Source organism: Paractinoplanes tereljensis (assembly GCF_016862435.1).
GTDB classification, from domain to species: domain Bacteria; phylum Actinomycetota; class Actinomycetes; order Mycobacteriales; family Micromonosporaceae; genus Actinoplanes; species Actinoplanes tereljensis.
The window spans coordinates 170,072-227,742 of sequence record NZ_BOMY01000039.1; the positions used below are offsets into that span (position 1 = coordinate 170,072).

42 protein-coding genes (1 of these 42 cut by a window edge) are annotated in these 57,671 nt (G+C 67.5%); 23 read left to right on the forward strand and 19 right to left on the reverse strand.

Features of this window, described 5'->3' with window-relative positions:
- Positions 1-66: 66 nt before the first annotated feature.
- Positions 67-3,087 (forward strand): ATP-binding protein, encoded by a 3,021-nt coding sequence (locus tag Ate02nite_RS30375; RefSeq protein ID WP_203811271.1) that lies wholly within the window; start codon positions 67-69, stop codon positions 3,085-3,087.
- On the opposite strand, the gene Ate02nite_RS30380 is transcribed toward Ate02nite_RS30375, so the two are convergent.
- The gene (locus tag Ate02nite_RS30380; RefSeq protein ID WP_203811272.1) at positions 3,068-3,829 is read right to left on the reverse strand and encodes an ABC transporter permease; all 762 of its coding nucleotides are present in this window, start codon (positions 3,827-3,829) and stop codon (positions 3,068-3,070) included. The genes Ate02nite_RS30375 and Ate02nite_RS30380 overlap by 20 nt on opposite strands.
- Positions 3,826-4,785, reverse strand: a complete 960-nt coding sequence (locus tag Ate02nite_RS30385) for an ATP-binding cassette domain-containing protein (RefSeq protein WP_203811273.1) — start codon at positions 4,783-4,785, stop codon at positions 3,826-3,828. Before Ate02nite_RS30385 ends, Ate02nite_RS30380 begins: the two co-directional genes overlap by 4 nt.
- Positions 4,786-5,065: 280 nt before the next feature.
- Here Ate02nite_RS30385 and Ate02nite_RS30390 point away from each other — a divergent pair, with 280 nt between their 5' ends.
- From Ate02nite_RS30390 to Ate02nite_RS30400, 3 genes are all read left to right on the forward strand, one after another.
- Positions 5,066-6,676 (forward strand): methyl-accepting chemotaxis protein, encoded by a 1,611-nt coding sequence (locus Ate02nite_RS30390; protein ID WP_203811274.1) that lies wholly within the window; start codon positions 5,066-5,068, stop codon positions 6,674-6,676.
- 194 nt (positions 6,677-6,870) lie between these two features.
- Positions 6,871-7,581: a hypothetical protein gene (locus Ate02nite_RS30395; RefSeq protein WP_203811275.1), complete on the forward strand. Its 711-nt coding sequence runs from the start codon at positions 6,871-6,873 to the stop codon at positions 7,579-7,581.
- 274 nt (positions 7,582-7,855) lie between these two features.
- The gene (locus Ate02nite_RS30400; protein WP_203811276.1) at positions 7,856-9,718 is read left to right on the forward strand and encodes a putative bifunctional diguanylate cyclase/phosphodiesterase; all 1,863 of its coding nucleotides are present in this window, start codon (positions 7,856-7,858) and stop codon (positions 9,716-9,718) included.
- A gap of 28 nt (positions 9,719-9,746) precedes the next feature.
- Here the strand turns inward: Ate02nite_RS30400 and Ate02nite_RS30405 are convergent, their stop codons facing one another.
- Positions 9,747-10,280 carry a DUF2231 domain-containing protein gene (locus Ate02nite_RS30405; RefSeq protein WP_203811277.1) on the reverse strand — a complete coding sequence of 178 codons (534 nt, stop codon included), beginning with the start codon at positions 10,278-10,280 and terminating at the stop codon, positions 9,747-9,749.
- Between the two features lie 99 nt (positions 10,281-10,379).
- Here Ate02nite_RS30405 and Ate02nite_RS30410 point away from each other — a divergent pair, with 99 nt between their 5' ends.
- The 5 genes from Ate02nite_RS30410 to Ate02nite_RS30430 all read left to right on the forward strand — a co-directional run bounded on the left by Ate02nite_RS30410 (position 10,380) and on the right by Ate02nite_RS30430 (position 15,046).
- The gene (locus Ate02nite_RS30410) at positions 10,380-11,036 is read left to right on the forward strand and encodes a response regulator transcription factor (RefSeq protein WP_239147808.1); all 657 of its coding nucleotides are present in this window, start codon (positions 10,380-10,382) and stop codon (positions 11,034-11,036) included.
- The gene (locus Ate02nite_RS30415) at positions 11,033-12,256 is read left to right on the forward strand and encodes a sensor histidine kinase (protein WP_203811278.1); all 1,224 of its coding nucleotides are present in this window, start codon (positions 11,033-11,035) and stop codon (positions 12,254-12,256) included. Before Ate02nite_RS30410 ends, Ate02nite_RS30415 begins: the two co-directional genes overlap by 4 nt.
- Before the next feature lie 83 nt (positions 12,257-12,339).
- Positions 12,340-13,752 (forward strand): ferredoxin reductase family protein, encoded by a 1,413-nt coding sequence (locus Ate02nite_RS30420; RefSeq protein WP_203811279.1) that lies wholly within the window; start codon positions 12,340-12,342, stop codon positions 13,750-13,752.
- A gap of 17 nt (positions 13,753-13,769) precedes the next feature.
- Entirely contained in the window at positions 13,770-14,255 is a 486-nt protein-coding gene (locus tag Ate02nite_RS30425; RefSeq protein ID WP_203811280.1) for an FMN-binding protein, read from the forward strand.
- Positions 14,252-15,046, forward strand: a complete 795-nt coding sequence (locus Ate02nite_RS30430) for an FAD:protein FMN transferase (RefSeq protein ID WP_203811281.1) — start codon at positions 14,252-14,254, stop codon at positions 15,044-15,046. Before Ate02nite_RS30425 ends, Ate02nite_RS30430 begins: the two co-directional genes overlap by 4 nt.
- Positions 15,047-15,348: 302 nt before the next feature.
- Here the strand turns inward: Ate02nite_RS30430 and Ate02nite_RS30435 are convergent, their stop codons facing one another.
- The 4 genes from Ate02nite_RS30435 to Ate02nite_RS30450 all read right to left on the reverse strand — a co-directional run bounded on the left by Ate02nite_RS30435 (position 15,349) and on the right by Ate02nite_RS30450 (position 19,258).
- Positions 15,349-16,074 carry a hypothetical protein gene (locus Ate02nite_RS30435; RefSeq protein WP_203811282.1) on the reverse strand — a complete coding sequence of 242 codons (726 nt, stop codon included), beginning with the start codon at positions 16,072-16,074 and terminating at the stop codon, positions 15,349-15,351.
- A 50-nt stretch (positions 16,075-16,124) separates the two neighbouring features.
- The gene (locus Ate02nite_RS30440) at positions 16,125-17,108 is read right to left on the reverse strand and encodes an Acg family FMN-binding oxidoreductase (protein ID WP_203811283.1); all 984 of its coding nucleotides are present in this window, start codon (positions 17,106-17,108) and stop codon (positions 16,125-16,127) included.
- A gap of 20 nt (positions 17,109-17,128) precedes the next feature.
- Complete coding sequence (locus tag Ate02nite_RS30445) at positions 17,129-17,419, reverse strand: hypothetical protein (protein WP_203811284.1); 291 nt, start codon at positions 17,417-17,419, stop codon at positions 17,129-17,131.
- Positions 17,420-17,518: 99 nt separating this feature from the next.
- Positions 17,519-19,258, reverse strand: coding sequence for a sensor histidine kinase (locus Ate02nite_RS30450; protein WP_203811285.1), 1,740 nt, complete (start codon positions 19,256-19,258; stop codon positions 17,519-17,521).
- Between the two features lie 207 nt (positions 19,259-19,465).
- On the opposite strand from Ate02nite_RS30450, the gene Ate02nite_RS30455 reads away from it, so the two are divergent.
- From Ate02nite_RS30455 to Ate02nite_RS30480, 6 genes are all read left to right on the forward strand, one after another.
- The gene (locus Ate02nite_RS30455; protein ID WP_203811286.1) at positions 19,466-19,858 is read left to right on the forward strand and encodes a helix-turn-helix domain-containing protein; all 393 of its coding nucleotides are present in this window, start codon (positions 19,466-19,468) and stop codon (positions 19,856-19,858) included.
- A gap of 68 nt (positions 19,859-19,926) precedes the next feature.
- Entirely contained in the window at positions 19,927-20,304 is a 378-nt protein-coding gene (locus Ate02nite_RS30460; protein WP_203811287.1) for a VOC family protein, read from the forward strand.
- Between the two features lie 341 nt (positions 20,305-20,645).
- Positions 20,646-21,206, forward strand: coding sequence for a universal stress protein (locus Ate02nite_RS30465; protein ID WP_203811288.1), 561 nt, complete (start codon positions 20,646-20,648; stop codon positions 21,204-21,206).
- A gap of 1 nt (position 21,207) precedes the next feature.
- Positions 21,208-22,062 carry a universal stress protein gene (locus Ate02nite_RS30470; RefSeq protein ID WP_203811289.1) on the forward strand — a complete coding sequence of 285 codons (855 nt, stop codon included), beginning with the start codon at positions 21,208-21,210 and terminating at the stop codon, positions 22,060-22,062.
- Positions 22,063-22,362: 300 nt separating this feature from the next.
- Positions 22,363-23,067, forward strand: coding sequence for a VIT1/CCC1 transporter family protein (locus tag Ate02nite_RS30475; protein WP_203811290.1), 705 nt, complete (start codon positions 22,363-22,365; stop codon positions 23,065-23,067).
- 128 nt (positions 23,068-23,195) lie between these two features.
- Entirely contained in the window at positions 23,196-25,601 is a 2,406-nt protein-coding gene (locus Ate02nite_RS30480) for a phosphoketolase family protein (RefSeq protein ID WP_203811291.1), read from the forward strand.
- A 157-nt stretch (positions 25,602-25,758) separates the two neighbouring features.
- Here the strand turns inward: Ate02nite_RS30480 and Ate02nite_RS30485 are convergent, their stop codons facing one another.
- A complete protein-coding gene (locus Ate02nite_RS30485; RefSeq protein ID WP_203811292.1) occupies positions 25,759-26,658 on the reverse strand; it encodes a hypothetical protein in 900 nt (299 codons plus the stop codon).
- Between the two features lie 182 nt (positions 26,659-26,840).
- Here Ate02nite_RS30485 and Ate02nite_RS49865 point away from each other — a divergent pair, with 182 nt between their 5' ends.
- Positions 26,841-27,128, forward strand: a complete 288-nt coding sequence (locus tag Ate02nite_RS49865; RefSeq protein WP_203811293.1) for a transposase — start codon at positions 26,841-26,843, stop codon at positions 27,126-27,128.
- A 117-nt stretch (positions 27,129-27,245) separates the two neighbouring features.
- Here the strand turns inward: Ate02nite_RS49865 and Ate02nite_RS30495 are convergent, their stop codons facing one another.
- The gene (locus Ate02nite_RS30495) at positions 27,246-27,743 is read right to left on the reverse strand and encodes a MarR family winged helix-turn-helix transcriptional regulator (protein ID WP_239147809.1); all 498 of its coding nucleotides are present in this window, start codon (positions 27,741-27,743) and stop codon (positions 27,246-27,248) included.
- Positions 27,744-27,778: 35 nt separating this feature from the next.
- Between Ate02nite_RS30495 and Ate02nite_RS30500 the strand changes: the two genes are divergently transcribed.
- Entirely contained in the window at positions 27,779-28,684 is a 906-nt protein-coding gene (locus Ate02nite_RS30500; protein ID WP_203811295.1) for an alpha/beta hydrolase, read from the forward strand.
- Between the two features lie 58 nt (positions 28,685-28,742).
- Here the strand turns inward: Ate02nite_RS30500 and Ate02nite_RS30505 are convergent, their stop codons facing one another.
- The 6 genes from Ate02nite_RS30505 to Ate02nite_RS30530 form a co-directional block, all read right to left on the reverse strand.
- Entirely contained in the window at positions 28,743-30,269 is a 1,527-nt protein-coding gene (locus tag Ate02nite_RS30505; protein WP_203811296.1) for an amidase, read from the reverse strand.
- A 284-nt stretch (positions 30,270-30,553) separates the two neighbouring features.
- Positions 30,554-30,886, reverse strand: coding sequence for an FAD-dependent oxidoreductase (locus Ate02nite_RS30510; RefSeq protein ID WP_203811297.1), 333 nt, complete (start codon positions 30,884-30,886; stop codon positions 30,554-30,556).
- A gap of 3 nt (positions 30,887-30,889) precedes the next feature.
- A complete protein-coding gene (locus Ate02nite_RS30515; RefSeq protein WP_203811298.1) occupies positions 30,890-32,026 on the reverse strand; it encodes a tyrosine-type recombinase/integrase in 1,137 nt (378 codons plus the stop codon).
- A 389-nt stretch (positions 32,027-32,415) separates the two neighbouring features.
- Positions 32,416-34,818, reverse strand: coding sequence for an RNaseH domain-containing protein (locus Ate02nite_RS30520; RefSeq protein WP_203811299.1), 2,403 nt, complete (start codon positions 34,816-34,818; stop codon positions 32,416-32,418).
- Positions 34,818-38,087 (reverse strand): ATP-dependent DNA helicase, encoded by a 3,270-nt coding sequence (locus tag Ate02nite_RS30525; RefSeq protein WP_203811300.1) that lies wholly within the window; start codon positions 38,085-38,087, stop codon positions 34,818-34,820. The genes Ate02nite_RS30520 and Ate02nite_RS30525 overlap by 1 nt, the downstream gene beginning before the upstream one ends.
- Position 38,088: 1 nt before the next feature.
- The gene (locus tag Ate02nite_RS30530) at positions 38,089-39,255 is read right to left on the reverse strand and encodes a restriction endonuclease-related protein (protein ID WP_203811301.1); all 1,167 of its coding nucleotides are present in this window, start codon (positions 39,253-39,255) and stop codon (positions 38,089-38,091) included.
- A gap of 195 nt (positions 39,256-39,450) precedes the next feature.
- Between Ate02nite_RS30530 and Ate02nite_RS30535 the strand changes: the two genes are divergently transcribed.
- A complete protein-coding gene (locus Ate02nite_RS30535) occupies positions 39,451-40,233 on the forward strand; it encodes a hypothetical protein (protein WP_203811302.1) in 783 nt (260 codons plus the stop codon).
- The gene (locus Ate02nite_RS30540) at positions 40,220-41,488 is read left to right on the forward strand and encodes an XRE family transcriptional regulator (protein ID WP_203811303.1); all 1,269 of its coding nucleotides are present in this window, start codon (positions 40,220-40,222) and stop codon (positions 41,486-41,488) included. The genes Ate02nite_RS30535 and Ate02nite_RS30540 overlap by 14 nt, the downstream gene beginning before the upstream one ends.
- 56 nt (positions 41,489-41,544) lie before the next feature.
- Here the strand turns inward: Ate02nite_RS30540 and Ate02nite_RS30545 are convergent, their stop codons facing one another.
- From Ate02nite_RS30545 to Ate02nite_RS49870, 3 genes are all read right to left on the reverse strand, one after another.
- Positions 41,545-46,710 (reverse strand): sacsin N-terminal ATP-binding-like domain-containing protein, encoded by a 5,166-nt coding sequence (locus Ate02nite_RS30545; RefSeq protein ID WP_203811304.1) that lies wholly within the window; start codon positions 46,708-46,710, stop codon positions 41,545-41,547.
- Positions 46,711-46,913: 203 nt separating this feature from the next.
- Positions 46,914-47,144 carry a hypothetical protein gene (locus Ate02nite_RS30550; RefSeq protein WP_203811326.1) on the reverse strand — a complete coding sequence of 77 codons (231 nt, stop codon included), beginning with the start codon at positions 47,142-47,144 and terminating at the stop codon, positions 46,914-46,916.
- Positions 47,119-47,490 (reverse strand): helix-turn-helix domain-containing protein, encoded by a 372-nt coding sequence (locus Ate02nite_RS49870; protein WP_354261908.1) that lies wholly within the window; start codon positions 47,488-47,490, stop codon positions 47,119-47,121. The genes Ate02nite_RS30550 and Ate02nite_RS49870 overlap by 26 nt, the downstream gene beginning before the upstream one ends.
- A gap of 173 nt (positions 47,491-47,663) precedes the next feature.
- On the opposite strand from Ate02nite_RS49870, the gene Ate02nite_RS30560 reads away from it, so the two are divergent.
- On the forward strand, positions 47,664-48,656 hold the full coding sequence (locus tag Ate02nite_RS30560) for an AAA family ATPase (RefSeq protein WP_203811306.1): 993 nt from the start codon (positions 47,664-47,666) through the stop codon (positions 48,654-48,656).
- 2 nt (positions 48,657-48,658) lie between these two features.
- The gene (locus Ate02nite_RS30565; RefSeq protein WP_203811307.1) at positions 48,659-51,205 is read left to right on the forward strand and encodes a S8 family peptidase; all 2,547 of its coding nucleotides are present in this window, start codon (positions 48,659-48,661) and stop codon (positions 51,203-51,205) included.
- Positions 51,206-52,080: 875 nt separating this feature from the next.
- Here Ate02nite_RS30565 and Ate02nite_RS30570 read toward each other — a convergent pair.
- Positions 52,081-55,167: an AAA domain-containing protein gene (locus tag Ate02nite_RS30570; RefSeq protein WP_203811308.1), complete on the reverse strand. Its 3,087-nt coding sequence runs from the start codon at positions 55,165-55,167 to the stop codon at positions 52,081-52,083.
- A gap of 600 nt (positions 55,168-55,767) precedes the next feature.
- Between Ate02nite_RS30570 and Ate02nite_RS30575 the strand changes: the two genes are divergently transcribed.
- Positions 55,768-56,910, forward strand: a complete 1,143-nt coding sequence (locus tag Ate02nite_RS30575; RefSeq protein ID WP_203811309.1) for a tyrosine-type recombinase/integrase — start codon at positions 55,768-55,770, stop codon at positions 56,908-56,910.
- A 459-nt stretch (positions 56,911-57,369) separates the two neighbouring features.
- Positions 57,370-57,671, forward strand: partial view of a DUF2397 family protein gene (locus Ate02nite_RS30580; RefSeq protein ID WP_203811310.1) — the 5' portion only. It continues 1,246 nt past the right edge of the window; only the first 302 of its 1,548 coding nucleotides appear in the window; it begins with the start codon at positions 57,370-57,372; the stop codon falls past the right edge of the window.

Below are 57,671 nucleotides of genomic sequence, written 5' to 3' on the forward strand. Positions count from 1 at the left end.
TGTGCGATCGGCCGGCATTCCGGGCCGTGGTCATTCCCTGCCGCACGCCTCACTACACTCACCCGGGTGACCGTCGAGCTGGTCCTGCTGTCCCGAGTTGCCTACCGCGGCCGGGAGATCACCGGCACCGGGCTGCGGGAGTTGCTCGCGCTGCTGGCCGGTGACCTGCGCTCCGGGTGTAGCACCGCCCGGCTGATCGACGGCCTCTGGCCGGAGCAGCAACCGGAGCACCCGGCCAAGGCCCTGCAGACACTGGTTTCCCGGGTGCGCGCGATGCTCGGCCCGGACGTGCTGGTCAGCACGCCGGCCGGTTACCGCCTGGCGCTGGGCGCGGAGCAGGTCGACGCCGGCGCCGTGCCAATCCTGCTGTCCACGAGCGAACGGGCCGCGCTCGCCGGGGACCACGCGTCGGCGCTGCGGGCGGCCGAGGCCGGGCTGGCGCTCTGCGACGGGGTCACGGACGATCCGCCCGGCGGCCCGTTGTCGGCGCTGCGGGCCGAGATCGGGCCGGCCCGCATCGCCCTGATCCGGGTCCGGGCGCTGGCGCTGTCCCGGCTGGCCCGGCCGGCCGAGGCGATCAAGCCGCTGACCGAACTGGCCGGGCAGCATCCCCGGGACGAGGAGGTGCTGGCCGAGCTGCTGCGCTGTACGGCCGCTCTGGCCGGCCCGGCCGCCGCGCTGACCAGGTACGCCATCTACCGGCAGCAGCTACGGGACGAGTTGGGCAGCGACCCCGGGCCGGCGTTGCGAGCCGTGCACCGCGAACTGTTGCTCAGCGACGCACCGGCCGTGCGGCACGGGGTGCGCCAGGAACCCAACCAGATGCTGGGGCGCGACCGGGACGTCGCCGCGGTGACCGCACTGCTGGGCACCTCCCGAGTGACCTCGATCGTGGGCCCGGGCGGACTGGGCAAGACCCGGCTCGCCCACGCGGTCGCCCGGGACGCGCCGCAGCGGGTGGTCCACTTCGTCGGCCTGGCCGGGGTCACCACCGGCGACGTGACGGGTGAGGTCGCGTCGGCGCTCGGCGTGCGGGAGGCCCCGGGCCGGGCCGCCCAGCGCTCCGGACCGCTCGCCGGCATCCTCGACGCGCTCGGTCCGGGCCCCGCGCTGCTGGTGCTCGACAACTGCGAACACGTCATCGACGCGGCGGCCGAGCTGGTGCGGTCGCTCGTGTCGGCTGGACCGGAACTGCGCGTCCTTACCACCGGCCGCGCCCCGCTGCGCCTCTGGTCGGAGTCGGTCTACCCGTTGCCGGCGCTGGATCCGGCGACGACGGCCGAGCTGTTCGGCCGGCGGGCGCGGGCGATCCGCCCCGACGTCGAACTGCCCGAGGCGGTGGTACGGAAACTGTGCGACCGGCTCGACGGCCTGCCGCTCGCGGTCGAGTTGGCCGCGGCACGCATGTCGATGATGTCCGTCGACGAGGTGGCCCGCCGGCTGGACGACCGGTTCGACCTGCTGCGGGCGCACACCCGGGACTCTCCCCCGCGGCACCGGACGCTGCACGCCGTCATCGACTGGAGCTGGCACCTGCTGGACCCGGCAGCGCAGGAGGCGATGCGCGCCCTGTCGGTGTTCCCCGGCACGTTCTCGGCGGCGGCCGCGCGTCACCTGCTGGGCTCCGAGGCCGTGCTGGAGCAGCTGGTCGAACAGTCGCTGCTGCAGGTCGTCGCGTCCGGCACCCGGTTCCGGATGCTGGAGACGGTCCGGGAGTTCAGTGCCGCCCGGCGGCCCGGCTGGGTGGTCGACGGCTTTCTGGGCTGGGCGCGGGACTTCGCGGCGGACTGGGCGGAGTCGGACCTGGCCGCCGGGCCACCGGCCGTGGCCGCGATCCGGGCCGAGCAGGACAACCTGCTCCAGGCGCTGCGCTACGGCCTGGACCGGGCCGACGGCGAGACCGTCGCCTCGACCGCCGCGCTGCTGGGCAGCCTCTGGATCACCGAGTCGAACTTCACCCGCCTCGCCGGGCTGGCCGCCGACACCGGCTGGGTCCTGTCCCATTTCCGGCCGGGCCCGGCCTTCGTCGAGGCCACCCGCACCGCCGCGGTGTTCAATGCCCTGGCCGGGTTCGTCATGCCGGACCTCAGCCCGCTGCGCTCCCTGGCCACCCTGCGCCGGCTGCCACCGGCCGCACCGGACACCCCGATCCGGGCCGTCCAGCTGGCTCTGTGCGCCCCGAACGCCACCGCACTGCACCGGATGGCGGACAGTGCCGAGCCGCTGCCGGCCTGCGTCGCGAATTACGTGCTCAGCTACCAGTGGGAGCACGTCAACGAGCCGGACCGGGCGCTGTCCGCGGCCCGGCAGATGCTCGTCCGGCTCGGCGACGACCAGCTGCTGCTGCGCGCCCTGGCCCACGGCCGGATCGGCGAGCTGTCCCTGCAGAACGATCCGGGTGAGCCGGCCTTCCGCCACCTGAGCGCGGCCCTGGAGCTCACCACCCGCCTCGGCTGGTCCACCGCGACCCGCGGACGGTGGGCGCTCGCGCTGGCCGACGTGCAGCGCGGGGCGTACGACGAGGCCGAACGGGAACTGGCCGGGGCCGATCAGGGCAGCCCCGACGACCTGACCGGCCTGGAACGGTTCGCGATCGGCGCCCGCGCCCAGATCGCCCTGGGCCGCGGCGACGTCGAGGGTGGTCTGCGCCTCTGGCGGCAGGCGGCCGGCCTCCGGGAGCCGTCCGGCCCCGGGTTCTGGCCGTTCGAGGTCGAAGCGGTCACCGTGATCGCGCACGCCCGGCACGGCCGGGTCGACCTGGTCGAGGACGTCGTGGCCACACTGCCGGGCCTGCTCGCGGCGACCGCGCCGGGCATCCCGGTGCCGGAGTTCCCGGTCTGCGGCACCCTGCTGCTGGCATTGGCCCTGACCGACATCGAGCACGGCGCGACCGCGACGGGCGCCGGCCGGATCGCCCTCGCGCAGCGGTTCGGCGTACTCCGCGGATTTCAGCCCGACCTCTCCCCCGCCCGGGTCCGCGAGCTCGCCGAGAAGGCCGACCGACCGGCGTACGAGAAAGCGGTCGCCTCGTACGCCGGCCTCGACCACGACGGGCTGCGCGCCGCGGTCAGCTCGGATCGCGCCTGAACAGGGCTCGCGCCCACAGATAGCCGGCCAAGGCCAGGACCGCACACCAGGCGACCGCAACCAGCCCGTGCTCGACCGGCGTGCCCAGCAGCAGATCGCGCAATGTGTCGATGACCGGGGTGAACGGCTCGTGGGTGGCGAACCAGCGGACCGGCGCCGACATCGACTCCGGCGGCACGAACGCGCTGGACAGGAACGGCAGCAACTGCACCACAAAGGTGAACGGGGCGGTGCCCTCGGCGGTCTTCGCGGCCAGGCCCACCGCGACCCCCAGCCAGGTGAGAGCCAGCGTCAACAGCGTCAGCAGGCCGGCCGCGGCCAGCCAGCGGCCCGGCCCGGCGGCCGGCCGGAACCCCAGCGCCACCGCAACCCCGACAACCAAAATCGCACTGATGATCGTACGGGCGGTGGAGCCGATCACCTGGCCGGTCAGCACCGAGGCGCGGGAGATCGCCATCACCCGGAACCGGGCGATGATGCCGCTCGTGATGTCCCGGTTCACCGCCAGCGCGGTGGTGGTGGCGCCGTACCCGACGGTCATCAGCAGGATGCCCGGCACCAGGTAGTCGATGTATTCGAAACCGCCCGGCGTCGGGCGGACGCCCTCGTTCAGCGCGCCGCCGAACACCCCGACGAAGATCAGCAGCAGGAACACCGGCAGGGCGATGGTCATCACCACCGTGCTCGGGTTGCGCCGGGTGTGCCGGACGTTGCGGCGCAGCATGGTCAGGGCGTCGCTCATCGGACCGCCTCATCGGTCGCGGCCGGGCGGCCGGTCAGCGCGAAGAAGACATCGTCGAGGTCCGGGGTGTGTACCGAGAGCTCGTCGACCTCGATCCCGGCCTGCTCCAACCGGCCCAGCAGCGCGCGGAGGGCGGGAACGCGGCCGTCGCCCGGCACCTGCAGGGTCAACGCCTCGTCGTCGCGGGACGCTCCGGGGAGCGTGCGGGCGGCCGCGTCCAGCCCGGCCAGGTCGGCGAACCGCAGCCGGACGTGTCCACCCGGGAGGCCGCTCTTGAGTTCCGCCGCCGTACCGGACGCCACCACCCGGCCGTGATCGAGCACGGCGATCCGGTCGGCCAGTTCGTCCGCCTCGTCCAAGTACTGCGTGGTCAGGAAGATGGTGACCCCGCCCGCCACCAGGTCGCGGATGATCTGCCACATCGTGCGGCGACTGCGCGGATCAAGCCCGGTGGTCGGCTCATCCAGGAAGATCACCCGCGGGTCGCCGACCAGCGTCATCGCCAGGTCCAGCCGCCGCCGCATCCCACCGGAGTAGGCCGAAGCCGGCTTCCCGGCCGCCGCCGTCAGCTCGAACCGCTCGAGCAACTCGCCGGCCCGCCGGCGGCCGGTGGCCCGGTCGAGGTGGTTCAGGTCGGCCATCAACGCCAGGTTCTCCGCCCCGGTAAGGAGGTCGTCCACCGCCGAGAACTGCCCGGTGACTCCGATTGACGCCCGGACCGCGTCCGGCTCGGTGACCACGTCGTGCCCCGCCACCCGGACCTGCCCACTGTCAAAACCGATCAGCGTCGACAGGATCCGCACGGCCGTGGTCTTGCCCGCCCCGTTCGGCCCCAGCAGCGAAAACGTCGTCCCGGCCGGAACGTCCAGGTCGATGCCATCGAGCACCACCAGATCACCGAACGACTTGCGCAGCCCAGTCACCGCGATCCCCGAACCCGCGGAAACGCCGGTCATGTCCGCCCCTCTCCCGCCGTGACCACCGTGGCCACGCGTCGAGGAGAGCCTGCGACCGGCCGGCTTCAGGGCGGCTTCAGGACGGTGTCACGGCTACGCCGAGCGGCCGAGCACCGCAGCGGCCTCGGTCGAGGCTTGTGTTCGCTCCAACTCGCGTTGTCGCGAAAGCACCTCGTTTCGGTGTCGCTACTCCCATAGTGAAAGTGGTGTGATCGGCTGCGAGGCGTCGAGGGGAAGAGTCAGGGTGGCGGATTCATGGTCAGCGGCATTGCCTCCGTTGATGGTCGAGGAGAAGGCGAAGGGCAACTGGTTCGGTAATTTGCGCGTCGGCGTCAAGATCACTGCCGCGGTGGCGGTGGCGGTGATCGCCGGACTCGTCGTGGCGGTGCTCGGCCTGGTCGGGATGAGCGTCGCGAACGGCAACGCCAACGACATCTATCAGGAGAACCTGATCCCGTCCGGCGCTTTGGCCAGTGCGCAGGGTTCGTTCGACGACGAGATCTTCGGGCTGAGCATGATGAGCATCGCCACCTCGGCCACGGACACCCAGAAGTCCCGCACGGAGGCTCTCGCGGCGGCCGACCTGGTCGTGGCCGGGGTGAAGAGTTACGCCGATCTGGGCCTGGATCAGCCGCAGGAAGCACCGATCGCCTCGCTGAACTCGGCCCTGACCGCGTTCGACAAGGTCCGCGACGAGCAGCTGATCCCGGCGGCGACAAAGAGTGACAACGACGCCTTCGCCGCGGCCTACGCCACCAGCGCGGCCCCGCTCGTCGACCAGGTCAATACCGCGTTCGACACGCTTACCGCGTTCGAGCAGTCCAGCGCCGCCCAGGCCGCCGACAACACCACCGCCTCCTACCACACCAACCGCCTACTGATGATGATCAGCCTGGTGGTCGGGGTGCTGATCTCCGCCCTGCTCGGCACCATCACCGTCCGGCGCATCACCCGCCCGCTCGGCGAGGTCAACGCGACGCTCGCCCGCGTCGCCGACGGCGACCTCACCGGCACGGTCGCGGTGCGCTCGCGGGACGAGGTGGGCAACATGGCCGGATCGCTGAACCGGGCCACCTCCGGGATGCGCGGCACCATTCAGGCGCTCGGCACCGCCTCGCACTCCCTGGCCGCGGCCGCCGAGGAAATGTCCGCCTCCAGCACCCAGATCGCCGGGACCGCCGAGGAGGCCAGCGCCCAGGCGGCTACCGTCGCCAGCGCGGCCGAGGAGATCCGCCGCAACGTCGACACCGTGTCGGCCGGCTCCGAACAGATGGGCGCCTCCATCCGGGAGATCGCCGAGAACGCCAACCAGGCCGCCGAGGTGGCCGGCCAGGCGGTGAGCATGGCCGAGAGCACCAACCAGACCGTCTCCAAGCTGGGCGACTCCTCGGCCGAGATCGGCAACGTCATCAAGCTGATCACCGCGATCGCCGAGCAGACCAACCTGCTCGCCCTGAACGCCACGATCGAAGCCGCTCGGGCCGGCGAGTTGGGCAAGGGTTTCGCCGTGGTCGCCTCCGAGGTCAAGGACCTCGCCCAGGAAACCGCCCGGGCCACCGAGGACATCAGCACCCGAGTCTCGGCGATCCAGGCCGACACCGGCACCGCGATCACCGCGATCGGCGAGATCAGCGAGGTGATCGCGAAGATCAGCGACTATCAGACCACGATCGCCGCGGCGGTCGAGGAGCAGACCGCCACGACCGGTGAGATGAACCGCGGGGTCGCCGAAGCGGCGTCCGGGGTCAGTGAGGTCGCCACCGGTGTCGATGCGCTGGCTGCCACCACCCGGCTGACCACCGAGAGCGTCGGGGAAACCCAGCGCGCGGCCGAAGAGCTCGCCCGCATGTCCGGTGAGCTGCAAACCATGGTCGGCCGATTCCGGGTCTGAACCATGGCTCAGTCCGCGATCTCACCGGACACGGGTAGCCCGGACGGAGGCGACCAGGCCGAGCGCACGCCGCCAATAGACCCCCGCAATGGAACACGCCTCCACGAACAGACTTGTGTCCGACCGAGGTACGAAGGTTGAGTGAGACCGAGGAGGTAACAGCAGCACCATTTGCCGGGAGGAGTTGAGCACCGATGATCGCCGTCACCCGGCTGGGTGCCGGATTGTCCCTGGCCACGGCACTGGCCGGGCTCGTGGCCGTCGCCACCAGCGTGACCACACCGCCCCGCTCCGGGGCATTCTGCACCGCCGGCTGCGTGACCTATCCGTACACCGACGTGGCCGCCTTCGTACCTCGCGACTACTGGTGGCTCTATCCGCAATCGTTTTTCGTGCTCCTGGCCCTGGTACTGATGCTGTGTCTGCACGCAACGGTGCCACTCGCGGTGCGAACGTTCAGCAGCATCGCGGTTACCCTCGCCGGCATGGCCGCAACGACGTTGCTCGCCGACTACATCATCCAACTGACAGTGCTACAGCCCAGCCTGCACCGCGGCGAGACCACCGGCCTGTCGCTCTTCTCGCAGTACAACCCGCACGGCGTGTTCATCGCCCTGGAAAACCTGGGCTATCTGCTGCTCGGACTGGCGCTGGCGGCCGTCGCCGCGGCGTTCAACGCGCCGATCCTGCTCGAGCGCGGATTGCGATGGGTGTTCCTCGCCGGTGGCGTGCTGACCACGGCTGCGCTACCCATCCTCGGCGTCCTCTACGGCAGCGATCTGGGGTACCGCTACGAGGTAGTCGCCATCATGCTCACCTGGATCACGCTGATCACCAGCGGCATCCTGCTCGCGCGGTGGTTCGGCAGGGCCGCACTTGGACAGGGCATATCCGCCGTGACGTAGTCCTGGTTCACAGCCATTCCTTGAATCCTTCTTTCTCAAACGGGACCGGTACGGGGCTACGCCGACGAGGATTGACGGGAGAGACGAGCGCCAGGAAGGGCACGACCTGGCGCCGCCATCTGCACCCGCTCCGCTACTGCGATGTCCGCATGTGTGGACCAAAGCAACCGATTCTCGGGTTATGGACTCGTGTCTCCGGAGTGCCGGGCGAACGGAGGTTGTTTTGTCGGCAACCAGCTACCGATCGCGTCGCCGGGGACAACGCTTGGTGACAGTGCTGCTCGCGGTGATGTTTTTCGGGCTGTCGGGATATGCCGGTGTGGCGAGCCTGCATCAGGCCGCGCTGGTCCGCTCCGTGGCCGAGGCCGGCAGCGACACCGACGCGTACCAGGAGGCCGCCTATCAGGTGACCCACGAGATGGCACTGCTCCAGGCCGCGATGCGGGAACCGGACGGTGAGGAACGCCGACAGCTGAGAGCGGCGAACGCCCAGGCCGATGCGGCGATGCAGCGAATGGCAGCGGTAGACGCTGAGCATCACCTTTCTGCCTTGGCCCTGGCCGATCAGCATCATCGGCTCGCCCCGATCCTCGCTGGATTCCTCGCCCAACTCGACCGCGACGACACCGGTGCCGCATTCACCACGCTGGAGGTACTGCTCGAGCCCGAGTACCAAGAAATGATCACGCAGATGGCCCAGGAGAAGGACGTACATCTGGCCGAGTACGACCGGCAGCAGAGCGACGCGAAACGTGAGTCGGAGAGATCAGCTCTGGCCGTGGTGATCGTGTTCGTGCTCGGCCTGCTGGTGCTCGCCGGGATTCGCCTCATCGGCCTGGCGCACCGCCGGCAGGTCGAGACGATGGCGGCTACCGACCCGTTGACCGGCCTACCCAACCGCAACGCATTTGCGGCACGTACGGAGCGGGCGTTGATCCGCGGACCAGACGTAACCGTCCTGGTGTTGAACATCGACGGCTTCCGGGACGTCAACGAACAACTCGGCCAGCGTATCGGCGACCTGATTCTGGCTGAGGCCGGCCGCCGGATCAGTTCACAAGTACGTGGCGACGACGTGGTGGCCCGGCTCGGCGGCGACGAATTCGCCGTGCTTCTCGCCGACGACAGCCCGGCCGCGGGCGAGAGCCTCGCCACCCGGTTGTCGGACGAATTCGCCCGTTCGTTCGACGTGGACGAGGTAGTCATCGACCTCGAGGTGAGCATCGGCGCGGCAGTCTCCGAGCCCGGTGACGATGCCACCACCGTGCTGCGGCACGCCGATGCAGCGATGCACGTCGCCAAGCAGGCACACGGCGGATTCCACACCTACCGCGAAGAGTCTCGTCAGGACACGGTGGCGCGCCTGGCGCTGCTCGGTGACCTGCGTCGCGCTCTGGACGACCCTGGCCAGCTCACTCTTCACTACCAGCCCCAGGTCTCGGTGGCCAGCGGAAAGCTGATCGGGGTCGAAGCCCTCGCCCGCTGGCAGCACCCGACGCGAGGTTCGGTCTCGCCGGCCGAGTTCATCCCCGTCCTCGAGGTCTCCAGCCTCATGCACCGTTTCACCACGCAGATGCTCACCAAAGCACTACGACAGGCACGGAACTGGCTGGACGCCGGACACAAGATCACCATGTCGGTCAACATCTCCACCCGCAGCCTGCTCGATGCGACCTTCCCCGGACGGGTAGCGGACCTGCTCACGGAGACCGGTGTACCGGGCCCGCAGTTGTGCATCGAGGTGACCGAATATGCTCTGATGAACGACCCGGACGCCGCAATCCAGTCGCTGCAACGGCTTCGAGACCTGGGCGTCAAGGTGTCGATCGACGACTACGGCACCGGATACTCCTCGATGGCCTATCTGAAGGTGCTGCCGGTCGACGAACTCAAGATCGACCGTTCCTTCGTCAAGGACATCGCCGGCGACGACAGCAGCCGGGCACTGGTCGCCTCCACCGTCGAACTCGGTCACAGCCTCGGCCTGGAAGTAGTGGCCGAGGGCGTCGAGGACGGGGAGTCGGTGGCCGCATTGCAATTGATCGGCTGTGACATCGCCCAGGGCTATCATTTCGCCCGGCCTCTTCCGGCCGAGGAACTGACTGCCCGGATGGCGAGCACTCTGCAAACCAACTGACCGGCCAGCTGCGAAGGTCGCCCAATGATCAGTTGCCTGGAGCGTGGGAGCCGAGGTCACTCGATGTGGTGCTGAAGTTGCCGGTCCACGCTGCCTTTGATCCCGAGTCGCCGATGCGATACGTGCCGTAGACCCCGGCGGCCGCGACCACGCCGGCGACCAGGGCAACCACCACGCTCACGGGCACGGAGCGGGGTGCCAGTAAGGTGCGGCGGTTCGGCGACGCATCCGTAGTGGCGGCAGCCTCACGCTGCCGCCACCAAATGACAAGAGCCAGCGCGGCGATCGGGATCGCGTAGAAGATCGCGGTGTCGCCGAGTTCCGCGTGTTCATGCACCAGGTCGGTGTCAGGTACCCGGCGCTCCAGCCACTCTCCGGCACTGGTTGCCAGCGGCACCAAGGCGACCACGCAGAGGGCAAGAATGGCGTTAGGCCCGGCCAGTCGACGCCGGGCAGCCGGCCATGCTGCGGTCAGCACGAGCAACAGCGCGCTCAGCGGGAGCAGGACGACGACGGCGTGTACGAGCAGGATGTGCGCGGGTAGTCCGTTGACGGTGAACATCTGAACCCCTGTGATCGGGTGGTCAAGGCCGGTTGGCAACGATCAGCGTAGGGACGGCTTTCTTTGAGTTTTCCGATATAACCGGAGCAGGCTGGATGCGTGGACACGGCGAGCACTACCCGCATCCTCGTGGTGGAGGACGACCGCGAGCTGGGCGAACTCCTCCTGCGCCTGTTCCGTGGCGCGGGATACGCCGCTGATCTGGCGCGCGACGGGCAGGCCGGGCTGCACCGGGCGCTGACCCGCCACTACGACGTCCTGGTAGTAGATCGAGGCCTACCGGCGATCGAGGGTCTGGACCTGCTGGCCCGATTGCGCCGCAGCGATGTGCGGGCACCGGCCCTGATCCTGACCGCGCTCGGCACCACCGCGGACCGGGTCGCAGGCCTGGACGGGGGTGCCGAGGACTATGTCGTCAAACCGTTCGAGGTGACGGAGTTGCTGGCCCGGATCCGGGTGCTCCTACGCCGCCCGTCCGGCCGGTCGGCCACGCTGCCGATCGGGGCGGCCGAGTTCGACCTTGTCACGCGCCGGGTCGCGGATGTCACGCTGTCCGGCCGGGAGGCCGACCTGTTGCGCATGCTGGCGGAAGGCCCGGACCGGGTGTTCAGCCGAACCGAGATCGTCGATCGGGTCTTTCCCGACGCCGCATCCGAGACCCTTGTCGACACCTACGTCCACTACTTGCGGCGCAAGCTCGGACCGGGCGTGGTGAGCACGGTGCGCGGGGTCGGCTACCGGCTGGGCACGCTGTGACCGGCAACGACCCGGACCTGCTCCTTCTACGCCGGGCACGCCGCCATCTCGCGGCGCAGAATGTTCTGGCGTTCGCGCTGATCCTGCTACTGGTCGCGGCAGTGGTGGCATATGTGGACGCACGCGGGCAACGTGCGGCCTTGGCGAGCTCGCTGAAACGCACGGCGGCCACCGAGGAGGACGTGGTCGACCCGCCGGGCGGGACCTGGATCTTCACCGTGAACGCGGATGGTCAGCTGTCGTCGACCAGAAATGCGCCGGATGGCTTCCCGGACCGTTCCGCGCTCGATCGGGTCCGGGCCGGTGGTGCCACCGAGACCGCTGCCGTGGACGTCGACGGCACGAACTACCTGGTCGTCACACGGATGCGCGGCACCCGTGCGGTGCAGGTCGTGGGTAGCCTGGCTCGGGAGGAGGGTGAGCGGCACCGCCTTCTGGCTGCTCTCGGCCTGGCCGCGCTGCTCGGTCTGGCCGCCGCGGCCGCTGCGGCGGTGGTGCTGGCCCGGCGGGCCACTGCACCGCTCGGCGATGCCCTGGCCCGGCAGCGACGGTTTGTCGCGGACGCCAGCCACGAGTTACGCACCCCGGTCACGCAGTTGCACACTCGCGTCCAACTCCTGGATCAGGACCTACGAGCCGGCGTGCCGCCGGATCGCATGACGGTGGATGTGCAGCAGTTGCTGATCGGTACCCGTCAGCTCGGTGAGGTGATCGAGGACCTTTTGCTGTCCACCCAGCCGGCGACCGATACCGGCTCGGCCCCTGAGGTCGATCTGGGTGTCGTGGCCGCCGGCGCGGTGGCGGCCTTCGCATGGCGCGCCCGGGACCAGGGCGTCGAACTCGTACTGGACCCGGACCCGGATGGGCCGTCGCTCGTCCGCGGCCGGGAGGCAGCGCTGCGCCGGGTGCTGACCGCCTTGGTCGACAACGCGCTGAGCCACACGGGTGCGGGTGGTCGCGTGACCATCGAACTGCGCACCAGGGACGGCGACCGGCCGATATCGGTGACGGTGCGTGACGACGGCGACGGAATCGATCCGGCCGACGCGGAGCGCATCTTCGAACGGTTCGCCCGTGGCCATGGCGATCAACGTCGCTTCGGGCTCGGGCTGGCGTTGGCACGCGAGGTCGTCGCGGGGCACGGCGGCACCATCGAGGCCTCCGGAGCTCTCGGACGTGGAGCCGAGTTCACTGTCCGGCTGCCGGGAAGCCCGTCATGATCGGGCGAGACTCATGGCGAACTCAAAGCCAGTCCATAGGAAGCGGACCTCGCGTTCTCAGCGACGCGGTCGATGGTAGGACCATGACCGTAAGCACGACCCCGTCCGTCGCACGACCCACCGTGGTGGCGGCCGGCACTCCCCGCCGGACCCCACGTTGGTGGGCTGACGTGGGTGGCGTGGCTGCTGGTCTGAGCCTCCTCGTCGTGACCGCCTTGTGGGTGAGCAACGGCGGTGTCCAGCAGATCGCCGGCGGTGGAGCCGACGCGATCTCCGCGTCCGGCCGACTGACCGGGCTGTGGGCCTCCGACCTGCTACTGCTCCAGGTGTTACTGATGGCCCGCATCCCCCTGGTCGAGCGCGCCTTCGGCCAGGACCGGCTGGCCCGCTGGCACCGCTGGTCCGGTTTCACGTCCTTCTGGCTGATGATCACGCACATCGTGCTGATCACTCTCGGCTACGCGGGTGCCACGCACGCCAACGCGTTCGCCGAATTGTGGGACATGATCTGGACGTACCCGGGGATGCTGCTGGCGACCGCCGGTACGGCGGCGCTGCTCATGGTGGTGATGACCTCGATCCGGATGGCACGGCGCCGCCTGCGTTACGAATCCTGGCACCTGCTTCACCTGTACGCGTACCTGGGCGCCGGCCTGGCTCTGCCGCACCAGCTGTGGACCGGGACGGACTTCATCGCCTCGGCCGCATCAACCGTGTACTGGTGGAGTCTCTACGCCGTGTCGGCCGGCGCGGTCCTGACGTATCGGATCGCGATACCCGCCTGGCGCAGCTGGCGGCACCGGCTGGTGGTCAGCCATATCACCGCTGAAGGCCCGGGCCTGACTTCGGTCTACCTGAGCGGGCACCGCCTCGACCGGCTGCCGGTTCGGGCCGGACAGTTCTTCCAATGGCGGTTCCTGGACGGGTACGGGTGGAGCCGAGCCCACCCGTACTCACTGTCGGCAACTCCGCATGGGCAGATGCTGCGGATCACCGTGAAGGATCTCGGTGACGGAAGCGCACGGGTCGCCTCTCTGCGGCCCGGCACCAGGGCGCTCATCGAGGGGCCTTACGGCAAACTCAGCGGTGAGGTGTACCGCGGTGGTCCGGTCGTGTTGCTGGCCTGCGGGATCGGCATCACGCCACTGCTGGCCCTACTCGGTGACCTGCCGTACTCGCCCGGCCAAGCCACGCTCGTCTACCGGGCGCGCGGCGAGTCCGACATCGCTTTCCGCGACGAGCTCGAATGGTTCGCCGCGAACCGTGGCGTACGCCGGGTGTTTCTCTTCGGCAAGCGGGCGGAACGGCCGTCCTGGTTGCCGGCGGAGTATGCCGACTACGCCGATGCCGACGCCCTGCGCCGGGTCGCGCCCCAGATCGCGATTTCCGACGTCTACATCTGCGGCCCCGATGCTTGGGCCGAAGCTGCCCGCACCGCGGCCCGAGCGGCGGGGACACCGGCCGATCAGGTGCACACCGAACTGTTCTCCTGGTGAGGAAAGGCCGTACGACAATGCGACGCATCACTCTCTGGCTCTTCTCCACCGTTGCCGCGCTGGTTCTGCTCTTCAGTTACCGCACAAGTACCAACAGCGGCCAGGTGTCCGCGGCCACGACGCCCATGACCAGCCCCGCCACCACGCCCACGACCAGCCCTACCTCGCCGGCGAGCACCTCGCCGAGCGCGAGCGCCTCCAGCAGTTCTGGCGGGTCGAGCGGGACGAAGACCTATACCGGTTCGGCAGCCTCCACCCGGTGGGGTGATGTCCAGGTATCGATCACCGTCACCGACGGCAAAATCACCGATGTGCAGGTGCCGGTCTATCCCAGCGAGAACGGCCGGGATCAGGAGATCAACGCCTATGCGCTGCCGATGCTCGTCCAGGAGACACTGGACGCGCAGAGCGCGAAAATCGACACCGTCTCCGGCGCCACCGTCACCAGCGACGGTTACCTCCAGTCGCTGCAGTCAGCTCTCGACGCCGCCCACCTGTCATGACAGCCACCACGCTCGCACAGCGCGCCTGGGTCGAGCAGATCATGGGCCTGCCGGTCAGCATCCATCTGCGCGGTCCCGATCTCACGAGCGAACCGGTTGCGGCGGCCGTGGCGGCGGCCTTCGCCGAACTGCGGCACATCGACGCCGTACTGAGCCCGTACCGCAACGACAGTGATCTGTCCCGGTGGGAGCGCCGCGAACTCAAGCTGGATTCGGCCGACCCGACGCTGGCCGAGGTCGTGTCTCTGTGCGAGGAAGCGATACGGCGCACCGACGGATGGTTCGATCCACGGGGTCTTCCCGACCCACGAACCGGCGAGCCCCGATACGACCCGTCCGGTCTGGTCAAGGGCTGGGCGGTGGAACGTGCCGCCCAGCACCTGGCCGCCCTGGCCGGTTACTCCTGGTGCTTCAACGCCGGAGGTGACGTGCTGGTGCACGCCCCGGCCGCCAGGCCGCGGTGGCGGATCGGTATCGAGCATCCGTTCGACCCGACCCGGATCATGCGCGTCCTTGAGCTGCGCTCCGGCGCCGTCGCTACCTCGGGAAGCACCCATCGCGGATTCCACATCCTCGACCCGCGCACCCGTCGACCCGCGTCGGCCGTCCGGGCGATCTCGGTCACCGGCCCGACCCTGCTCTGGGCCGACGTGTACGCCACCGCGGCAGCTGCTCGTGGTGGCGGTGCTCTGCCTTGGATCCAGAGTCTGCCCGGCTACGACGCGCTCGCCGTCCTACCGTCCGGCTTGGTACGCACCACCAATGGATGGCCGGCGGCCGGCCCGTTGTGATTGCCGTCGGCCGGCTGCGCGTTCTCGCCCGCACCTGACCCGCTCCCAGCGTCCCTGCCGATCGGCCATCCAGCGCATACCGGTCCGGCCGGTGCTCTGCCGCCCGGCCGGTATGCCGATCCGGCGACGCAAGACCGCTTCGACCGGCTCAACGCCCGCGGCCGGCTCGGCCGGGCCGAGGCGGTGAAGGCCTGGAGTTCCCGCTGACCGTCAATCGGCCGAGGTGATCGTCATGAGTACGCCGGCGCCGGGATTGCGGAAGTCGCCGGCCGGGTGTCGTCCCCGCCGGCGGGCAACATCGATCAATCGCTGGTCCGTGTCGCCACGACCGTTCCGTTGTTGAACGGGTTCGCGTCGCTCAACACGGAGCCGACCGCCGTGGCGCCACTGACCTCGATGGCCAGGGTGCTGCTGGAAACCGTCGCGGGCCGGCGGAACGCGAACGTGTACCGGGCGCTGCTGCTCGCCGCCGGCGGCGCGACGCCCACCGTGAAACCGGACTCCGACGGCGAGGTAATGATCGGCGGCCACGCCGAGCCCGCCCGCTCGAGCCCATCGCCCGGGTAGAAGTGCAGCCGAATCTGCCGGGGTGACGTCCCCCAGTCGTGCCGGACGGTGACGGTCACCGTGCCGTCGCCACCGACGCGGGCGCTGTTGTCCTGGATGTCGCGGATCTCCCCGGTCGTGGCGACCACCTGGCCGATCGTGACGATGCGGCCGGCGGAGTCGCGGTCGAACGCGACAACTTGCTTGCTGCCGCCCTCGACCGTGCAGAAGAACTCGGCGACGGTCTCCTTCGCGCCATCCCGGTCAAGGTCACCATAGACCGCGCCCAACAGGACGATTTTCGTCCCGGTCGGCGGTTTCCCCGACTCCGACGACACCGGCGCGGAGATCTGCACTGCACCGTCGCGGAAGTGCAGCCGTCCGGACGGACCCTGCACGTTGTCGGCGGGCCAGGCCGGGATGATCAGAGCGGAGTTCTTCAGCGTCTCCAGGGAAATCCGCCCATCAGGCGCTCTCGTCACGGGAGATGGCCCACTCCCCGGTGGTAAGTGCCGGATGTCGCCACTGAACCCTACGAATGGCCCCGATGCCGGGTGGCTTGCAACCGCAGGACGTCGGCGACCGGCCGCCGGGGCGTGGCCAGGGCTGGATCCGCGTATCCGATCCGCAGGAGCATCTGGACGTGCAGCCCCGACGAGGGCGCGAGCAACCGGCTTCGCAGGGCGGGGATCTCGACCGGCTGGCTGATCGGCATGGTGGCCAAGTAGTGCGATGTCGCGGTGAGCAGGACCCGCTGCAGGGCCTGGCCGGCCCGGACCCAATCCGGCCAGTGGTCGCCGTTGGTCGCCAGGATCAGGATGCTCGGATCCGGCTCGAACTTCACGTTGCGGCGCGGCAACTTCGTCAGCTCGGCGAAGTCACGGAGTGGCACCGCCGCCGCCCGGCCCGGGCCGGCCGCCCACAGCGGGACACCGTCGTGGTCATTGCCGGTCCACCGGGCCAGTTCCGGCAGATAGCCGGGGTGGTGATGCAGCAGGCGGTCGGCCGATCGGGCCATCGTGAGGATCGCCTTGCGGGCCGGTGGATGCGCCACGGCGAGGAAGGCGCCCTCCCGCTGGGCGGCTTTCCTCAGGTCGTCGAGGACATCGTCCGGCACCGGTACCCGAGCGAACGGGTGCCGATTGGTGTGCCGCCGCTCGATGGCCTCGGCGAGCGCGGTCACCGCCGGGCTGGGTACCGCGGGGTGGCCGACGGTCACGCGAGCCACCAGATCTCCCTGCTCCGGCTCCGGGAAAAGGTGGAGATCGGAGCGGAACCCGGCCTGCCGGATCGCCAGGCGCAGGTTGAGAAGAGCCGCGCCGACGCTGATCAACAGCTCCCGGCCGCTCGGATCCAGCACCAGTAGCCGGCGGCTGGGATCGGCGTAGACGTCGACCTCCATGCCGCGAATGCCGAATTGCCACGGCTGGCTGTTGTGCAGTGAGGGAGCGGCGGTCGCCAGGCGTACGCATTCGGTCAGAGCCCGGCGCAGCGGCCGTTCCGCAGTCCTGGTCATCACCCGTGCCTCCCGCACGCTCAGGCCGGTGACCCGGCGTCGGGCGGAACGGTCAGCGGGTGCCGCTCGTCGTCTCGGGCCGCGATGCCCTCCATCGCCCGCGTGTACTGGCCCCGGCTGATCAGACCGGAACTGAGCCGGGACACGAGCACGCCCTCGAGACTCTCCGGTTCTGTCCCGCCGGCTGATGCGGCCTTCGGCGAGGCTTTCGCCGACTTTCCGGCTTCTCCGCGAGACTTGTCGATGATCGGCCAAACGGCGAACGCAGCGATCATCAGGACCACCGACCAGAACAGCAACAAGAACAACATCGTCTTCACCTCCTGACGCCATGTTCTTGCGCGGAGGTCCTGATCGACAGGGCCCTATGGCCCTGCGTCCCGGGTCGTGCGCTACTTCAGGCCGGTCGGTCAACCGATCGGGACGCACCACTTCATGCAGGTCCCGGACGGTGTGTTGCCGGTGAGGGCGAACGTGCCGCCGCGGCGTTCGGCCCGGTCGCGAAGGTTCGCCGTGCCGCTGCTGCGGGCGGCGCCACCGAGTCCCACGCCGTTGTCGCAGATCCGCACCGTGATCAGCGTGCCGTCCGGCCGGGTATCGACCGCGAGATCGATGTCGGCTCGGCTGGCGCGGGCGTGCCGGGCGACGTTGCTGAGACTCTCCCGCAGGACGGCGATCACGTCGTCGCTGAGGCCGCCCGCATCACCGGAATCGGCCAGGAGGGTGTCGACGGGTCCGCTGAAGCGCAGCGCCGGAGTGAATCCCAGCGTCTCAGCGGCCTCGGTGACCAGATCGAGGATGCGCGCCCGCATCCCCTGGGGCGTCAGGGCCGCGGTCTTCTGGATGGCAAAGATCGTGGTACGGATCTGCGCGATGGTGTCGTCGAGATCGTCGATCACTCCGGCGATACGAGGGATCGCCGGGTGGTTGCCCATGCGGGCGGTGATGCCTTGCAACACCAGCCCGGCCCCGAAGAGCCGCTGAATGATGTGGTCATGCAGATCGGCGGCGATACGATCACGCTCGTTCATGATCGTGATCCGTTCGCGTTCCACGCGGGACTCGGCCAGTTCGAGCGCGACGGACGCCTGGTTCGCGAAGGCAGCCGCCATCTGCAGATCTTCGGGCTGGAACGGCGGACGGCCGGGCAGCCGCGCGACCGTAAGCACTCCCCGGGTCTGGTCCGATCCGATCAACGGAGCGACCAGCACCGGCCCGACATCGACACTGCCGGTAAGAACGGTGGGCGGGAGGCCGTGCCGATCGTGCGCGTCGTCGAGCCGAAGCGCCTCCCCGGTGGAGAACACGCGTCCACACAGCGTGTCGCTGATGTCGCTGCGCAGACCGATCAGACTTTCCGCAGCCCCGGCGGTGGCCGGAGCACCGAATGCGGTCTCGACGGCCAGCGACTCTCGCGCGTCGGCGGGCAGGAGAACGGCGACGAAATCAGCGTCGGCGAGCCGGTAGGCGTGCTCGGCGATCGACGCCAACGGCGAGGAATCGCTGGTCGGGCTGAGCATGTCGCGGGTGATGGTGGCGGTGGCCGCCAGCCAATCGCCGCGTCGCCGGCTGGACTCGTAGTGCCGAGCGTTGTTGATCACCACTGCGGCCGACGCGGCGAGCGCCACGGCAAGCTCCTCGTCGTCGCTGCTGAAGCTGCCGTTGTGGCTGTCGGTGAAGTAGAGATTGCCGAAGACCTCGTCCCGGATGCGGATCGGCACCCCCAGGAAGCTCGTCATCGGTGGATGCCCTGGCGGGAAGCCCGCGGAGAGCACGTGATCGGCGAGGTCGCCGAGCCGGATCGGACGTGGGTCGTGGATGAGCGCGCCGAGAAGGCCCTTGCCCCGAGGCAGCGGACCGATCATGGCGACAGCTTCGGCGGCCATGCCCGTGTGGATGAACTCGGCAAGCCCGCCGTGCCCATCCAGAATGCCGAGCGCGGCATAGCGAGCCCCGACCAGCTCACGCGCGGACACGATGAGGCGCTCGAGGAGTGGACGAAGTTCGATGTCGGTGAGCAATGCCTGATTTGCTCGGAGCAGCCCGCGCAGGCGTCCCTGGGTGGCCATGACCTCCTGCGCACGCCCGACGAGCTGGCTCAGGAGCTGATCGAGCTCCAGGCGAGGCAGGTCGGGGAAGGCGAGTTCCACGTCGGTCCGCTCGGTGCTGCTGTTCTCGTCACCGGAAGTCATGCGGGCCTCCGCGAGTGGGCAGGGATGCAACGGGTGTTGCACGCAACCCCCGTTGCAGGCTTCCACTCCGGCCTTAAGGCCGCAAGACCCTGTTGCGACGGCCGTTTGGTGCCATAGGTATTGCGGTACTGCTGGGATGACGCCCACGAGCGGAAGAGCGCAGACATGACCGATCGCCCCGTTTCCGGCGGCCACTTGGAGGAGCGGTCCGCCGAGGCCCGGGCCGCGCTCGCCGAACTGGTGACCGCACTGGACAAAAGCATGGAAGAGCTGCGGGTTGCTCGCCGTCGCGCCGTCGAGCTCAGTGAGCAGCATGACGCCGGACGGAGCTGGACAGCCATGGTCGCCGCCGAGTCGGGTCCGTTGATCGTCGAGCGCATCACGGTCACGCTCGACACGCTCTCGAGGAGCGGCAGCCGGTGGCGACGTGCTCAGGCACTCGTGCTGCACGCCGAAGGAGTCAGCATCAACCGGATCGCCGCACTGTTCCGGGTGACCCGGCAGCGGATCTCCGCCCTGATCAACGGCGGGACACGGACAGTCGGCGCCGGCCGCTGAGCTGTCATCCGGCCCATCTCGACCCGACGTGTGCTCGAGCACTTGGTGCTGTGGCAGCATCGGTCGGCATGATCGGCCGCATCCACCATGTCGTCCTGGACTGCGCAGACCCGTACGCGCTCGCGCAGTTCTACTCGCAGTTACTCGGTGACCCGATCACCTACGAGAGCACTGACTGGGTCGTCGTCTCGACCAGCAGCCAAGCCTCCGGCCTGGCATTCCAGCTGGCGCCGAACCACAAGCCACCGACCTGGCCGAGCCCCGCAGTTCCGCAGCAGAGCCATCTCGACATCATGGTCGAGGACGTCGCCGCGGCTACCCCACGGGTGCTGTCGCTTGGAGCGACCCATCTCGAACGCGACGTGTTCGCCGACCCGGCCGGCCACACCTTCTGCCTCATCCGCCGTCCCGGCTGGGCCGACCCGATCCCCGATACCCACGGCTGACGTCCCAGGCCAGCGCGTCGAGCACGGCCACCGCGTCATCCGCCATGTCCGCGAGTCGATAGCCGGGCCGCCGCCCAGTCCTTGCGTGAATCGGCCACCGCACGCCCGGACGCGCGGGCGCCGCTGTCCGACGCCGGCATCGTCAGCTACGCCGTTACCGTCCCATTGGCCACCGTCGCCGCGATGTTCCCGCGCGATGGGACCTTCGGCCCTCTTCCGCGGGACCTTGCGCTCTGCCCTCGGACATCGACGATCGCAACGATCGACGAAGGATCGTCAGGGGAGGAAAGTCATGAACACCAGAACCGTCATCGTGGCGACCGACGGCACCGACGACAGTAATGAGGCCGTCGCGTGGGCGGCCCGCGAGTCTGCTGCTCGGCTCGGTCAGTCAGCGACTGGCGACGCATGCCACCTGCCCGGTGGTCGTCGTGCGCGGTGAATCCGGCAGTGACGGCCGACCCGTGACGGCCGGTGTGGACGATTCGCCATCAGCCGAGGCCGTACTCACGGAGGCCTTCGAGGCAGCCCGCAGCCGCGGAGTACCGGTGGGGATCGTGCACTCGTACCTGCCGCCGATTCCGCTCTGGCTGACGCCCGCCGTCAACCCGGGCGACGTCGCGACACCGGAGACCGATGCCTACGAACGCGATCGGCTCGAGGAGCGACTCGCGCCGTGGCGCGGCAAATACCGGGACGTGCCCGTCGAGGTCGTGGTGACCCACGAGAGCATCGCCGCCGCCCTGGTCGAGGCGTCCCGCCGTGCTCAGCTGGTCGTGGTCGGCAGCCGTGGTCACGGCGCGGTGACCGGCGCGCTGCTCGGCTCGACCGGGCTTCAGCTGCTGCACCACGCCCACTGCCCCGTTCTCATCAGCCGGCACGCCGTCGAATCAGGAGCCTGAGATGAACGCCCGAAAGATTATTGTCGGCTACGACCGTTCGGCACCCGCTAAGGCCGCGGCCCGGTGGGCACTCGACGAGGCCGCCCGCACCGGCGCTCTGGTCGAGTTCTTCTTCGCCTACGAATGGCCGGCCTGGGCGCCGGCCACCGCGACCGGCGCCGCTCCCGCTGTCCAGCCGGCCGGCGAGATCGATCGCGCCATCCGGGGAATGCTCGACGAGGCAGTAATCAATGCCCGGCACAGCCATCCCTCGGTCCGCACCACGGTTTCGATCGTGAACGACGGGGCGGCGGCCACGCTCATCGACCGATCACGCGAGGCGAGCCTTGTCGTGCTCGGCAGCCACGGCCACAGCGCCGTCATCGGCCTGCTCGGCTCGGTCAGCGTCGCCGTCAGCGCGTCCGCACACTGCCCCGTCGTCGTGGTCCGCGGCGAGCCGGCCGACGGCGCCCCGGTCGTGGTCGGCGTCGACGGCTCGGCCTCGGGACAGGCGGCTCTCGCATTCGCCACCGGCGAGGCCGTGGCGCGGCACGTCTCGCTGCAGGTGGTCCGCGCCTGGGCGCCGGTGATCGACCCGAGGATCGGCGCGCCCGAGGTCGGCGACGCCGAGATGCACTCGTTCGACGAACTCGTCACCGAGTGGCGGCAGAAGCACCCCGGCCTTGAGATCACCGCAGATGGTCTGCTTCAGCATCCGGCCGCGGCCCTGACCGAGCGCAGCGCTGACGCGCAGCTGCTGGTGGTCGGCACTCGCGGCCGTGGCCCGGTCCGCGGCCTGCTGCTCGGCTCCGTCAGCCAGCACCTGCTGCGCCACGCCACCTGCACCGTGGCCGTGGTCCACGACACCCACGGTTGAGTACGAATTGTTTCGCGCGATCGGTGGTTGTTCCCCTTCCCCAGGCAAAGGCGGAGCTGTTCCGCACGCTCGGTCACCCCTACCGCCATCCACCACGCTCGCCACCTGCACCACCAAGCCGCCGGCACGCCTGCTCCGACGCAGCGGGAAGCCGTCCCCTCGCCCCATCCCGAGGGCCGGCCGGGAGTCTGCACCGCCCCCGCTGACGAGCTGGCTATGACAGGCCGAGGTCCTCTGCCCAGAGCTGAGGAACAGGAACAAGATGAAAATCATGCAGACCAGGTACGAGGCCACGGGCTCATGACCCATCCCGACGAACCGCACTCCGCCGCGGTGGCCGGGCGGCTGAACTGGCTCCGTGCCGGGGTGCTGGGCGCCAACGACGGCATCGTCTCGACCGCGGGCCTCGTCGTCGGGGTGGCCGGTGCGACGCTGGCCACCAGCCCCATCGCCACTGCCGGAGTCGCTGGTCTGGTCGCCGGCGCGGTCTCCATGGCCCTGGGCGAATACGTCTCGGTGAGCAGTCAGCGCGACACCGAGCGCGCCCTGCTGGCCAAGGAACGCGCCGAGCTGGCCGAGTTTCCCGACCAGGAGTTCGATGAGTTGACGGCGTTGTACGCGGCCAAAGGGCTGACCGAGGCCACGGCCCGCCGGGTAGCGGAGGAGCTGACCGCCAAGGACGCCTTCGCGGCCCACGCCGACGTCGAGCTGCGGATCGACCCCGACGCGCTGACCAACCCCTGGCACGCTGCCGGCGCCTCGGCGCTCGCCTTCACCGGCGGCTCGCTTCTCCCGCTGATCGCGATTCTCGTGCCACCGCCGCAGGCCCGAGTAATGGTCACCTTCGCGGTGGTAATCATGGCCCTCGCGCTGACCGGTGCGGTCAGCGCCAAACTCGGTTCGGCCGGCGTCGGGCGGGCGGTCGCGCGACTGGTCGGCGGCGGTGCCCTCGCCATGGCTGTCACCTTCGGCGTCGGCCAGTTGGTCGGCGCCAGTGTGGGCTGACACCTGCCGCCGCTGCGTCGGCGTCCGATGACGACACAGGCCTTTCGACCCTGACTCACCGGACCTATCGCTCATAGCGTGAAGGGTGAGCAAGCAATGAGCTAGGCGTCCAGGAGAGGAAAGTCGCCGTGACCACGGTTGTGTCCGACCTGCAGAAGACCCTTGCCGAACCCGACGAGTCCGACCTCGCCCGCCTGGATGCCTGGTGGCGCGCCGCCAACTACCTGACCATCGGCCAGATCTACCTGCGCGCCAACCCGCTGCTGCGCGAGCCGCTGACGCCCGAGCACGTCAAGCCGCGGCTGCTCGGGCACTGGGGCACCAGCCCCGGCCTGTCCTTCATCTACGCCCACGTCTCACGGCTGATCCGGCACACCGGCCAGGAGGCCATCTACCTGGCCGGGCCCGGTCACGGCGGTCCGGCGCTGGTCGCGGCCGGCTATCTCGAAGGGACCTACAGCGAGGTCTACCCGGAGGTGTCGCAGGACGAGGACGGCATGCTGCGGCTGTTCCGGCAGTTCTCCAGCCCCGGCGGCATTCCCAGCCACGTGTCGGTGACCACGCCCGGTTCCATCCATGAGGGTGGCGAGCTCGGCTACGTCCTGGTGCACGCGTTCGGTGCTGTCATGGACAACCCCGACCTGCTCGCGATCGCCGTGGTCGGCGACGGCGAGGCCGAGACCGGGCCGCTCGAGGGCTCGTGGAAGGGCATCTCGTTCATCAACCCGGAGCGGGACGGCGCGGTACTGCCGATCCTGCACCTCAACGACGGCAAGATCTCCGGACCGACCGTGCTCGGCCGCAAGCACGCCGACGAGGTGCAGGAGTTGCTGCGTGGCCACGGCTACGACGTGATCGAGGTGTCCGGCGACGACCTGCCCGGCATGCACCTCCGCTTCGCCGCAGCACTGGCCCGGTCCTGGGGCCGCATTCGCGAGATCCAGACCGCGGCTCGCAACGGTTCCTGGGACGGCACCCGTCCGGCCTGGCCGCTGATCGTGCTGCGTTCACCGAAGGGCTGGACCGGGCCGGCGCAGGTCGACGGCGTGCAGGTCACCGGCACGTGGCGGTCCCACCAGGTGCCACTGTCCGGCGTCCGGGACAACCCGGCCCACCTGGCAATGCTGGAGACTTGGCTCAGGTCGTACCGTCCGGAGGAGCTCTTCGACGAGGCCGGCACGCCCGTCGACCTGATCCGTGCGCAGGCACCGGGCGGCGACCTGCGGATGAGTGCCAGCCCGCACGCCAACGGCGGCGTGCTCACCCGTGACCTCGACATGCCCGACTTCCGGGAGTACGCCGTCGACGTCACCGCCCCGGGAGTCGCCCGCGCCGAGTCGACCCGCAAGCTCGGCGAGCTGATGCGCGACATCTACCGCCGCAACCCGCAGGACTTCCGGCTGTTCTGCCCGGACGAGACCAACAGCAACCGCCTCGGCGCGGTCTTCGAGGTCTCCGACCGTGCCTTCATGGAACGCGTCATGCCGGATGATGTGAAGCTGAGCCGCGACGGCCGGGTGATGGAGGTTCTCAGCGAACACAACTGCCACGGCTGGCTCGAGGGCTACAACCTGACCGGCCGGCACGGCCTGTTCGCCACCTACGAGGCGTTCGCCATGGTCAGCGCGTCCCAGACGGTGCAGCACGGCAAATGGCTGCAGGAGGCCAAGCACCTGGCGTGGCGGGCGAAGGTGCCCAGCCTCAACGTGCTGCTCACCTCGACGGCGTGGCGCAACGACCACAACGGCTTCTCGCACCAGGGCCCCGGCCTGATCCAGGTCGTCCTCAATCAGCGCGGCGACGTCGCGCGGGTCTATCTCCCGCCGGACGCCAACTGTCTGCTGTCGGTGGCCGACCACTGCTTCCGATCCCGGTCGTACGTCAACCTGATCGTCCAGGACAAGCAGCCCCAATTGCAGTACCTGACGATGGACGAGGCCATCGCCCACTGCACGCGAGGTGCCGGCATCTGGGAGTGGGCCGGAACCGACGACGGCACCATGGACCCTGACATCGTCCTGGCCTGCGCCGGCGACATCGTCACCATGGAGACCGTCGCAGCCGCCCAGATCCTGCGCGACCGCCTGCCCGGCTTCCGGGTCCGCGTGGTCAACGTGGTCGACCTGATGACCCTGATCCGGCCGAAGGATCACCCGCACGGCATGGACGAAACGTTGTTCACCGAGCTGTTCACCGACACCGTCGACGTGGTGTTCGCCTTCCACGGCTACCCCGGCGCGATCCACCAGCTGGTGCACGGCCGGCCCGACGCCGACCGGTTCCGGGTGCGCGGCTTCATCGAGCAGGGCACCACCACGACGCCGTTCGACATGACGGTCCGCAACAAGACGTCCCGCTACCACCTGGTCATGGACGCCATCAACAACGCCAGGCGCCTGCCGCGGGGCGCCGCCGACCTGGTGGCCTGGTGCGAGGCCCAGCTGGCCCGCCACGAAAGCTACATCGCCGAACACCTGGAAGACATGCCAGAGGTTCGGGACTGGTCACTCGACGACCAAGACCGGCGAGTCTGAGCAGGCCACGGCTGGTGGTGCCGGCGCTCCGCCGGCACCACTCGTCGCCGGGCCGAGAGTTCTCACGTGATCACCTGGATGATCTCTTCTGGCCGCAGGCGCGGTGTTCGCGTCTGCATACTGCCGCCCGGGTCGATGGCGGCGAACCAGAAGCTCCTCAGCTACCCGGCTGACGGATTGCGGCGCCCGGATCGGTGCTCTGCTCAAGGGCCGTCCACCACTCCTCCAGCTCATCGACCCGGCTCTGGAGTGCGGCGTTCGCCGCCCGGGCCGTCGCCAGTTCCTCGGTCAGCGCACCGATCGGCCCGGAGGCGGTCAGGGCGTCGAGCCAGCCCGCGACCAGCCGATCCTCAGCGGCAACCCGGCGGAGCGCGGAGGCGACCACCTCCGGTGACAACTCAGCCACGAACTCTGTCGGAAGCGTGAGCAGGCGAGCGACCTCGCCGAGGTTCCGCGCGGCGCTCATCTGGCGCCGAAGGCGCTCGGCGGACGGCACCGCCGGTTCGGCCGGTGTCGCAGCCGCGATCGGCTTGGCGGGAGAAGGAGAGGGCTTCGACACAGGCGCGGGCGTAGGTGCCGGCTCCGGGTCAGGCTCGGCCTCTGACGGGAGTTCGGGAAGGTCGTCCCCCACCCAGGCGTAGGCCAGAGTGTCGCCCTTCTGCCGTCGGACGACATTTGGCCACTTGGGCAGAACCGCCAGCGCGCGGGGCCCGTGCCGGGCCCAGGTCTCGTTCCGGAGACCGAGCTCGGCCAGACCCTCCCGGATCTCTCGCACCTTCAGCGGGACCGACGACTCGGCCAACAGGTGGAGAACCACCGCGAGGGGCTCTTGGGCGAAGACGGCGTGGAACAGCCGGGAGTCGGACAGAGCCAGGAAACGCAGCGAACCCCTCGTCGCGACGTGAACGCCGGCGCCCCGTGGGACAAGCTCTTCCTCATCGGTGTCATCCCACTTAACCTGATAGTTTGTCCCGTCATCCGCGAGGATCGATCCGGCTCGGGTACGGCGTACGCCGAACGAATCGGACACCCGGACAAGACCCTGATCTGCGCTCACGAATGCGACTGTAATGGTTATCGTCGCGGCCGGGGCGCCGGCCGGAGCCAGCCCATCCTGGCCAGGCTCATAAGTCGTGTGCGCCCAGCCCCGTCTTGGCGGAACAACTCTGAGTGGGTGTTTTAGAGGGCTGTCGGACGGCGTGTCCGCGGTGATCTCCGCGATCGCGGCAGGGTCTGCGTGTGGGTCGTCAGCGTGTCTATCCCTCGGACCTGACCGATGAGCAGTGGGAGATCATCGAGCCGATGCTCCCGCTGATCAAAGAGCCGGGAAGGATTCCGAAGCGTCCGTTCCGGGACATCGTGGATGCGATCTTGTACATCGACCGGTCAGGGTGTTCCTGGCGGCAGCTTCCGGTGGACTTCCCGCCCTGGCAGGCGAGGCGAGGGCTTGTGCACCACCGGTCTTCCAAACCCTCATCGGGATCGGCACAGAAGAGGCGCAATACGACTTCGATGCACGAGCGGTGACAGCACTCCTGACCACCCGCATCCTGACACCACCGGCCGCGGCGACTGGCTCGGTCAACCAGGTGTGCGGGTCGGCGGGTTAGGGCTTGGATCTGGTCGTGGAGGCGTAGCTGTGGATCACCCGACGGGAATACCGACGCCGTCGCGTTCGAGCGCCGCGCGTAGCTGGCCGAGAGCTCTACCGACGACCTCCAACTGCGCCAGGTCCATCGTCTCGCCGATCCGCACTGCCAGGTAACGCTCAAAGGTAATCTCGGCAGCATCCGTGAGGTCGGTGCCCGAGGGAGTCAGTTCGAGTAACAGGGAGCGCCCGTCGGCCGGATTCGGCATGCGCCGCACCCATCCCCGGCCCTCAAGCCGGCCGGCGCTCTTACTGGTCGCGCCTACCCCGATGGCGTAAAACTCCGCGAGATCGGCGACACGAGACCCAGGATGGTCTCGTAGGTAACGCAGGAACTCGAACTGGGACGCGACGATGCCGTGGTCCCGGCGCAGCACTTCGTTCAGGTCGTTGTAGAGCCGTGTCTCACAGCGGACGAGGTGGCTGAAGACCGCTGCCAGTGTGATCGATTCCGCACCGGAGAAAGATGCCGCGGCATGTAAATTAGCTTCCACGGCATGCATTTTACGGTGGATGAAAGGCGCAGAACATGAGCAGGCAACAGCGGACGGACCTGGACGCGATACTGCGCAAAAGCATCCAAAGCTTCACGCCCGAGCCGGTCGAGAAGATGCGGGAGAACTTCGCCAGCCTCATGGCGATGTTCCCCGTCCCGCCGGTGCGCACTTCCGACCTGACGCTGGCCGACCGGCGGGCGGTGCTGGTCGAACCGGAGGAAGGCGTGGCCCGCCCGGGCACGATCCTTTACTTCCACGGCGGCTCGTTCGCGCTCGGCTCACCCCAGACGGCAATGGGCCTCACCGCGAGCCTGGTTACCCGGACGGGTATGCGGTCAATCTCGTTCGATTACCGCCTCGCCCCCGAACACCCCTTCCCGGCCGGCATCCACGACTGCCTCGCGGCCTACCGCGCCTTGCTCGACGACGGCGTCGACCCCGGCGCGATCGCTTTCGCCGGCGACTCGGCGGGCGGCGGGCTCACGATCACCACCACGCTCGCGGCCCGCGACGCCGGCCTGCCGCTGCCGGGCGCACTCGTCGCGTTCTCGCCCGGTCTCGACCACACCCGGTCGGGCGGATCGATGGACGCCAAGCAGGGCATCGACCCGTTCTTCACCAAGGAGGGCATGGCGTACACCGGCGCGATGTATCTCGACGGGCAGGAACCGAACCAGGAGCTGGCCGCACCCGCGGTGCTGGCCGACCTGACCGGTTTCCCGCCGATCCTGCTGCAGGTCGGCACGAACGAGCTGCTGCTCGACGACTCTGTCCGACTGGCGCAGCGCGCCCGCGACGCCGAGGTCGACGTCATCCTCGATATCACCGCCGGCGTGCCGCATGTGTTCCAGGCCTTCATCGGCCAGCTTGACGAGGCCGGCTTCGCTCTGGACCGGGCCGCCCTGTTCATCTCACAGCACCTGCACGCCCGCTCATGACGCCGGTCTGCGGTGGTGGTTCGCGGGCCGCCAGCAGTGCTGGACCTTCCGGGGACCATCAGACGTGAAGGCAATCGCCGCCAAGCACTACATCGAAGCCCAGCAGCACCAGGTCGGTAGCGCGCAGGTATACGCGACGATCGATCCCACCAGCGGCAAGGCGCCCCAGGTCGAGGCGCCTTCGCTGAGACTCGCCGAGCAGGAGTTTCGGCATAGTGGCACCTGTCGACTCTCTCGCGATCTCGGCTGCGTGATGCGCGGCGACCCACGTGAATCGCGGGGGTCGCGCATTTTGGGCAGTTTCGCGGCGGAGGCGTCTCGGTCGTCCAGAACAGCCCGGTACATTGGATGCCGCAACTGGGCCCGCCTTGGCCTGCGCAAGCGCGTCAGGGGCGACGGTCAGCACTGAGTGCAGGCCGAGCGGGCCCTGGTCGTACGCGGCGATGCGGTCCAGGTAGGCCTGCACCACCTGCTGGGTGGTGGTCCGGCCGGAGGCCAGGTCGGCCTTCAGCTGGACCACGGTCTTGCCGACGACGTTGTACGGCGACGTCGTCTTCAACGTGGGCTGGGTGACCGGGGCGATCACCGCGCCCGGCAGCGGCTTACTCCGCGAGACGGTGCAGGCCAGGGCGCTGGTGCCGGCCGCCTGGGCGAGCGCCTGCGGGCTGTAGTTGTCCAGCGAGCAGATCTGCGCGGCCGACAGCCCGGCGAAGTCGGGCTTGGCGGTGAGGTCGGCGGCGGTCTGCTGCACGGTGCGCACCTGGGTGCCGGCGGCGGGGGTGCCGCTGCTGTCCGGTGCGTTGCGGGTCTCCGACAGTCCGGTCACGACGAAGTGGGCCACCGACCGGCTCTGGCCGGGCGCGAGCACGATCCGGTTGACCAGGCCGGGGTGGTTGGCCTCGTCGCCGGTCGTGGCGAGCGGGTTGGTGAACGGGTCGCGCAGGAAGTTGCCCGTGCGCTGCAGGGCGCCGGCGTATCCGGGGGTGCCGATGGTGGTCGCGGAGGGCCCGTTGGCGCTGGCCGATCCGGCGCCGGCCGACGGTGTGTACCAGGAGGCCCAGCCGTCCGCGCCGGTGATGCGGGTGTCGCCCGACGAGGTCGAGGCGATGGCGCTCTGGTTGGTGCCGGTGTTGTAGCCCAGCTGTCCGCCGAAGGCGACGTCGATCCCGATCGGCTTGCCGGTGGTGTTGGTGAAGGTGTCGAAGAAGCGGCCGTAGCTGTCCGGCTTGTCGATGGTGAGCTCGCGCTTGACCGCGACGCCGTCGATGACGACCGTGTGCTTGCTGGTTAAGGCGCCGGCGCCGTCGGAGGTGATGCCGAAGCCGCGCAGCAGGGCGCCGTTGAGCATCCCCTTGCCGCCGGAGACGCGCATCCGGAGGCCGCCGTAGCCGAGCAGGGCGCTTGCGGTGGTGCTGCGCACACTTCCGGTGTCCAGGCCCGGGATGGCGGCGTCGTTGACGTTCCACTGGTCGCCCTGGCGGGTTGCGACGCTGGTGTAGGCGAAAACAGGTGCGGTGGTGAGTCCTACCGCGACGGCTGTCGCCGCCGCGGTGAGGGAGAACAGTGCGGTTCTTTTTCGCTTCAAGAGCAGATCCTCAGTACGAGGGCCGGCACCGGATCCGGGATCGGGCGCCGTGCGTGGAGTTGACCGCGAGCCTCGTCGATCGCATTGTGAAAGCTAGAAGCGTCAAGTTTCGTGCTGGTTTCGGATGATATGTCGTTCTTATTGCCGATGGTCACGGTCAACCATGCTCTGAGCAGGGCAAAGACCGGTTCGTCGGGATGCTGCTTGGCACCCGTCTCACCCGGCGTGGGTAAACGTAGATCGACTCGGATCGTCGAGGCAGACTCTGTCAGTACCCCCCAGCCTCAAGAGGCGAAGCTGCGGCTGAACTGCTGGCCGGACAGGACCATCCGCCGGACAGCAGAAAGGCGGTCACGTTCGTACTGCTGGAATGCTTGCGGCACCGTGGCCCGACGGGCGGACAGGGCTCGGGCGATCGCTTCCGCGTCGTCTACGGAGGTCGAGAAGCCGCTGCCGGTCATCGGGGTCGGGACATGGGCCGCATCGCCGCCCAGTGCGAAGCGGCCGTTGACGAGGCGGTCGGGCACGTACTCGGCGATCGGTGTGGCCGCGCACCGTCCGGACCGTGAAGGTGATCTGGCCGCCACCACGGTCTTCGCGGCCAGACAGACCCGCATCGCCTAACTCCAGGGCGAAGGCCAGATCCGGGCGTTCTCCCGGGCGAGCTCGGCGTAGGTGGCGTCGGGGATATCGGTTCCGGTCAGGGAGTGGCACACGACGTCGCCGCGGACGCTGCCCGCCTGACGGAACACCGAGGTACGGGTCCAGCCCCAGCCGAGCCGCCTGCGGCCCGGGGTCTGCGATCCGTCCAGGGCGGGCAGCGGATAGCCCAAGAAGTAGTGCCGTCCACTGGATTCGATGGCGAGCCCTTGGGGCCACGCCCGGACGCGACCCACATCCGCCTCGTCGGCGACGCCGAGCCACGGCACGTAACTGGCGTACCGGGCGTCCGGCTGTCGGGGGCGACCGCGCGGCGCACGACACTGCGATATCCGTCGGCGCCGATCACGGCTCGCCCGGCGAAGGTCCGGCCACCTTCGGTCACGGCCCACGGCGATTGCTCGTCCTGGCCGACGAAGGTGACCCGGGAGTTCTTGTGGACAGTGAGCAGTGGTTCTCGGTTCGCCCCTTCCCACAGCCCCGTGTGCAGGGCGTGCCAGGTCACCATCACCTGCGAGCCGAAGATGCTCCCGGCGATCAGGGCATCGTCGAGAGCACGCCGGGCGTTGTCTTCCCCCACCGCACGAGCGGGCGCCGGTGTTGTAGTACAGCCGCACGAGGGCTTCGTCGCGCAGCGCGGAGAAGTCCTTCTTCTGCCGGATGGAGGTGATGAGTTTCTTCGTCTCGTCGTCGCGCATGACCGGGATGAGTTTTTGCTCGGTCTTGGGCTGCGGCACCCGGTCCATGGGCGACGTCTCGATCTCTTCCTCGCTGACGAGCCATTTGAAGAACTGCTGCAGCGACTTGTGCTTGTTCAAGGCGGTGGCCGCGGAGCGGGTTTCGATCATCCACGCCTGAAAGGTCTCGACGTGCCGCTTCTTCACCGCGGCGGGGTCGAGCGCGGCGGCGGATCCGGCGTATTCGGATTCGTCGGAACGCAGATACCGCGCCAATTGCGCGGCGGCCAGAAGGTAGTTGTAGCGGGTCGTTTCCGGGTGGTTCGCGGCGCGCAGGGTCCGGTCCCAGTCGCGCAGGAGGCTTACCCAGGGGCTGCCGTCGAGGCCGGCGCACAGGGTGTTGAGGTTGAAGAGGGCCATGGTTCGTCACCTGCCGAGTCAAGGGGTCTACAAGCGGCATGCTCGACCCGGCAGAACGTTCCTAGATCACGAAAAAGGGCCTCTGACCTGCAGAGACCCTCTCGCTGTCGGGCTGACAGGATTTGAACCTGCGACCCCTTGACCCCCAGCATTTAGAGGGCCCAGCGACGTGCTAAAGAACGTTTTACCAGGTCACTGAAAAGTATACTCGGCCGAGTAAAGGGGTCTGCGGACCCGGCACCTTTACTCACTCCTTCAGCGTAGCTGACCTGGCCTTTTGCCTCCGCGCTTCTGCCAGATCGATTCCACGGTCCATCCTGCGCAACAACATTCCATGGACCGCGTCCCCATGAGCCGTCAACCGAGCCGGCGATAGGCCGTCGTTGGCCTCACGTGCGTTGTGGATGGCCTTGAATCGTCTGGTAAGCCAGGTGCACGGGCGCTGGCCTACTCGTCCGACCGTCCCAAGCAAGTGGGTGGCCGCACAGGCGAGCGCTCATGGCTCCAAGCTGCACTGCAGTGAAGGCGCCGCGGTCGACGATGACGAACTCGGTGCAAGTCATGGCATGCCAAGGGGTACGCATTGTTTTGTTGTCTTCTGAGATTTCGAACCGGGTCTTGCGATGCCCCAGTCTGACGCCGCGGTCGAGAGCTTTGTCGGTTCGCGACCTGTTGATCAGATAGAACGTATCGGATGTTGCTCCCGCCAATTGGTAGAGCCGTTCACTTGCTGACACGAGACCATCTCCCGCGTTTGCGCGAGCGGTAAGAGCGCGTACAGGTTGAGGTAGCTTCCCATCGGTGGGCGCATTAACCCGTACGAGAGATATATCGCGACCCGGCATGGCCAGATGCGGAAGGTCCCCAGCCTTTCTGCTGGAAAGATTCTTGTTAGTAAGGCCGCGCCAAAGTGGGAATCGCTCGGAGCTGTCGACGTAAATCACGATAGGCATGTCGTCAAAGCGAGTACGGAGCTGCTGGAGAGCACGTTCGGCGTAGTCCCGGGCTTGAGAGGCTCGCGCGCCTGGATCAGCTTGATCGAAACGGGTGAGATCTGTGGCGTGATGAGCGGTGATTGCGTTGCTGAGGCTGCTCCATCCGCGTGCGTCAGGGTGATAGCCGAGCATCTGCCAGGGTTGGTCCGACCCATCGGTGACGAGTGCGGCGAGGCTGATCATGCGTTTGGCTGGTCGGTTCTGTTCGCGGGTGTAGACGCCGACGATGACGCAGGGACCCGGTTGCAGTGGGCGCTCGAAGACGCGTGTCGGGGTCGTGGCGGTGATGCCGGCTGCGCGGAGGAGGTCTCGGATGGCGCCGTTGGCGGGGTAGTCGGTGGCGTCCGGCTTTCCGGTGGAGGCGGCGTCGAAGAATTGGGTGACGATCTGCTTGGCGGCCATCGCTGTGCGGATCTGTGGTTTGGGATCCTCGGCCGAGCTCTTGGTGGCGGCTCTCGATTTGCTGGTCTGCACGAGGGCCATGTGAGTGCCGGCCGAAGGGCGTTGTGCCGTCGTTGCGTCGATCAGTTCTGCCCGGTTTCGGGGAGGACCCGGTTCCAGGAGCACGTGGTTGGTGGCGCTGAGGAACTTGATCGTGAGTTTGCCGTCGATCACCGCTGCGGTCGGCGTATCGAGTGCTGCTGGTGTCAGACCAAGGACGTCGGTGAGCGCCTTTTGGGCGCGGGCGCGTTGGATGTCGTCGGCGTAGACGACTGTTAGGTGCAGTGGTGCGGGCGCCGTACTGATGGTGGCGGACAGGGAGGTTGCGGTCGATGTGGGGGCGGTTGAGTTGATGTTGCCGATCTTGGTTCTCTGCAGGATGAGGGACTCGGTGCCCAGTCGTTGCGTGGCGTGTTCGAGGAGCGCGTCGAGGAACTTGCGGCCTGGGCCGGAGGCGATCGGATGGCGATCGGGTGTGGTGGCGTGCCGGGCGCGCAGTCGTGGTTTCGGAGATTGCAAGTCCGCTGGGGTGAAGTGCTCGGGGATGCCGTTGATGGTGAACGAGTCAGCGAGTGCGGGCAGCTGTCCGGCGATGAGGTTGAGGTTGCGTTCGCGGTCGTAGCGGTGCTTGGCCACGAGGAGGGGTCCGTGTCCGTCCGGTGCGATCCAGAGGCTGCGGGCGTTGCCGGGGAAGCCGGTGGTGGAGCTGATGTGGGCGTCGAGATTGAGCAGGATGCCGGGGTAGCCGGGAAGGGTGATGGGGGTCAGGCTGACGTAGTGGATGCCTTGTTCTGCGCGTGGTTGGTCCACCGGTAGTGGGTGGTCGTAGGCGACGAGGTTGCCGGTGGTGTCGGGTCGTAGGTTCAGCAGTGTGCCGTCAGGGAGCCGCATTTGACCTTTGAGCAGCTCGATGGTGCTCCAGGTGGCGATGTCGAAGACCCATGCGGGGATGTCTTGTTGTTTTGCCTCGTCGCCGGGCTGGAGGTACTTGGTGACTTTGATGGTGCGTGATCGGGTCTGGCTGACCATGGGGCCGAGCAGGTTGTCGAAGGATGCCTGGTAGCGCTGGGCGAGAAGCCGTTCGAAGGTGCTGAAGAGCTTGGCGACGGTCGTGATGGGGATCTTCTTGCGCATGAGGAGCAGGGCGCCGGGGCCGTCGGTGTTCTTGCGGATCGTGGCGTAGTCCTTTGATACGTAGCGCAGTGCGTCGGTGAGGTCGCGGTAGGGCAGTTGTGCGGGTTCGCGGGTGTAGCGGCGGGTGAGGTCTTGCCAGGTGTCGTTGACCTCGGCGGTGATGTCGTAGGCGTGGACAGGTCCTGCCATGACGTCGGTGTAGGGAAAGGCGAGGGTGTGCATTATCGAGTCCTGTCGCTGATACCGGCGAAAGTGAGGAAGGCGTCAAGGGTGTGGCCGTAGATGGCGGTGACGTGTTCGAGTACGCCGGTGTCGTACCAGTCCTGGTACAGGGCGCGGATCAGCGTGGGGAAGTCGCTTCCTGGTGCTGCGCCGCCGCGGTGGAAGGCGTTGTCCACCAGGTGCAGGGTGGTGTCGGTACCGCCTCGGCGAGCTCGGCCAGCGAGTTGAATGAGGTCGGCGAGGATGTCAGCGAAGATCGCGGTCCGGACGTTGGCGGGGAGCCTGCCGAAGGCTGGGTTGGAGCGGTTGATCTGCTCGAGGTGCTTCGCTGCGGTGTCGTGGCGGTAGTCGAGTTCGCGGCGCGGGTCGGTGCTGGGTTGGCGGTCGCGGCGGGCGCGGGCGCCGGTGTGGGCGACGAGGGCGGCGGGCTCGTCGATGAGTTTGAGGGGGCGCACGCAAACCCAGATGGAGTCCAGGGCTGAGCGGCGGCCGACGACGATGTTGAGGCCGCGGGCGACGCGGGCGAAGGGTGAAATCAGTACGTCGCGGCCGGTATCGGGGAAGGTACGTAGGCGTGTTGCGGGTAGTGCGATGACGTCGTCGGGTATTTGGAGGTGGTGAGCCTGGGCGGCGGGTACGGCGACGGCGATGCGGTTGCGTTGTGCGCCGCCGTTGATGAGTCCGCGTGCGAGGTCAACGGCTTGTTCGTAGGAGTTGGTGACGAGCAGGACTCGTGCGCGTGAGCGGCGGTCGGGGTCGGGGTGCTGGTGCAGGGTTTCGAGTCGTGGTTCGAGTAGTTGTTCCCACAAGCCGGCGCCGATGCTGTCGAGCAGTTCGCGTTTGCGGTTGCGTGCGGCGCCGGAGATGGTGATGCCACGGTTCGTGATGCGGTCGTTGATGGAGGCGTTGCTGACTGTCAGGGGGCCGGTGCCGGTGTTGGCGTCGTCGGGATAGTGGCCGATGACTTGTCCGTAGACGTGATTGGTCGGGGCGCCGGGCAGGTAGGCCGTGGCCGAGAGGCCGAGGACGATGCGCGGGTGTCCGGTGAGTGCCGCGGCGGTGGTGCTGCCGAGGTCTGCTGTGTAGGCGTGAGGGTCGCCGGAGAGGATTTCGGCGTTGAGGCGCCGGTCGCTGGGATCGTTGGGGTCGCCGGTCACGGCGAAGCCGAACACTGCTCGCCCCATGGGGCCTTCCGGGGTGGCCTGCCAGGTGGATCCGCGGTCGAGGGCTGCTTCAACGTCGTCGGCCAGGCGCATGCCGCTGTCTCGCATGAGTGGTAGGAGGTGTTCGAGTTCGGCGAGACCTTGCTGGAGGTCGCCGAGGAAGGCCCGGCGCAGCAGCAGGTGGGCGGTCTGCAGGTGGTCTAACGGCGGACGTTCGAAGTCGTCGGCTTCGCTCGTGGTCTCGTTGGTGCTTTCACTCGCGTTGAGTGCGGCGATGGCCACGACGGCGTCGAGGACGTCTTGTCGGCGCTGATCCATGCGGTCGGCGTCGGGGTGGTCGGAGACGACCAGACGCAGCTGGCGCCGTAGAAGGGACCAGCCTTCGGGCATGACGTCAGGCTCGGTGACGGTGAACAGGGACCGGAATTGTTCGAGCTGGTCGTCACTGGGGCGTTCTTCGTTCTCGTCGAGGCCGAAGAGGCGGCAGGCGAGCAGGTTGTCCCAGCGGCGCGGTAGGTGCAGTCGGGCGTTGCGGAAGCCGAGCGGGTCCTGGGGGTCGATGAAGTTGTTGACGACCGCGGTGAGGTACCGCTCGGAGAGGAATTCTAGGCGGCTGATGGCGCGCTGGAAGTCGAGCTCGAGGTCTGCCGGCACGTGCCGGGAGTGGACCTGTTCTTTGCGTTGGTCATCGAGCTTGGCCAGGAGCAGGGGCCGGGTCTCGCGGCTGGCCAGTACGAGGGTGCGTCCCGACAGGGCCACAGCGTGGGCCTGGAAGGCGTCGACCTCATCGATGACGACGACGTCGGCTCGGCGCAGGAGGAACTGCTGGGCGCTGACGCGGCCGTGTGTCGCGTCGTCGAAGGCGGTGGGAATCGGAACGGAGCCCTGCTGGAAGTACGCGTGGTTGGTAACGATGATCTTGGCTGTGCCTGCGGCTCGCCGCCAGGGCTCCCATTTTTCGCAGACGCCGATGAGGGGGCAGCGGTGACGGCCGTCTTCGCCGATCCTTTGCAGGTCGGTGCATGGTTCTTGTCCGGGCTGCCAGGGAGCGCCTTCGTCGTTGGGTAGCAGGCAGGAGTAGCCGAGTTCGTTCCAGGTCCAGCGGGCGCGCGCTGAGTCGGTGGGGGCGTCGTTGCTGCGGCGTTCGGCGACGTCAATGAGCCGGCGAGATGACAGGAGAGCGGCCACACCATGGTCGAGGTCCAAAGCTTGGAGGTCCGCGCGGATGTCGGCGACGAGCTCCAGTGTGCTTTCGACATCGGGGGTGAGAAGCAAGACGGTGTGACCGGCCTGTGCCCAATGTGTCGCCGCCACCCTGGTCAGGACGCTTTTGCCGGAGCCTGTCGGGGCGATCATGGTCTGCAGCGGACCGGCCAGCAGGTTCAGCGTGGAGATCGGTTGGCCGCACGGGTCACACAGGTGTCTGGTGAAGGAGTCCAGGGAATCGGCGAGGCTGAAGGTGTCGTCACCGCTACGACTCTTGTCGATGCGTGAGGCCAGGGCGCGCAGGTCGTCGAGGTCGATTGTCAGTTGTTGTGGGGCGGCTGCGGGTTGGACGGGGACGGGCGGGTACGAGTTCGTCAAGATCGGGATCCGGTAGGTGTTGCGGCGGAACTCGTCGCGGTTCGCTCCGGGTAGGAACACTGAGGATGTGTATGTCTCCCCCGGTTCGGCTTGCGGCGGCACCGGCATAGGTGTGGCCGCATTTTCCAATTCTTCGACCGCCTGAGCGATGAGGTCGTTGACCGGAACGCCGTCGCGTACACGGAGCAGATCCCCCAGTGGGTCGTATCGGGGTGAGCGGTTGTTGCGCATGTGTGCATCGAAGCTGATTCGGAAGCCGCCTTCGGTGGCCAGGCGGCGAGGGCGTAGCGCTATCAGCCGGTCGATTGCGGCGAGGTGCTCGGTGGCCAGGTCGTCGCGCCAGCGTTCCCAGACGCCGAGCTGACCCGAGAGCAGGTAGCGGGCGTCCTGCGGGTCGACGGCAGGACTGCCGTCGTAGGTTTCTCGTGGCAGCAGCATCTCGGCGAGCCCGAGAGCCAGCCGCAGAGATGGCGTGGTCAGGTGGCGCACGGTGGCGGCACGAGATCGTTGAGGCGTCGTCACGTCAGGCGGCTTTCTGGACGAGTTTGAGGAAGCTGGAAGAGGTGTACGCGATTCGCCGGCGGGTGTTGAGGCCGGCTCGGAGTCTCTCGTTGAGCACTTGGAGCTGATCGGCGCGATGGTCGGGTACGACGATCAGTAGGTCGGAGTCGGTCAGAGTTCCGCGCTTGAGAAGTTCGTTGGCCAGTCGGGCGGCGTCGGCGTAGTCCTTGACGTCGACCCGCCATGGCTTCCGGCGCGATGCTGCGCTGACGTGCAGGTCGTACCGGTCGGTGTAGGGCCACAGGGTTGCCGTGACACCGGGGATCTGCTCGAGTAGCTGGTGCAGACGGACTTCTTCGCAGCCTGGGATCGTGGAGTAGCGCCACACCGGTTGCACTAGGCAGGCATGCCCATCGACCGGAGCTGCGGTGATGATCCCCGGTCCGCCGAGGTCGGCAGCCCGCGCCTTATTCCAGGCGCCGACACTAGGCAGACGCCGACGGGACAGGCGCACGGTCACAGCACCTACCGCCTTGGCATGAGGCGGGTACATGCAGGACACCCTGCCGAGTTGGAAGCGCATCGGGTAGCGGCAGACAGGGCAGCCGAACCAATACTTCTCCCCTTCGTGGGCGAATTGTGCGTGGCCGGGGATTTCAATGACCAGGCCTTCTCGGGGTAGGCCTGCGAGTTTGATCGCGTCGATGACGTCTGACATCTCACCTGCGGAATTGTCGATCACAGTCCGTCGCGCGTTTCGGTAGCCGGCTTCGCTGCCGGTCGCCAGCAGCTGACCGTAGAGCCAGCCCTGGACCTTCTCGGCGCTCAGGCGCGGCATAGACCAGGAGGCGACATCGGTAGCCGATAGCGAAGGAGCCAGATTCTCCATGAGCAGGTCCGCGGCGGTTGCGCTGAGTCGCCCGTCCTCGACGAGGGCGGCATCGTCGCAGGGCTGTCGCAGTGATGGTGGGAGCAGCTCGGCCAGTGGGCCGGTGAGCCTGTCGACGAAGGCGGCCAGCGGCAGAAAGGGTTCTCCGTGAGCCAAGTGGGCCAGGGCAACGGGACCATGTAGCTCTGCCATCATGCGCCAGCGTGCACCGATCGATTCGGGCTGCATCCAGAGACTTGCTGCCTGAGTCACGGCGGTCACGGTCTCATCGCGACCGAACCGGCGCGCGGCTTCCATCATGAAGGCTCCTCATCTACGACGGGTGAAGGGTGCTAGATCAACGCGACGAGTGATCGGACACGGCGTGCGATGCCGACCCGGGGAGTCAACTACCGACCTGATCGGCCGTCACTCAGCCCAAGCTGACGGTGTACCGCAAAAAACTAAAGCATGAGTGCTAGGATTTTGCACGCAGCTAAAGAGAAGGAGATTTCGGTGGCGAAGGCGCAGCCGGCCCGATGGGCCGTGTCGAGATTTGGCCGTGACGTTGCGACGCAGCTCATGCACGCCATTCCCGCTGCCATCAACACCGCGGTCGGCCGGCAGATGGACGGCCACCAAACCGTGAAGCTACGAACCCGCCACGCCTTCGGCGGTGCATGGCCAGCGCGCTACGAAGAACTCGCAGAACACCTACGCGACGTACCGGGCTGCCAGATCGTCAGACCATCTGGCATGAGCTTCGAGATTGCCCTGGTCAACAACATCGCCCTGTTGCCGGTCGAGTACGCCAAGGACCTCAAGACTGCACACGACAGCCCCCGCGCGCTGAGAGCGATCAACAAGACAACCCTGGAACTCGCCAAGCAGTTCGGACCGGCACCGACCAACGTCCAGCTCACCCTCGACTCGACCGACGCACAGCCGGAGCAACCGCATACGGACATCCTTCGCGGCCTGGAACCAGACGGTATCGTGATCATTTACTACGCCGCCCACGAGCGGCAGGGCCTGCTCAACATCGGATGGGGGGAGATCAGCGTGAACGCCGACGGCATACCCCAATGGGTGACCTCGCAGCCACTGCAAGTTCCCTCCGCTCCGGCCATCACCGGCTTGCGCGTGCTGGTCGATCCTTCCGCAGCACGGTCCGCGCCGCGCTTCGATCAAGCACGGCTTGACAGTCCCACGTTGAGACCGCGTACCCCAGGCCAGCAGGTCGCCCCACCTGGCGACCAACCACATGCCGAGCAGCCGCGACACCATGCGCAAGACTGACGAACCTGACGCCCTGTTTCCTGCGACGAGCGTCACGCCGACGTCATCCGGCGGGTCGCCGACCGCCGTCTCCAGGAACTTCGACCCAGCGCGACTCACTCAGGCACGACAGCTTGCGGGCCTAACCAAAAAACAGGTCGCCGACCTTGTCGGCGTCAGCGCAGCAGCTATCGGACAGTACGAGTCCGGGACCCGACCCGGACCCGACGTCCTCACCGCACTCGCGGAGCAGCTCGGCTACCCGACGACGTTCTTCCAGATCGGACGTCCATACGCGCGTCTCGACTCGTCGGCGGCGCACTTTCGGCACCTGCGAGAAACCCGCGCCTACCAGCGCGCTAAGGCCGTCTCCTTCACTGAGCAGATGTGGGAACTCACCTACGCCCTCGAGCAGCGCGTGGAGCTGCCGCACATCGACCTACCAGGGTTCGCCGGCGGCGAGATCACACCGGGCTCAAGCCTGCCGGCAGACCCCGTTCAGGCCGCGCGTGCGCTACGCCAGCATTGGAAGCTCGGCTCCGGTCCGGTGTCGCACCTGTCACGCACACTGGAGATCCGGGGAATCGTCGTCGTCCATGCCCCGGCTGACGGCGACTTCAAGACGGTCGACGCGTTCTCCACATCGCGGCTTCCCCGGCCGTTCGTCATCGTCAGCCGCGACCGCACCACCGATGTCTACCGGCACCGATTCACCACCGCGCATGAACTCGGCCACCTCGTGCTGCACTCAGATGCGCTCCCGGGCGACACGCAACACGAACGTGAAGCCGACGCATTCGCCGCGGAATTCTTGACCCCCCGTGACAGCATCGTGCCCGAGCTGCCCACACGTATCGACCTCGCCGCGTTCGCCGAGTTGCAGCGAACGTGGGGCGCCTCCATGCAAAGTCTTATCTACCGGTGCCGCGAGGTGGGTCTGTTCTCAGACACCACCGCCACCCGTGCATACCAGCGCCTCAATACGGCCAAGTCCAAGCCCGAACCCGTCGAGGGCTTCCCCGGAGAGCAACCCACCCTTCTACGGAAGGCCTTCGACCTCGCCTCCGACTACGGCCTGAGCATCGTTGAACTTGCCGATGAACTGCACTGGCCCCTCCCCCGTCTGCGACTGATTCTGGGGATGCAAGATCACCGGCCGGCCCTTGATGTCATCCGCGGGGGTAGGCACGATACGACAGATGGACCAACCGGTCCCCAGTCGTCGGCACGACGCCTTGCCGTCGCGTCAGGGCAGGACGGCGCTTCGCGGGATTAGCCCCAAGACGAGATCGAGCTGGCTCACTTCCGGACAGACTTGAAGACGGAGTCGTCTCAGGAGGCGGGCAGCCGGAACTGCAGGCGCATACTGCGGCCAGCTACGCGGTAGAACTCGAAGCCGCCGGCCGCCAGTGGATTTTGCAAGATGTACAGACGGCGTCGCGCTGGGTCGAGGGCGTTCGTGACGAAGGCTATGAGGTACTCCTCGTCGGCAGCGAGGGCTTGGGCCCGTCGGACCTCGGACTCGCCGAGCGCGATCTGCGGGATGGCGTCGCTGGTTGCCTTGACCTCGATAAGGATGCGCTTTTCTGGGAGGTTGACCTCGAAGTCGTAACCAAGGCGGTCATCGCCGTTCTCGGGGAACTGCGTGCGGCGGTAGCCGGATTTCCATGTGGTCTCGGGTGGGTAGCCGAACTGATGCTCGATCCATTCGCCGACCAGTAGTTCGCCGGCGAGCCCTACCCGCGAAGTTACCTCCGGCGCCATCGTTGTGTACGACCAGCCGCCGCCGGAAGCAGTGTGGTGCTGGCCGGTGTTGCCGGGCGGCGCGGGCGGCAGGCTGACAGGCTGGGCCGGCGTTGCGAGTACCTCAGCGGGAAGGGCAGCGCGGACGGCGTCGACGAATGCTTGAGTTTCCTCAGCATCATGGCCGAACTTCTTGGTTCCGTACGTGGTGACCACAGACGCCTGGCGCTGCTGTTCGGTGGCCTGATTCAGGCGTTGGCGGGCATTCGTCAGATCCTGTTCGGTGAGCTCCAGCAACGAGGACTGCTGCGGCATGGTTTCGGGCCATTGGTGGTGAGCGTGCAGCCACTTGATCACGTGGGACTGGGTGAGACGGTGAAAATCCATACTGCCGTCGGTTTCCATTGCGGCGGCGACGATCTCGGGTGCGCCGGGTCGACGGGTGCTGTGGGTCGAGGAACGGTATGCCCAGGCTTCCACCATGGTGCGGAGTGTCGCTGTCGCGCGGATGGCGGTGCGCTGGCCGGCTTCTCTGAGCTCTTGGACGGACGGTAGGTGGGTAGGCGAAGTAAGGGTGTCGGGGCAGACGTGGTCGAGCCAATCTGCGACTCGCTTATGGAGCAGTGGTTCGGCGAGGTCCCAAAATTGGTCGAGCCATTGTGGGTCAGGTTGCAAACCTGGTAGGTCCCGAAGACGCAGGTATTCGGTTAGGGGAGCGCCGCGTTCGGCCACAGGGAGGTGCCGGTCGCGTAGCTGGTCCTGAATGTGGAGGCGATGCTGCTGGAGGTAGGCCGTGAACTGCCGGGCGTGTCCTTCTCGGTTGTGCAGTGCAGGCAGGCCGAGGGCGCGGTAGCCGGCGTTAGCCGTGGCGAGGTTGATGCCCAGCTTCTCGATCGTGATGTGCGGGTCATCCTGGTCGGCGAGGGCGAGGATCGTATCGGTGTCGACACCGCGGTCTGTCAGCCAGGCTCGTAGTTCGTCGCGACCGTCGAAAGGTGCTTTGCGGTCGCGTAGCTGCTCGGCGATGTCGGTGTTGACGACGGCAAGAACGGCGACGACAGCCGAGTGGTCAGAGATGTGACCAGGGCCATCGAGCACGAGCGCCTGCAGATCTTCGGTCGTGACACGTAGGGCCTGCGCGATGTCAGCAGCTGTGGGTGTCTGGCTGGCGCAGAGCCGCTGCAGGTCGATGAGCGCCAGCTCCAGCGAACGTTCGATGTGGGGAAAACCGGAAAGTTGGGCGAGGGCGCCGCAGGCTGCCTGCAGCAGCATCCAGCGGTCAGTGCCGGAGGCTGCGATGATGCGTGGTTTGCCGTCAGCTTCCAACAGGAAAGATCGAGGGGCGTTTCCGGCACCCACAGGGTGCCCACCGACGCTGGCGACGATTGACTCCGCGGCGGCGATCTCGGTTTGGCCAAGCCGACGGTCGGCGAGGGCGAGTTGCTGGCTGCTGACGTTCACGAACGAGTTCTGCTGAAACTCCACGGTTCCGAGCAGGAGGGTGTGCAGCCATTGACCGGCGAGTTCGTCAAGGCGCTGGAAGGTCAGGTCAGCCACGGGCTGACCATCGGCAATGACGTCGATGGTGACCGCAGAGGTTGGCACAAGCCGTCTCGGTCCGAGCTGTTGTAGCTGTTGGTGGGCGCGGGCGGCGAGCTTGCGGTTCCTGATCGCGAGCATCGCGCTCGGTGTTTGTCCGAGGAGCCGTTCTTGGGTGACGCCGGCCTCGTCGCAGACGTACACCGGATCGCCTTTGCTGTTCAGGTCGGTCACTTCTAGCTGGGCTTGGCGGGTGACGATGATCCGGTGCGGGGGTTCGGCCGCAGGGTCGAGGTGCTCCCACGCCTGTTCATACGCTTTGCGAACACTCGGCGGAATCGAGCCGCTGCCCGGTGTGCGGTGCCGAGCTACCAGGTCGGTGAGTTCGCCGAGTCGGCTCCTGGCGGTGGCTCGGTCATCCCAGAATCGGACGCCGATGAGGGCCAGCCGTGTCAATACGCGAGGTGTCGCCAACACTCTCAACGTCTGCGGTGGGGCAGGCAGGTAGTCGGGGGTTTCGGCGGCGCGCAGCCACCAGGCTCGTGCGGGTGAGGCCAGGGTCAGCTGTGTGCGGTCCCTGGGTGTGGTTTGCGGGATCCAATCGGAGGCAGCCAGGAATGCTGTCAGGAAGGTTGGCCACGCTGGTCGTGTGTGGTCGCCGTCACGGGCGAAGGAGAACTGCAGCGCCGCGTCGGGCCACGAATCGAGCCCTCGCAGAATCAGTTCGGCATATAGCTGGCGCGCCCGAGCCGAGAACCTTCCCCAGTCACGCTGGCCGGAAAGGAACGCGACGCTAGTAGTCGGACGGTAGCGCACGGTGTGGTGCAACGGCCCGCGGCGGGGCCACTTCGCAGCGACCTCGCGCCAGCGGCGCTGGTCGTCGGTCGACACCAGAGCTGATCCCAGTTGGCCTACGGTCAGAGGGTTCGCGACCTGTGACCCCGTGATCACCAGTGCGGTCGCGGAGAGCCACCTCGGGGATATTCCGTGCCGCACGCCTGCCGATTCCAGGAAGGACCGCCAGGGCTCTACGGCGATGTCGCCCAGATTGGCGGGCTCGATGGTTGCGTTGCCGAGCTGTCGGATTTCGTCGGAGGCATCTCGCGCAGCGGCGACCAGCTGAGTGAGGCGGATGTCGGTTTCGGCGGCGGGGCCGCCCCAGCCGCGTCCGAATGTTGCGGTGTTCGCTGGCCGCCACCCCGATTCTGTCGGGACCCAAAGGGCTGCTTCATGAATGGCTGTGGGGCTGCCATCGCGCGACGCGCGATGCCACAACTCCGACGCAAACTCCAGACACCGACGCAAGGCATCGGTTCCATCCGGCCCGATCGCCTTCATGGCTGAGCCGATAAGGCTGAGCACCGTGTGGGTCCGGTATTCGCGTACGAGGTTCTTCGACTCCAGCCAGACCCGGCCCCGCCGCTGGCGCCCTTCAGCCGTCAGCCAGGGAATGCCGGAGAGCATGAACGCCAGCCGCGTCTGCACCGCGGGCGGCGGTACAGGTGCCGCAGTCTCCTTATCGTCTGCCGATCGGATGAATACGCTCTGTTCGCCGTTCGGCGCCAATAGGCGCCCGCTGTCATCGATGAGGATCCGGCGGGTCCGCACAACCTTCTCGTCGAGCCGCTCACTTTCGAGGTCGTCGTAGAAATTGGCCCACGTCTCTGGTGCCGGCGGTCGGCTTGCCAGCACCTGCGCGACCGCCTCGGCGAAACCGGCGATTTCTGTCGCGCTGGGTTCCAGGGGAATCCCCAGGTCGCGGGCCACGGTGGATGTTCGGCTCTTTCGCCACGTGTGCAAGGCAGGGTCGACGATCGGGGTGCTTCTCGCCTCGGCGACCGCGACCGCGGTCAGGACAGTGCCGCGGCCCGCCCATAACTTCGCGTCCACGAGGCTGGCCCGGCCGCGGTCAGTGCCAAGCACAGGCACCAGAGGGAGCCTGGTCAGGTCGACGTCGATCTCGTCGAAGGCCTTCCGCAACCGCGGCAGGTGGGATCTCGTCCAGCAGACGAGGTCGAGCCCGACGTCGCCCGGCAGACTTGAGGGGTCGGCGACAGCTGCAGCGCAGAGGCGGGCTACCTCAGTCAGCAGCAGGTCATTGAGAGGCACTGATGTCAGGAGGTTCTGACGGTCAAGTTGCGCGAAGAATGGTGCATTGACGAACGCCGGCATCAGCACTGGTGCCGCCGCGCCCATCGGCAGGAAGGTATAGAGCCTGCCGTGTTCCAGAGGCTGTCGTAGTGGGACCGCGACGCACACAGTTGCGTTGCCCTTCCAACGCTCCCATCCGGCGTTCAAACCGTCGTCGAGCCGGCTTTGTCGGATGACTCGAATCATCTGGGCTTCAGCCACAGTGCGGTGCAGCACCAGGTAGGTGCCACCGTCGACAGTTACTTCCTCGACCGTAGGAGCAATCTGCCGGCTGGAACGTGTCAGCGGCGTCGTTTCTTCGACCCCAGCGGCCGAACGAGTGCGCACCGCGATCCGGCGGACTCGCTCGAGGAATAGATTGAACGGCACGTCGGATGACGTGATCTCGGCGAGCTGCCGCCGGGCTTGACGCAGCGCCGTCTGGGACCGCAGGGCCAGCCGTATCACCGTTGCGAAACCGTCGCGCTCGAACTCGGCGACGCGAGCCGGGATCTCGTCGGTAGGGACGGTGACCTTGAGCGAGGACACGTTGGCACGCAGGGCCTCGCCCAGGTCGGGCTGGTTGGGGTCGATCCGGGCGGCGAGCGTGTCGAAGTCGCCCGGTCGAGCGAAACGAAAACAGAACCCGTCGAAAACCAACGAATCCGCGGTAGCGCGGCTGTAGACCTCCGGGCTGGCTGACAACTGCAGCACGCTCTTGAAACCGACACCCTTGTTACCAATGCCCTGGTCGGGTCGCTTGCTACTCATCGCGATGCGGCACATCGAGTCGAAGTCATCCGGCGTCACTGGCTGGCCGCCGTTGGCTACGTAGAGGACTCCGAACTCGCACTCATCCTCGGCGAGCAGGAACTCAATCCGGCCGTCGCCACGGTCCACCGGATGCGCATCATGGCCATTCTGCAGGAGCTCGACGACCGTACGCCCGTCGTAGTCCGCCGCGATGACGCCCTGGATGAACTCCTTCTGCTCCCGCGTCGCAGGCTGTCCCAGCCGCACGCCTTCCAGATACAGCTTCGCGATGCTGTCGGCCTGCTGTACAACCCGATCCCGGAAGCCACCCACCGACTCAGACTGTCATAGTCACTCAGACCCCGTGTGGCCGATCCGGGCGTGCCGGCAGCTGGGTCGAGCAGTCCTACCGTCTTTCCCGTCGGCGTTCGATCCACCGCTGTCGCGGCGGCCTCGGTGCCAACGGAATGACCTCAGATCGGTGAGCCGAGCAACTCATAGATTTCCTCGTCACCAGCGCGCTCAGAATTGGCCCGTTATGCCGACTCTCTCAAGATGCGGTCTTGGGCTTTCAGATGATGCTGCAGGCTAACGATCTTGCCGTCTCCTCCTCGCAGCGAATGTCCCAATACATCGCTCACATCGATGGAGTTAGCTGCGGCGGGCTTCTTCGTGTGGTCGGCCACGATAGGGACCAAAACCTCCAGTTGATGAGCAAGGATCTCGACCGGTCCAGGAGAGCTACGAATACGTCCACCGATCGGCACGGTCCGAATTCTGTCCGCTATCTCGTGCGGTAACTCCCGGTCGTATTTGCACGCTGAGACCGGCGTTCTGTTCGGGCGGGAGAAGGCGCTCGGTGGAGACGGCAGCGGAAAGCAACGCTGGCTCAGCGCTCAGAGCTGCCGCAATGGCCAGCACGGTGAAGTAGCCCGGCTCGACGACATTGCCGCTTTCGATCTTACGCAGAGTTGCAATGCCGATGCCGGCCCTACGGGCGACCTCACCCTGAGTCAAACCCTGCGCAATCCGCACGGTCCGTAGGCGTGTAGCCAGCAGACCGGCCTGCGGCCGGTACCGACTGTTCTCGCGTCGCGCGCGTCCTACTGTCATGTCACATCCAGGTGATAAATTTTTATCGGTAGTAGCGTACCGCTGCCGCCGGTTTGATGCCTGGCGTGTCTCTGTGCCGTCTAGACGATGCGCGCCAGTAGCTGGTTCAGGCAGACTCGAACCAGTAGTTCTTGTGTTGGTGTGGGCTTGTCAGGCTTAGGGGGTGGGGTGGGGTGGCTACGGCCGATCAAGTCAAGGCGCTGGTGAGCAGCCACGGCGAGGGCGATGACCGCCGCTTCTACTCCGTGGCCCTGCAGGTGGCCGCGAAAGCAGCCCGCAGCGGTCACAGCACCTTCGCACAGGAGCTTCGCAATCTCGTTGACACGCAACGCAGCGAACGTGGGAGCGGCGGACGATCTTCTGGTGTGCCCGTGCCGGTGGCGCGACCGCGCGGTGAGTTGGCCGAGTTACTTACGGTCGGATACCCTGAGACTCGCCTGGCCGATCTTGCCGTGGCGCACGATCTCCGGGAACGTCTTGACCGGGTTGTGCTCGAGCAGCGGCAGCAGGACCGGCTGCGGGCGCACGGCTTTGAGCCACTGCGCCGGCTGCTGCTTACCGGCCCGCCGGGCACAGGCAAAACGATGACTGCCCGCGCCCTTGCCGGCGAGTTACGCCTTCCACTGTTCTCGATCCGCCTCGATGGGCTGATTACCAAGTTGATGGGTGAGACGGCGGCAAAGCTACGTCTCGTGTTCGACGCGGTAGCCGAGACACGGGGGGTTTACCTGTTCGACGAGGTTGACGCGCTGGCCGGTGAACGCGCTAGCGGTAACGATGTCGGCGAGATCCGGCGTGTGTTGAACTCGTTTCTTCAATTTCTCGAGCAGCACGAGTCGCAGAGTCTGCTCGTGGCCGCGTCGAATCATCCACAGCTGCTGGACCGGGCTCTGTTCCGCCGTTTCGACCTAGTGGTGGAGTACCCGCTGCCGACGCCGGAGGTCGTCCGGTCGGTGATCAGTAGCCGCCTAACTTCGATGGTCTCAGATCGTTGGCCTTGGAACGCGGTGGAAGATGCTGCGGTCGGCCTTAGCCAGTCAGAGATCACCATCGCGTGTGAATTTGCCGCGAAGGCGACGATCCTTTCGGACGAGACGACAGTTTCCAGCGCGGCGGTGATTGCCGCCTTACGCGATCGACGTAGAGCATTGGACGGCAACGACTGAGCATGGCCGAACGCAACCGAACGCACATATTTGTCCAGCAGCCAGCCGCCGCCGAGCGCTACACGCCGCAAGGCCCTGGCGGCGGGGGCGGGCCAGTTGCCGCGCCGGCCAACAGGCAGGCGCATGTGCGACATCTTGAGCGACAGTTCGCCAACGTGGAGAGCCAGGCCGCCGTTCGACGTTCCCGGCCATCCACGGTGGTGGTGGACGGGGCGGTCGACGGCATCCATCTGACCTTCGAGAGCTTCCCCGGCATCGAGCTCGCCCTCGAGTCGCTGGACTCCCAACGCGGACGGGTTCACCCCGAGCTGCTATCCGTCCACGAGCAGCAGAATCCTGCAGGGACGGTTGCCGTCGCCACAGTCTTCGTCCCGGACGGCACGCTCGCCAACTTCACGCGCCGGCTGGAGGAGTACGCCGAAACCGTCGCCGAGACAAAGCCGAAGCACGCCAACCTCGTGGACCGGATCGCCGCAGTACGGCTTGCTTCAGTCCGTGCGCTGTGGACGGACGCACCCGAAGACTGCCCGGCACCAGGAGTGACAGCATGGTGGGAGGTTTGGCTGCGCCGGCGCGACGGCCAGGAGGTCAACCGATTCAAACAGCTCGCCGCTCAACTGCAGCTGCGCACCGGCGAGCAAACGCTGGGCTTTGATGAACGCACAGTAGTGATGGTCGAGGCCACCTCAGAGAATTTAACGGTTGCCCTCGATGTTCTCGACGACATCGCCGAGCTACGCCAGCCACGTGAAGCCCCCGAGATTCTTGACGGCGCTACACCGCCGGACCAAGTCGAATGGGTAGACCAACTGGCCGACCGTCTGACGCCTGCAGATGCGGATGCGCCAGCCGTGTGCATCCTCGACACTGGCGTGCAGCACGAACATCCATTGCTGTCGGGCTCGTTAGACGCCGACGACTGCCAGGTCAGCGATCCCGCCTGGTCTCCGAATGACCGAGCCGGGCACGGCACGATGATGGCGGGGCTCGCACTCTACAGAGACGTGGGTCAGGCGCTCGTGAGCGCCGCACCGCTCACACTGAGGCACCGGCTCGAATCGGTGAAAGTATTTGCCCCTGAGTCTCGGGCCAGTTCCCCGGCGTTGTACGGGGCTGTTACCGCAACGGCCGTCAGCCTCGCCGAAATTCAGGCGCCCCAAAGGACGAGGGTGTTCTCTCTCGCCGTCACAGCACCTCCCACCTCAGACGATCTTGAAAGTGCCAGCCGGTCGACGGGCCAGCCCTCATCGTGGTCGTCGTCAGTCGACGCTCTTGCTGCCGGCCGCAGCATCGATATCGACGACAACGGGCTTGTCTACCTCGACGAACCTGATCCTGCAGCCCATCGACTGTTCGTCATCTCCGCCGGCAACGTCAGCTCCCGGCACTGGGACATCGACCATCTCGCTCGTAGCGACCTGCAGCCCGTCCACGACCCCGCGCAAGCCTGGAACGCGCTCACGGTAGGCGCTTTCACCAACCGCGATGTGCTCAATGGTTCTGAGCCTTCTTGGCGGGGCTGGTCGCCGGTAGCGCCCCGCGGCGAGTTGTCGCCGCACAGCACCACCTCTGTGCTTTTCGGGCAAGCCTGGCCAGTCAAGCCTGACATCGTCCTTGAAGGCGGCAATATCGCCCGATCCCCCGCCGGGACCGACTTCGACACACCGCCACATCTGCAGCTGCTCACGACCCGTCGCCGTGAACTCGACAATCGCCTGCTCACCGTCACCTGCGCTACAAGCGCCGCGGCCGCACAAGCGGCGCATCTTGCCGCCGGGATCGCCGCCGATCACCCGAACATGTGGCCGGAGACCGTACGGGCTCTCGCGGTCCATTCCGCTGAGTGGACCCCGGCGATGCTCAAGCAATTCGGTCGACGGAACCGGACGCAGACGCTGGCGTTGCTGCGCCGCTACGGCATGGGTGTGCCAGATCTTCGCCGAGCGACACGCAGCGCCACCGACGCGCTCACGCTGGTCGCCCAGGACACTATCCATCCGTTCGAACAGGGACGCATGCGGGAAATGCACCTACATGACCTCCCCTGGCCTGCCGACGCGCTCGAGCAGCTCGGCGAAACACCCGTCCGGCTCCGCGTGACGTTGTCCTACTTCATCGAACCGAACCCCGCCAGCCGCGGCTGGAAACGCCGGTACAGCTATGCGTCGCACCTGCTTAGGTTCGATGTCCGTCGCGCACACGAGTCCCTCGACGAATTCCGCAAACGCCTCAACAAGCAGGCCCTCGCAGAGGAAGAGAGCCGCCCGGTCAGCGCAGCCGACGACGGCTGGAGCCTGGGCTCCAAAGCACGGAACACGGGATCGCTGCACACGGACATCTGGCGCGGCCCTGCCGTCGACCTCGCAAGCCGCGGCGCTATCGCGATCTTCCCGGTCAGCGGCTGGTGGAAGCAGAACAAGGCTCGCGACCGCAGCGACCAGGGAGCGCGCTACGCGCTCGTCGTCTCCATCGAGACGCCTGGACTGGAAGTCGATGTTTGGACTCCGGTGGCCCAGCAAGTGGGCGTCCCAGTGGCTATTCAAACGTAAGGTCGGGCCTTTGGTGAACGCGAACTCGTTGCTCTGACTGCCACGCGCCCTGTTCGAGGCAAAGACCTCTGCGGCACTGTCCGATTCCCCGGCCACGACCGTCGTTTGAAGCAGGCCGACCGCGTGGTGGCTGACGGCCATGACCTGCATTCCACCGGCGCGCTGCTGGACACCGCCCCCGCACCTCCGGCTAAGGCGGCCGGAGCTAACGGCCACCAAGGGGACTATCCGATGCGTCGTCGCACCGTGCTCGCCACGCTATCGGCCAGCCTGCTCACCGGGCCCTATCACGCCCTCGTACTGCCCGGCCAGCCTCCACCGCCGCGCAAGCGCTCGGTACCACCGCCCAGTACCGGCAGGCGCGCACGTTGTTCGACGCGGGCCAACTCGCCCAGCCGGTCGACGGCGTTGTAAGCGCGGGGAGGCATCGAGGGCGGTCGGCATCACGGTCGGGGTCAGTTAGCGATGACGCCTACGGCGACGAGGACAAGCAGGAGGATCATTCCGGCGAGCAGCAGCGAGCCGCAGCCGCTGCCGTCGGCAGGGGCGGATTGGCTTGCGGTGACGGTGCGATCGTGGCTGCGGACGTAGGTGCCGTCGTCGCGGTAGTGGGCGCGGACCCGGGTGGTGGCGTCGGGTGTTCTGGGGGTGGTGCGTCGGGTGTGTGGGCGGACTGCCGTTTCGTCGGTAGTGGCCCCGGACGTGGGTCATGATCGCCTTTCTGTAATCAACTTGTTACTTTCCGTCCAGAATGGTTGCACCTACCCCTGACAAGAACCCAGGCACAAAGAAGATTCGATCAATGCATTTGCGGCTTCTAGCGCGATCCTCGCCGTTTCGTCACTCTGTGCTGGCGCCTGCGAGCCGCCAAGTCCCTATCGGCGGGTTCCGCGGTCGGGTTTGAGCGGCGTCTCCTGTCGGCAGCGTGCGGGACGCCCCTTCGGTCCTACTGCGCCGGTCGGGGCGTAGCACCGCCAGAACCAGTCTTGTCGGACGGTGCGGTGCAGCACGAGGGTGGTGGAGCCGCAGGCACCGCATCGTGGCGGTACGGCGATGGCGCGGGCCTGTTCATGGTCGAGTAGTTTGCGGGCGAAGTGTTCGCCCTCCATCACGAGCATGACTTCGCGGCTGTTGCTCTGTGACAGGGCGTTGAGGCTGCCAAACAGCACGATGCGTTCGTCGATGACGATGATCTTCTGGTGCAGCTTGAACACTTCCACCGTGGCCGGTACGACCGTGCGCAGGGCGGTGACGTGCTGTTGGGATGCGGGTGTTCCTTGGGTCTGGTCACTGGGATCGCGGACGAAGACGACCGTCTTGACGCCGCGGCTGGCTGCGTCGGCGATCGCCGGCAGAATCTTCTTGAGCCGGTTGGTGGTCCAGGCGGCCCAGATCCACAGGCTGTGCTGGGCCGATTGGAGGTAGCCGGCGAAGGTTTCGTAGAACTGGCGCTCGTCCTGGATCGCGGTGATGCGCACGTGTTGGGCAAGGATGTCCGCGAGGTCTTGGCCGACCGCACCCAGGCTGGTCTGCCGTCGGGTGTCGCGCGGGTCGGGTGGCAGGCCGAGTAGGAGCCGGGCGGGGACGGTCCGCATGGTGTTGCCGAGTGCGGCGATCGCGGCGAGGGCGGTGCCGGGTGCGGCGTCGATGATGAGGTTGCGGCTGCCGATCAGGTAGAGGCGGTGGCGGGTGCGGGTGACCGCGACAGTGAACAGTCGCATGCCCTCGCGGCCGAAGGCGCCGTCGTGGGGGCCAGCGGCGGCCATCCACCGCGGTAGGGTGCCGTCTTCGACGAGGTCGAAGACGACGATGTCGAACTGGCGGCCTTGGAAGCGGTGGGCGGTACCGACGTCGGTGGGGTTGTTGTCATCGTGTTCACGGTCGCGGAAGGCTTCGAGGGTTGCTTCGGCCTGGTGTCTGTAGGGGGTGATGATGCCGACGTCCTCGCCTTGGCCGCGGTGGTAATCGGCGAGGACCCGGGCGATGAGCACGCCGATCGGCCACCACCCGGTCCTGGGTCCGGTCGGCCGGACCTCGGCGAGGTCGTCGATGCCGTCGGTGTCGATCAGGACGATTTCGGGGTCGTCGGGGTCGTGGTCGCGGATCTCGTCGCCGGCGGTGAGTTGCCCGTCGTAGGCGATGGTGTTGGCCAGGCCCATGATCTGCGGTCCGAAGCGGTGCTGGATGTCCAGGGTGGTGCAGCCGGGGTGGGCGCGGGCGTCTGCGGCGACGGTGATGCCGGTCAGGGCGAAGACGTCGCGGAACAGCCAGCGGCGTACGTCAGGGTCCTTGGACTTGGTGATCGGGCCGGTGATCACGGCGCCGAGTTGCAGGAAGTCGCCGAGCAGGACTGCGGTGGTGCGGGCGCGGGAGACGGCGAGCAGGACTTCGGGCAGGGTGGCGGCGCCAACCTCGTCGATGAGGACCGCGTCGTAGGGGCCGTCGAGCAGGGTTTTGCTGGTTCGCATCCGCGCGAGGGTGGTGGCTACGACGGTCGCTTGTTTGATCAGTTCGGTCTCGGCATCGCGGCGCAGCCGGTCGAACTCGTCCTGAACGTCGGCGTACTGCTGTTCGAGGTGTTGCCTGCCGGTTTCGGCGGTGGCGGCCTCGGCGCGCATGATCAGCAGTTGCTCGTGCCGGCGTGGCAGGTCGTCTCGATCGGCGCGTTCGACGGACGCGCGTTCGCCGGCGGTGGGCCGCGGCGTGGCCTCGGCGGCGTTCAGTTCGGTTTGCGCCGCACGAAGGCGTTGGTCGAGGCCGGTCTTCTGGTCGGCGATCGTGCGGCGGTAAGCCCGTGCGCGCGCCAGCCCGGCATGCCGCTGGGAGATCTGTTCATCGGTGTAGCGCACCCTGGGGCGCAGCTCGGCGATCTGATCGTCGGTCGATATGCGGACGCGGTCAAGGAGCTGGCGGTTGTGCCGGTCGCGGCGCTCGGCTTCCTCGGCGAGGTCGCGCTGGTTGTGTGCGCTGGTCTCGAGAGCGGTGATGGTGCTGCGGTTGCGCCAGCGCTGCAGCCTGGTGCCGGCCATGGCGGCGCGTAGTTCGGCGGTAAGGCGGTCGGCTTCGGCGCGGGCGGTCATGGCCGTGATGCCGATCTGGTCGGCTGCCGCCTGGGCGTTCGTCCAGTCGCGGTTCAGGTCGGCGATGCGGCCGAGCGCGTGGACGGTGTCGGCGGTGTCCGCGACCGCCGCCTCGGCGGTGGCGATCAGCTCGTCGGCGCGGGTCAGTTCTACCTGGCAAGCTTTGTGCCCGCGGTTCACCTGGTCCAGGACGGCGGTGAGATGCGGGATCTCGTCGGTCGTGGTGATCAGCGTGCGGAGTCGGGTGTGTTCGGCCGGGTCGAATCCGGCCAGGGTGGCTTCGGCGGCGATGAGGTCGTCGCTGAGGCGGCGAAGAGCAAGCAGCTGCTGGGCGAAGTTGTCGCGGCGGTGTTCGACCGCGATGAGCCGGCTGCGGACGAGGTGGGTCAAGGACACCTGCGGGTCGGCGGCTATCGCGCGCAGGTGGGGTGCTCCGACGCGTACGAGTTCGCCCAGTCGACGTTTGCGGTGGCGCAAGACGCCTAGCAGGGCGTTGTCGACGGCCACGTTCGTGGCCGAGACCAGCAACACCCTTTTGCCAGCCGCGGCCAAATCGCTGATGGCCTCGCTGAGCACCCAGGTTTTGCCGGTGCCCGGCGGCCCCCAAACCAGCCGAACCCCGGGCGCCAGACAGGAGGCGTACGCCTGACGCTGTGCTGGCGAGAACCCGGCGGTCTTCGGCGGATCGGGCGGGGCGGCTGCGAGCCGGCCGGCGACCAGATCGTGGGCCAGACTGGTATCGCCGATGGCGCGCAGGCCGTCGCGCAGCTGGCTCAGCAGATAGGCCGCCGACTGGCGTTGCCGCCACAGATGGGCATCGGTCAGATCAACGAATTCGGCGACTCGTACACGAAGCCGGCGGCCGTCATAGATGACGTCCAAGGGAGTGTGGCCTTGGCCGGGCTGGGGAGGGTTGCGGCCGGCCAGGCGCAGCCCTTCGGCCCGGTCGGGGTCGAAGGTGGAGGATCGGAGATCGACGGTGTACCAGCCGGCTTCCGCTTCTTGGCGGGCAACGCCGACAAGGGTAAGACCAGGACGGCCGGGACGGCGTTGGCTGTCGCCGGTGTCGCCGCCCTCGGCCTGGAGCCAGGCCTCGACCGCTGCGCCTACTTCGTCTCGCCAGTCAGGCAGGGCACACCTCCAGGCACACGAACCCAGGCCACGACAGATAGTAATCGGTCAACCACTCATAGATATAGGATGCTGTCGATGTTGCGACGGATGACTTGACCGGTCCGACGGCGCAGTCCCGGGAATAGCTCTGATCGCATACGTCACCGCCGCTCGGCCGTCCTAGGATCCTGCCCTGTCTGATGAACCAGCCGATCGAGGACTGACGCCCTTACGAGGTACACCCCGGGCCCATGAAAAGGGCACCCCTCCCCCATGGCATCTATCACATTGCGTAAGGCATCGTTCTGCGTCCGCTGGCAAGCGGGCCGCGCCGGCCCGCGGCACTCCTGCACGTTTCGCGGGCCGTCGATGGACATGGCGCTCGCAGCGAAGTTGCTGGCCGAGTCCCGGCATCATCGGATCACCGGCAGCGAGGTCAAGGCCGCGCTCGATCCCAAGATGATCATTGCGCCTCCTCTCCCGTCGATGACTCCGACGTTGCGGGACTGGGTCGAACGGTGGCTCGCCCTCAAGATCGATGTGGCCGCGTCGACGCATGCCGAGTACACCCGGCTGCTGCACCATCGGGTGATCGGCGACCTCGGTGGCCTGTACGTCGACCAGATTTCTCGCTTCGATCACCTGGATCCGTGGAAGGCGAGCCTGTCGAAGGATTTGGCGGCGGCGAGTGTCCACAAGTACTGGGCTGTGCTGTGCATGGTGATGCGCGACGTGGTGCCGCACTACCGGCCGGACAATCCTCTCGACCGGCCGCCGGGTCAGCGTGGTAACGGCTTGCCGAAGCTAACGCCGTACCGGGCGTATTTCCTGACCACCGAGGAAGCGCAGATTCTGCTGGATGCCTGTCCGGAGCAGGTCCGCCCTTTGATCCAAGCGGCTCTGGGTACGGGGATGCGCCTGGGTGAGCTGTTGGGCCTGCGGGTGGGATCAGTGCACCTGGACGGGCCGCTGCCCACGGTTCGCGTGGAGCAGACCTTGCAGGGTGATGGGAGCTTCGCCGAGCCGAAGACCGATGCCTCGCGGCGGTCGATCACGCTGACCGGTGGCCTCGCCGAGTTGTTCGCGGGCCTGGTGCATCGGCGGCGGCGCAGCGATCTGGTGTTTGCCGCCCCGAGGCACGGCCCGTGGAACGCCAACAATCTGCGGCAGCGGTTCTGGTATCCCGCTCTCGCCGCGGCGCAGCGCTGCCCTGAGCATCCGCCGGCGTCGTCGGGTCGTGCCGATCGGGCTGCCGCGTCGATCTGTGACTGTTCGACGTACCTGTACCAGCGGCCTCGTTTTCATGATCTGCGGCATTCGCATGTAGCGTTCTTGATCGACGCTGACTGGGACTTTTACGCCATTCAGCGGCGCCTTGGCCATGCCTCGATCAAAACCACGTTCGACATTTACGGGCATCTTCTGGGCTACGGCGATGAGCAGCACCTGTCCCAGCTGGAGCTGCGGCTGCCTACGGTGGCAGCGGCTTCCATGGGTTGTGGGCCGCGGTAGTTCGATCAGGTGCAAGCCAGCTGGTCGCCGGGTGATCCGGCGGATGCCGATGGTGTCGGGCATGGCCAGCGCCGCCTCCCGCAGCGCGTGTGGAGAGGCGTTGGACCGATGAAACTTCCCGGTCGCGGCGCTGTGTTTTCCCGATGACCGTTAAGCCGGCTGATTAGTCCAGAATCGGCCCTTCGTTTGTGGCTCGCCGCAACCCGGCCGTATTGTCGGTTCTTCCGCAGCAAGAACGGCAGCCGTTTAGTGGTTTGGCCGGCGGGAGCGTCGCGGTCAATGCCGTTACAGGCAGGCCGTCGCGGTGGTAAATCGCCGTGCCGGGGACTGCGGCGCGTCGCGCAGGGGCCGTATGGTGGCGGCGTCTGCTATGAGTTGATCTTGGACGGTGGCGGAAACTTGTCGGTGGGTGCCGCGATGATGGCGCGGTTGGTGACCCTCGTCGGGAGGTAATCCCCTATGCCGAATCCACCGCGGCTGTGGTGGCAGGACATCGATCCGGTTGTGTGGCGGTGTTTCGGTCAGCCGGAGGATCTGGCTCGCGAGCGCAACACCGCGGTGCTGGCGGCGTTGGAGGAACTGGCGACCCGGGCGCCGATGTCGACGCCCGCCGAGGTCAGCGCGCAGATGCGTGAGGTCGGTTTCCGTGATCCGGTGAGCGAGGCCGAGCTGCGGGCGGTGCTGGAGTATCTGACCAGTGCGCATCTGGTCGAGCCGTTCCGCGACTACGCGGCGCTCAATGCGGGCTTGGATGCGGTGGT

Excerpts from the sequence above, each read along its gene's own strand:
- Ate02nite_RS30380 (WP_203811272.1), bottom strand. The coding sequence starts at position 3,829 with ATGAGCGACGCCCTGACCATGCTGCGCCGCAACGTCCGGCACACCCGG.
- Ate02nite_RS30385 (WP_203811273.1), bottom strand. The coding sequence starts at position 4,785 with ATGACCGGCGTTTCCGCGGGTTCGGGGATCGCGGTGACTGGGCTGCGC.
- Ate02nite_RS30390 (WP_203811274.1), top strand. The coding sequence starts at position 5,066 with ATGGTCGAGGAGAAGGCGAAGGGCAACTGGTTCGGTAATTTGCGCGTC.
- Ate02nite_RS30395 (WP_203811275.1), top strand. The coding sequence starts at position 6,871 with ATGATCGCCGTCACCCGGCTGGGTGCCGGATTGTCCCTGGCCACGGCA.
- Ate02nite_RS30405 (WP_203811277.1), bottom strand. The coding sequence starts at position 10,280 with ATGTTCACCGTCAACGGACTACCCGCGCACATCCTGCTCGTACACGCC.
- Ate02nite_RS30420 (WP_203811279.1), top strand. The coding sequence starts at position 12,340 with ATGACCGTAAGCACGACCCCGTCCGTCGCACGACCCACCGTGGTGGCG.
- Ate02nite_RS30425 (WP_203811280.1), top strand. The coding sequence starts at position 13,770 with ATGCGACGCATCACTCTCTGGCTCTTCTCCACCGTTGCCGCGCTGGTT.
- Ate02nite_RS30430 (WP_203811281.1), top strand. The coding sequence starts at position 14,252 with ATGACAGCCACCACGCTCGCACAGCGCGCCTGGGTCGAGCAGATCATG.
- Ate02nite_RS30440 (WP_203811283.1), bottom strand. The coding sequence starts at position 17,108 with ATGACCAGGACTGCGGAACGGCCGCTGCGCCGGGCTCTGACCGAATGC.
- Ate02nite_RS30445 (WP_203811284.1), bottom strand. The coding sequence starts at position 17,419 with ATGTTGTTCTTGTTGCTGTTCTGGTCGGTGGTCCTGATGATCGCTGCG.
- Ate02nite_RS30455 (WP_203811286.1), top strand. The coding sequence starts at position 19,466 with ATGACCGATCGCCCCGTTTCCGGCGGCCACTTGGAGGAGCGGTCCGCC.
- Ate02nite_RS30460 (WP_203811287.1), top strand. The coding sequence starts at position 19,927 with ATGATCGGCCGCATCCACCATGTCGTCCTGGACTGCGCAGACCCGTAC.
- Ate02nite_RS30465 (WP_203811288.1), top strand. The coding sequence starts at position 20,646 with ATGAGGCCGTCGCGTGGGCGGCCCGCGAGTCTGCTGCTCGGCTCGGTC.
- Ate02nite_RS30470 (WP_203811289.1), top strand. The coding sequence starts at position 21,208 with ATGAACGCCCGAAAGATTATTGTCGGCTACGACCGTTCGGCACCCGCT.
- Ate02nite_RS30475 (WP_203811290.1), top strand. The coding sequence starts at position 22,363 with ATGACCCATCCCGACGAACCGCACTCCGCCGCGGTGGCCGGGCGGCTG.
- Ate02nite_RS30500 (WP_203811295.1), top strand. The coding sequence starts at position 27,779 with ATGAGCAGGCAACAGCGGACGGACCTGGACGCGATACTGCGCAAAAGC.
- Ate02nite_RS30510 (WP_203811297.1), bottom strand. The coding sequence starts at position 30,886 with ATGCGGGTCTGTCTGGCCGCGAAGACCGTGGTGGCGGCCAGATCACCT.
- Ate02nite_RS30515 (WP_203811298.1), bottom strand. The coding sequence starts at position 32,026 with ATGGCCCTCTTCAACCTCAACACCCTGTGCGCCGGCCTCGACGGCAGC.
- Ate02nite_RS30520 (WP_203811299.1), bottom strand. The coding sequence starts at position 34,818 with ATGCACACCCTCGCCTTTCCCTACACCGACGTCATGGCAGGACCTGTC.
- Ate02nite_RS30530 (WP_203811301.1), bottom strand. The coding sequence starts at position 39,255 with ATGATGGAAGCCGCGCGCCGGTTCGGTCGCGATGAGACCGTGACCGCC.
- Ate02nite_RS30540 (WP_203811303.1), top strand. The coding sequence starts at position 40,220 with ATGCGCAAGACTGACGAACCTGACGCCCTGTTTCCTGCGACGAGCGTC.
- Ate02nite_RS49870 (WP_354261908.1), bottom strand. The coding sequence starts at position 47,490 with ATGACAGTAGGACGCGCGCGACGCGAGAACAGTCGGTACCGGCCGCAG.
- Ate02nite_RS30565 (WP_203811307.1), top strand. The coding sequence starts at position 48,659 with ATGGCCGAACGCAACCGAACGCACATATTTGTCCAGCAGCCAGCCGCC.
- Ate02nite_RS30575 (WP_203811309.1), top strand. The coding sequence starts at position 55,768 with ATGGACATGGCGCTCGCAGCGAAGTTGCTGGCCGAGTCCCGGCATCAT.